53 protein-coding genes, 1 tRNA gene and 1 other RNA gene (1 of these 55 only partly in view) are annotated in these 57,671 nt (G+C 61.3%); 34 read left to right on the top strand and 21 right to left on the bottom strand.

The genetic code is table 11. The features are described from left to right. From FH975_RS10585 to FH975_RS10545, 9 genes are all read left to right on the top strand, one after another. Positions 1–963, top strand: partial view of an ABC transporter substrate-binding protein gene (locus FH975_RS10585; protein ID WP_162321315.1) — the 3' portion only. It extends 315 nt beyond the left edge of the window; the window shows 963 of its 1,278 coding nt (coding positions 316–1,278); its start codon lies off the left edge, out of view; it ends in the stop codon at positions 961–963. Positions 964–1,029: 66 nt separating this feature from the next. Next, on the top strand, positions 1,030–1,986 hold the full coding sequence (locus FH975_RS10580) for a carbohydrate ABC transporter permease (RefSeq protein WP_162321314.1): 957 nt from the start codon (positions 1,030–1,032) through the stop codon (positions 1,984–1,986). Continuing rightward, on the top strand, positions 1,983–2,852 hold the full coding sequence (locus tag FH975_RS10575) for a carbohydrate ABC transporter permease (RefSeq protein ID WP_162321313.1): 870 nt from the start codon (positions 1,983–1,985) through the stop codon (positions 2,850–2,852). Before FH975_RS10580 ends, FH975_RS10575 begins: the two co-directional genes overlap by 4 nt. After that, positions 2,853–4,997, top strand: a complete 2,145-nt coding sequence (gene yicI, locus FH975_RS10570) for an alpha-xylosidase (protein ID WP_162321312.1) — start codon at positions 2,853–2,855, stop codon at positions 4,995–4,997. Next, entirely contained in the window at positions 4,994–6,433 is a 1,440-nt protein-coding gene (locus FH975_RS10565) for a GH1 family beta-glucosidase (RefSeq protein ID WP_162321311.1), read from the top strand. The genes yicI and FH975_RS10565 overlap by 4 nt, the downstream gene beginning before the upstream one ends. Positions 6,434–6,518: 85 nt before the next feature. Continuing rightward, positions 6,519–7,598, top strand: a complete 1,080-nt coding sequence (gene glsA / locus FH975_RS10560; RefSeq protein ID WP_162321310.1) for a glutaminase A — start codon at positions 6,519–6,521, stop codon at positions 7,596–7,598. A gap of 105 nt (positions 7,599–7,703) precedes the next feature. Then, positions 7,704–8,255 (top strand): CBS domain-containing protein, encoded by a 552-nt coding sequence (locus FH975_RS10555; protein ID WP_162321309.1) that lies wholly within the window; start codon positions 7,704–7,706, stop codon positions 8,253–8,255. Further along, positions 8,252–8,716, top strand: coding sequence for a CBS domain-containing protein (locus tag FH975_RS10550; protein ID WP_162321308.1), 465 nt, complete (start codon positions 8,252–8,254; stop codon positions 8,714–8,716). Before FH975_RS10555 ends, FH975_RS10550 begins: the two co-directional genes overlap by 4 nt. A 259-nt stretch (positions 8,717–8,975) precedes the next feature. Continuing rightward, positions 8,976–9,434, top strand: coding sequence for a CBS domain-containing protein (locus FH975_RS10545; protein WP_235928656.1), 459 nt, complete (start codon positions 8,976–8,978; stop codon positions 9,432–9,434). A 202-nt stretch (positions 9,435–9,636) separates the two neighbouring features. Here the strand turns inward: FH975_RS10545 and FH975_RS10540 are convergent, their stop codons facing one another. The 4 genes from FH975_RS10540 to FH975_RS10525 form a co-directional block, all read right to left on the bottom strand. Beyond that, on the bottom strand, positions 9,637–10,581 hold the full coding sequence (locus FH975_RS10540; RefSeq protein ID WP_328821861.1) for a DUF368 domain-containing protein: 945 nt from the start codon (positions 10,579–10,581) through the stop codon (positions 9,637–9,639). Between the two features lie 113 nt (positions 10,582–10,694). Beyond that, positions 10,695–10,922 carry a hypothetical protein gene (locus FH975_RS10535; RefSeq protein ID WP_162321306.1) on the bottom strand — a complete coding sequence of 76 codons (228 nt, stop codon included), beginning with the start codon at positions 10,920–10,922 and terminating at the stop codon, positions 10,695–10,697. A gap of 133 nt (positions 10,923–11,055) precedes the next feature. Then, positions 11,056–12,771, bottom strand: coding sequence for a 5-oxoprolinase subunit B/C family protein (locus tag FH975_RS10530; protein WP_162321305.1), 1,716 nt, complete (start codon positions 12,769–12,771; stop codon positions 11,056–11,058). Next, the gene (locus FH975_RS10525) at positions 12,771–13,550 is read right to left on the bottom strand and encodes a LamB/YcsF family protein (protein WP_162321304.1); all 780 of its coding nucleotides are present in this window, start codon (positions 13,548–13,550) and stop codon (positions 12,771–12,773) included. The genes FH975_RS10530 and FH975_RS10525 overlap by 1 nt, the downstream gene beginning before the upstream one ends. A gap of 29 nt (positions 13,551–13,579) precedes the next feature. On the opposite strand from FH975_RS10525, the gene FH975_RS10520 reads away from it, so the two are divergent. After that, positions 13,580–14,884, top strand: a complete 1,305-nt coding sequence (locus tag FH975_RS10520) for an MFS transporter (protein ID WP_162321303.1) — start codon at positions 13,580–13,582, stop codon at positions 14,882–14,884. Positions 14,885–14,908: 24 nt separating this feature from the next. Here the strand turns inward: FH975_RS10520 and FH975_RS10515 are convergent, their stop codons facing one another. Beyond that, complete coding sequence (locus FH975_RS10515; protein WP_162321302.1) at positions 14,909–15,877, bottom strand: helix-turn-helix transcriptional regulator; 969 nt, start codon at positions 15,875–15,877, stop codon at positions 14,909–14,911. 112 nt (positions 15,878–15,989) lie between these two features. Here FH975_RS10515 and FH975_RS10510 point away from each other — a divergent pair, with 112 nt between their 5' ends. After that, on the top strand, positions 15,990–17,042 hold the full coding sequence (locus FH975_RS10510; protein WP_162321301.1) for an ABC transporter ATP-binding protein: 1,053 nt from the start codon (positions 15,990–15,992) through the stop codon (positions 17,040–17,042). Then, positions 17,039–17,833 (top strand): ABC transporter permease, encoded by a 795-nt coding sequence (locus FH975_RS10505; RefSeq protein WP_162321300.1) that lies wholly within the window; start codon positions 17,039–17,041, stop codon positions 17,831–17,833. Before FH975_RS10510 ends, FH975_RS10505 begins: the two co-directional genes overlap by 4 nt. A gap of 16 nt (positions 17,834–17,849) precedes the next feature. Here the strand turns inward: FH975_RS10505 and FH975_RS10500 are convergent, their stop codons facing one another. Then, a complete protein-coding gene (locus FH975_RS10500) occupies positions 17,850–19,319 on the bottom strand; it encodes an XRE family transcriptional regulator (protein ID WP_162321299.1) in 1,470 nt (489 codons plus the stop codon). Between the two features lie 125 nt (positions 19,320–19,444). Between FH975_RS10500 and FH975_RS10495 the strand changes: the two genes are divergently transcribed. The 3 genes from FH975_RS10495 to FH975_RS10485 all read left to right on the top strand — a co-directional run bounded on the left by FH975_RS10495 (position 19,445) and on the right by FH975_RS10485 (position 22,700). Further along, a complete protein-coding gene (locus FH975_RS10495) occupies positions 19,445–20,683 on the top strand; it encodes a quaternary amine ABC transporter ATP-binding protein (protein WP_202923179.1) in 1,239 nt (412 codons plus the stop codon). Continuing rightward, positions 20,680–21,636, top strand: coding sequence for an ABC transporter permease (locus FH975_RS10490; protein WP_162321298.1), 957 nt, complete (start codon positions 20,680–20,682; stop codon positions 21,634–21,636). The genes FH975_RS10495 and FH975_RS10490 overlap by 4 nt, the downstream gene beginning before the upstream one ends. A gap of 68 nt (positions 21,637–21,704) precedes the next feature. Then, on the top strand, positions 21,705–22,700 hold the full coding sequence (locus FH975_RS10485) for a glycine betaine ABC transporter substrate-binding protein (RefSeq protein ID WP_202923178.1): 996 nt from the start codon (positions 21,705–21,707) through the stop codon (positions 22,698–22,700). A gap of 71 nt (positions 22,701–22,771) precedes the next feature. Here FH975_RS10485 and FH975_RS10480 read toward each other — a convergent pair whose 3' ends face one another. Both FH975_RS10480 and aceA read right to left on the bottom strand, forming a co-directional pair. Continuing rightward, complete coding sequence (locus tag FH975_RS10480; protein ID WP_162321297.1) at positions 22,772–23,350, bottom strand: aldolase/citrate lyase/malate synthase family protein; 579 nt, start codon at positions 23,348–23,350, stop codon at positions 22,772–22,774. A gap of 49 nt (positions 23,351–23,399) precedes the next feature. Continuing rightward, the gene (gene aceA, locus FH975_RS10475) at positions 23,400–24,761 is read right to left on the bottom strand and encodes an isocitrate lyase (RefSeq protein WP_162321296.1); all 1,362 of its coding nucleotides are present in this window, start codon (positions 24,759–24,761) and stop codon (positions 23,400–23,402) included. Positions 24,762–25,109: 348 nt separating this feature from the next. Here aceA and FH975_RS16635 point away from each other — a divergent pair, with 348 nt between their 5' ends. Continuing rightward, the gene (locus tag FH975_RS16635) at positions 25,110–25,760 is read left to right on the top strand and encodes a thermonuclease family protein (protein WP_235928655.1); all 651 of its coding nucleotides are present in this window, start codon (positions 25,110–25,112) and stop codon (positions 25,758–25,760) included. A gap of 13 nt (positions 25,761–25,773) precedes the next feature. Here the strand turns inward: FH975_RS16635 and FH975_RS10465 are convergent, their stop codons facing one another. Continuing rightward, positions 25,774–26,178, bottom strand: coding sequence for a hypothetical protein (locus tag FH975_RS10465; protein ID WP_235928654.1), 405 nt, complete (start codon positions 26,176–26,178; stop codon positions 25,774–25,776). 89 nt (positions 26,179–26,267) lie between these two features. Further along, positions 26,268–26,364, bottom strand: an RNA gene (ffs, locus tag FH975_RS10460) — signal recognition particle sRNA small type. 82 nt (positions 26,365–26,446) lie between these two features. Between ffs and FH975_RS10455 the strand changes: the two genes are divergently transcribed. Continuing rightward, positions 26,447–27,226, top strand: a complete 780-nt coding sequence (locus tag FH975_RS10455; protein ID WP_162321295.1) for a tyrosine-protein phosphatase — start codon at positions 26,447–26,449, stop codon at positions 27,224–27,226. A gap of 89 nt (positions 27,227–27,315) precedes the next feature. After that, a tRNA-Ser gene (locus tag FH975_RS10450) sits at positions 27,316–27,407 on the top strand. Between the two features lie 111 nt (positions 27,408–27,518). Here the strand turns inward: FH975_RS10450 and FH975_RS10445 are convergent. Further along, positions 27,519–28,361, bottom strand: a complete 843-nt coding sequence (locus FH975_RS10445) for an NAD-dependent epimerase/dehydratase family protein (RefSeq protein ID WP_153078893.1) — start codon at positions 28,359–28,361, stop codon at positions 27,519–27,521. A 109-nt stretch (positions 28,362–28,470) separates the two neighbouring features. After that, complete coding sequence (locus FH975_RS10440) at positions 28,471–29,040, bottom strand: DUF1697 domain-containing protein (protein ID WP_162321294.1); 570 nt, start codon at positions 29,038–29,040, stop codon at positions 28,471–28,473. 157 nt (positions 29,041–29,197) lie between these two features. Between FH975_RS10440 and FH975_RS10435 the strand changes: the two genes are divergently transcribed. Next, on the top strand, positions 29,198–33,280 hold the full coding sequence (locus FH975_RS10435; protein WP_162321293.1) for an ExeM/NucH family extracellular endonuclease: 4,083 nt from the start codon (positions 29,198–29,200) through the stop codon (positions 33,278–33,280). A gap of 39 nt (positions 33,281–33,319) precedes the next feature. Here FH975_RS10435 and FH975_RS10430 read toward each other — a convergent pair whose 3' ends face one another. Beyond that, complete coding sequence (locus FH975_RS10430; RefSeq protein WP_268896718.1) at positions 33,320–34,639, bottom strand: ethanolamine utilization protein EutH; 1,320 nt, start codon at positions 34,637–34,639, stop codon at positions 33,320–33,322. A gap of 404 nt (positions 34,640–35,043) precedes the next feature. On the opposite strand from FH975_RS10430, the gene FH975_RS10425 reads away from it, so the two are divergent. The 7 genes from FH975_RS10425 to FH975_RS10395 all read left to right on the top strand — a co-directional run bounded on the left by FH975_RS10425 (position 35,044) and on the right by FH975_RS10395 (position 41,596). Continuing rightward, on the top strand, positions 35,044–36,273 hold the full coding sequence (locus FH975_RS10425) for a cytochrome P450 (protein WP_153078897.1): 1,230 nt from the start codon (positions 35,044–35,046) through the stop codon (positions 36,271–36,273). A gap of 62 nt (positions 36,274–36,335) precedes the next feature. Next, a complete protein-coding gene (locus tag FH975_RS10420; protein ID WP_153078898.1) occupies positions 36,336–36,530 on the top strand; it encodes a ferredoxin in 195 nt (64 codons plus the stop codon). A gap of 6 nt (positions 36,531–36,536) precedes the next feature. Further along, positions 36,537–37,802: an NAD(P)/FAD-dependent oxidoreductase gene (locus FH975_RS10415; protein WP_202923177.1), complete on the top strand. Its 1,266-nt coding sequence runs from the start codon at positions 36,537–36,539 to the stop codon at positions 37,800–37,802. 29 nt (positions 37,803–37,831) lie between these two features. Next, the gene (locus FH975_RS10410) at positions 37,832–39,319 is read left to right on the top strand and encodes a glutamine synthetase family protein (RefSeq protein WP_162321291.1); all 1,488 of its coding nucleotides are present in this window, start codon (positions 37,832–37,834) and stop codon (positions 39,317–39,319) included. Further along, positions 39,319–40,035, top strand: a complete 717-nt coding sequence (locus FH975_RS10405; protein WP_162321290.1) for a substrate-binding periplasmic protein — start codon at positions 39,319–39,321, stop codon at positions 40,033–40,035. Before FH975_RS10410 ends, FH975_RS10405 begins: the two co-directional genes overlap by 1 nt. Continuing rightward, the gene (locus FH975_RS10400; protein WP_162321289.1) at positions 40,032–40,781 is read left to right on the top strand and encodes a gamma-glutamyl-gamma-aminobutyrate hydrolase family protein; all 750 of its coding nucleotides are present in this window, start codon (positions 40,032–40,034) and stop codon (positions 40,779–40,781) included. Before FH975_RS10405 ends, FH975_RS10400 begins: the two co-directional genes overlap by 4 nt. A gap of 2 nt (positions 40,782–40,783) precedes the next feature. Beyond that, positions 40,784–41,596 carry a gamma-glutamyl-gamma-aminobutyrate hydrolase family protein gene (locus FH975_RS10395; RefSeq protein WP_162321288.1) on the top strand — a complete coding sequence of 271 codons (813 nt, stop codon included), beginning with the start codon at positions 40,784–40,786 and terminating at the stop codon, positions 41,594–41,596. Here the strand turns inward: FH975_RS10395 and FH975_RS10390 are convergent. The 3 genes from FH975_RS10390 to FH975_RS10380 are packed head-to-tail and all read right to left on the bottom strand — an operon-like array spanning position 41,577 to position 44,526. Next, positions 41,577–42,290 carry a cache domain-containing protein gene (locus FH975_RS10390; protein WP_162321287.1) on the bottom strand — a complete coding sequence of 238 codons (714 nt, stop codon included), beginning with the start codon at positions 42,288–42,290 and terminating at the stop codon, positions 41,577–41,579. The genes FH975_RS10395 and FH975_RS10390 overlap by 20 nt on opposite strands. After that, the gene (locus tag FH975_RS10385) at positions 42,280–43,110 is read right to left on the bottom strand and encodes a FadR/GntR family transcriptional regulator (RefSeq protein WP_153078904.1); all 831 of its coding nucleotides are present in this window, start codon (positions 43,108–43,110) and stop codon (positions 42,280–42,282) included. The genes FH975_RS10390 and FH975_RS10385 overlap by 11 nt, the downstream gene beginning before the upstream one ends. 48 nt (positions 43,111–43,158) lie before the next feature. After that, positions 43,159–44,526, bottom strand: a complete 1,368-nt coding sequence (locus FH975_RS10380) for an NAD-dependent succinate-semialdehyde dehydrogenase (RefSeq protein ID WP_162321286.1) — start codon at positions 44,524–44,526, stop codon at positions 43,159–43,161. 259 nt (positions 44,527–44,785) lie between these two features. On the opposite strand from FH975_RS10380, the gene FH975_RS10375 reads away from it, so the two are divergent. Beyond that, a complete protein-coding gene (locus FH975_RS10375) occupies positions 44,786–45,979 on the top strand; it encodes a hypothetical protein (protein WP_162321285.1) in 1,194 nt (397 codons plus the stop codon). A 7-nt stretch (positions 45,980–45,986) separates the two neighbouring features. On the opposite strand, the gene FH975_RS10370 is transcribed toward FH975_RS10375, so the two are convergent. The 3 genes from FH975_RS10370 to FH975_RS10360 form a co-directional block, all read right to left on the bottom strand. Next, complete coding sequence (locus FH975_RS10370) at positions 45,987–47,120, bottom strand: GuaB3 family IMP dehydrogenase-related protein (protein ID WP_153078907.1); 1,134 nt, start codon at positions 47,118–47,120, stop codon at positions 45,987–45,989. 12 nt (positions 47,121–47,132) lie between these two features. Then, entirely contained in the window at positions 47,133–48,653 is a 1,521-nt protein-coding gene (gene guaB, locus FH975_RS10365; protein ID WP_202923176.1) for an IMP dehydrogenase, read from the bottom strand. A 244-nt stretch (positions 48,654–48,897) separates the two neighbouring features. Then, positions 48,898–49,362, bottom strand: a complete 465-nt coding sequence (locus FH975_RS10360) for a VOC family protein (protein ID WP_162321284.1) — start codon at positions 49,360–49,362, stop codon at positions 48,898–48,900. A gap of 104 nt (positions 49,363–49,466) precedes the next feature. On the opposite strand from FH975_RS10360, the gene FH975_RS10355 reads away from it, so the two are divergent. The 7 genes from FH975_RS10355 (at position 49,467) to FH975_RS10325 (ending at position 56,828) form a co-directional block, all read left to right on the top strand. Then, a complete protein-coding gene (locus FH975_RS10355) occupies positions 49,467–50,480 on the top strand; it encodes a helix-turn-helix transcriptional regulator (RefSeq protein ID WP_162321283.1) in 1,014 nt (337 codons plus the stop codon). After that, the gene (locus FH975_RS10350; protein ID WP_162321282.1) at positions 50,477–51,052 is read left to right on the top strand and encodes a YdeI/OmpD-associated family protein; all 576 of its coding nucleotides are present in this window, start codon (positions 50,477–50,479) and stop codon (positions 51,050–51,052) included. Before FH975_RS10355 ends, FH975_RS10350 begins: the two co-directional genes overlap by 4 nt. A 245-nt stretch (positions 51,053–51,297) precedes the next feature. Then, on the top strand, positions 51,298–52,476 hold the full coding sequence (locus tag FH975_RS10345; RefSeq protein ID WP_162321281.1) for a sulfurtransferase: 1,179 nt from the start codon (positions 51,298–51,300) through the stop codon (positions 52,474–52,476). 6 nt (positions 52,477–52,482) lie between these two features. Beyond that, complete coding sequence (locus FH975_RS10340; RefSeq protein ID WP_162321280.1) at positions 52,483–53,730, top strand: YeeE/YedE family protein; 1,248 nt, start codon at positions 52,483–52,485, stop codon at positions 53,728–53,730. Between the two features lie 300 nt (positions 53,731–54,030). Beyond that, positions 54,031–54,327 (top strand): co-chaperone GroES, encoded by a 297-nt coding sequence (gene groES, locus FH975_RS10335; RefSeq protein ID WP_119901963.1) that lies wholly within the window; start codon positions 54,031–54,033, stop codon positions 54,325–54,327. Positions 54,328–54,363: 36 nt separating this feature from the next. Further along, positions 54,364–55,962, top strand: a complete 1,599-nt coding sequence (groL, locus tag FH975_RS10330; RefSeq protein WP_153078913.1) for a chaperonin GroEL — start codon at positions 54,364–54,366, stop codon at positions 55,960–55,962. A gap of 71 nt (positions 55,963–56,033) precedes the next feature. Then, positions 56,034–56,828, top strand: a complete 795-nt coding sequence (locus tag FH975_RS10325; protein WP_162321279.1) for a CPBP family intramembrane glutamic endopeptidase — start codon at positions 56,034–56,036, stop codon at positions 56,826–56,828. Here the strand turns inward: FH975_RS10325 and FH975_RS10320 are convergent. Together FH975_RS10320 and FH975_RS10315 are read right to left on the bottom strand one after the other, a co-directional pair. Further along, entirely contained in the window at positions 56,820–57,404 is a 585-nt protein-coding gene (locus FH975_RS10320; RefSeq protein WP_162321278.1) for an arsenate reductase/protein-tyrosine-phosphatase family protein, read from the bottom strand. The genes FH975_RS10325 and FH975_RS10320 overlap by 9 nt on opposite strands. A gap of 7 nt (positions 57,405–57,411) precedes the next feature. Further along, on the bottom strand, positions 57,412–57,671 hold a 260-nt coding region (locus FH975_RS10315), incomplete at its 5' end, for a GNAT family N-acetyltransferase (protein ID WP_162321277.1).

Below are 57,671 nucleotides of genomic sequence, written 5' to 3'. Positions count from 1 at the left end.
CAGGGCCTGCTTTCTCCCCTTGATGACGCCGTTGAAGAGAACGGGTGGGATTCCGTACTGGCAGAGTCTCTGCACATCACCTCGCGATACAGCGAGGACGGGGTCATGGGCTCAGGTTCCTGGTATGGCGTACCGACCTATGGCGAATACGTGATGGCTTACTACAACACGGAAATGTTTGAAGAATACGGCCTGGAAGTCCCAGAAACTATCGAGGAGCTCGAGGACGTGATGCAAGCGTTCGTGGAGGAAGACATCACTCCCCTGGCTCAGGCCGCCGCCGAGTATCCAATGGGCCAGCTGTGGTATCAGCTGGCTCTGACTCAGGCCGATAGGCAGTGGGTGAGCGACTTCCAGATGTACGAGAACCCTGTTGACTTCAACGGTCCTGAAATCAGCTATGCCAGCGAAACTCTGGAGGACTGGATCGAGGCGGGATACATCTCTGCAGACTCAACCGGCCTCACCGCCGAAGACGCAGGAACTGCTTTCATCAACGGCACCTATCCCATCTTCTTCTCAGGAAGCTGGTGGTACGGCCGTTTCATCGAAGAGGCTCAACACGAATGGGACACCTTCCTCTTCCCCGGTGAAGGCATGTCTCCGGGGTCCTCAGGAAACCTCTGGGTGGTGCCAGAAACCTCGCAGAACAAAGAACTGGCCCATGAGTTCATCGACATCACCCTCCGACCTGAGATTCAGGCGATCATGGGCAACAACGGCGGGGTACCAGTAGCCGCAGATGAAGCCGATGTCACAGACGAGGAATCGGTCGCCTTGGTCGAGAACTTCAACCTCCTCCTTGAGCAGGATGGCTTGGCCTTCTATCCAGACTGGCCAACCTCCACGTTCTACGACGACCTCAACGCTGGCCTACAAGGCCTGGTCAACGGGTCCCTGGATCCCGAGACCATGAACTCCCAGATCGGGGCCGATTATGAAGCCGGCCTGGACGAGAACTGACTCATCCCAACCTGAGTGCCGTCATCGTCTCTCCCCCTGGAGCGGCGGCACTCCGGGAGGATACCTATGACAACTCTTGAACAGACCCCTGCAACCCGCGTGGCTTCCCCCGCCCGCCGCTCCCTCACAGGAGGAGCCAGCTACTGGTGGTACCTGATCCCCGGCTTTACTCTGCTGGCCGTAGTGATCATCATTCCGCTCTTTTGGAACATTTACCTCAGTTTCACCGACTATCGCGGAGTCGTGGCTCCCGAATGGACCGGCCTCAGCAACTGGATCCGGCTCTTCGGCGACGAGCGGTTTTGGCTATCCTTCCGGAACTCGATCGCCATGATCATCGCCATGGTGATCGTTCCCACCCTGCTGGGACTGGTGATTGCGGCAGCGCTCTTCGATGTCGTCGCGCGCAAGTTCGGTCCCAAAGTCGCCAGCTTCCTCCGGGCCACCTACTACCTGCCCCAAATCATCCCTGCGGTCGTCGCCGCCATCGTCATCGGGTGGATCCACCGCCCTGAAAACGGCGCACTGAACGAACTGCTCGAGATGGTGGGGCTAGGCGTACTGGCCAACAACTGGCTGGGGGATCCCAACACGGCACTTTTCAGCATCATGGCCGTACTCATATGGGTCCAGATCGGCTATCCGGTGGTCATCTTCATGGCCGCCCTGGAACGGGTCGACCCGGAACTCTATGAAGCGGCAGAGGTCGACGGCGCCGGATGGTTCCGTCGCTTCTACGCCATCACACTGCCTCAGATCCGTCCGGAGACATTCGTGGTCGCCCTGACCTGCACGATCGCAGCGTTGAAAGTCTTTGCTCCGGTCTACGCACTGACCGGAGGCGGACCCAACAACGCCACGATCGTCCCCAGCTACTACACCTACAGCCAGTTCTTCCAAAGCCAACAGGTCGGCTACGGCGCCACCATCGCCACCGCCCTAACCGTGGTGATTCTGGCCGTATCAATAATCTTCATCCTGGCTCAGAGCCGCGTGGAACGAGCCGACCAGGAGGGCCGATGACCGACATAACCAAAACGCCACGCACCAAAATGCGCAGGTCCAGCAAACGCTCAATCGGTAACTGGATCGTCCTGACGGTCATCGCCCTCGCAGCAGCAGCAGTGGTGTTCCCCTTCATCATCATCCTGCTCAACTCGTTCAAGTCTCCAGCGGACTATGCCAGCGGGAACCCGCTGACCCTACCCAGTTCGCTGTACTTCGATGGGATCGTCAACTTTTGGAATCGGGTAAATTTCCCCGAAAAATTGTGGAACAGCTTCTTCATCTCAGGGATGGTCGCAGTTCTGGCCGTGATCATCTCAGTGCTGAACGCATACGCCATCGGTATCGGGAGGGTCAAAGGCAGGATCTCCCTGATTCTGATTTTCCTCTTAGCCAATATGCTGCCGCAGGAAGTGCTGCTCTACCCGCTGTACTCGATCTTCCGAGCAATTGGGCTATACGACAACGTGTGGTCAGTCATCATTACCTTCACGGTAATCCAAAGCGCATTCGGCACCTACCTGCTTGCCTCAGTCTTCGGCACCTTCCCCAAAGAGGTCCTTGAGGCGGCTGCCTTGGACGGTGCTGGCCGGTGGCGGACCCTATGGAGTGTGGTGGTACCGATCAGCTGGCCCACCCTGGGCGTGCTCATGGTCTTCTTCTTCATCTGGACCTGGAATGAGTTCCTCATTCCGCTGACCTTCCTCATCAGCAACTCCAACCAAACCGTCCCAGTGGCGATCACAGCCCTTCAGGGTGACCGACTTATGGACGTCACCACCATGAGCGCCTCGGCGCTCCTGGGCATGATCCCCACGTTGATTTTCTTTCTCATCTTCCAACGCACCCTCACGCGAGGTATTACGGCAGGAGCAGTCAAATAAATGAAGTTCACTGATGGATTCTGGCAGATGCGCCCCGGAGTAGAAGCCCTATACGGTCGTGAAACCTACGACGTCTGGATTGAGGGCGCAACTGTAGTGGCCACCGTGCCAACCAAAGTGATTCAGCAACGAGGCGATACCCTCAACCGCCCCGTACTGACCGTCACTCTGGCTTCCCCACTGCCAGGCATCATTGGCGTGACACTGGAACATCACCGTGGTGGTCGCAAAGAACTGAGCTTCGACCTTCCAGGCGCACAGCACGGTTCGGGTACCGCGGAGCTCACCGAAACGGGGGCGCGCCTGGTATCGGGATCTGTTGCCGCCGAAATCACCAGCGGCGCTCCGTGGAACTTGCGGTTCATCGACGTCGAAACAGGGCGCGTTCTCACATCCAGCGGGACGAAGGCCCACGGATACATCAGACTCGATGACAATGCGCAGGTGGATCGCGGGCCAGTCAGCAATCCTCGGCAGGGAACCGCACAGTTTCTCTCCGACACCTATGTGCACGAGCAGTTGGACCTCGACGTGGGGGAACTCGTTTACGGTCTAGGTGAACGCTTCGGTCCCGTAGTGAAAAACGGGCAGTCGGTCGACATATGGAACGCCGACGGCGGCACCTCCAGCGAGCAGGCGTATAAGAACGTCCCACTCTATGTCACTAATCGGGGCTATGGGGTCTTCGTCAACCACCCAGGACACGTCTCATTCGAGGTCGGTTCAGAATCCGTCGAGCGGGTGCAGTTCGCAGTCCCTGGCGAGCGCCTCGAATACTTTGTCATGCACGGCGGGGATCCTGCCGGTGTGTTGGAACGCTACACCGCGCTTACGGGGCGACCTCCGCAGGTACCGGATTGGTCCTACGGACTGTGGCTGTCGACAAGTTTCACCACGAACTATGACGAGGCCACAGTCAATGAGTTCATAGAGGGAATGGAAGCCCGACAAATACCGCTGAGTGTCTTCCACTTCGACTGCTTCTGGATGCGTGAGTTCAACTGGTGCGATTTTGTATGGGACCCCCGGACGTTCCCGGATCCTGAAGGCATGCTTGCTCGCCTGCATGAACGCGGATTGAAGGTCAGTTTGTGGATCAACCCGTATATTGGCCAGCGATCTCATCTGTTCGATGAGGGAAAACGCCACGGGTATCTTGTGACCCGCCCAGACGGAAGCGTCTGGCAGTGGGATCTCTGGCAGGCAGGGATGGCGCTTGTCGACTTCACCAATCCCGATGCTGCCGCCTGGTACCAACGTCAGCTTCGCCGTCTTCTGGACATGGGCGTCGACTGCTTCAAAACGGACTTTGGTGAGCGCATCCCCATTGAAGTGGAGTACTTCGATGGCTCATCACCGGAACGCATGCACAACTACTACACCCACCTCTTTAACAGCACAGTGTTTGATGTGCTGGAAGAGGTTCGCGGTCCTGGCGAAGCGGTACTTTTCGCTCGGTCTGCGACGGCCGGGGGCCATACTATGCCGGTTCACTGGGGTGGGGACAGCACCTCCACCTTCGCATCGATGGCCGAGACTCTGCGTGGTGGCCTATCCCTGGCAATGGGCGGATTCGCGTACTGGAGCCACGACATTGGCGGGTTCGAAGGCACCGCCTCACCAGATGTTTTCAAACGGTGGGTCGCGTTCGGTCTGCTGTCAAGCCACAGCCGTCTGCATGGCTCCGAGAGCTACCGTGTGCCCTGGCTCTTCGATGAGGTCGAAGGTACTGACGAAAGTGACCCCCTCAGCTCGACCTCTGTGATGCGCCGTTTCGTGACGCTGAAGCAACAGATTCTGCCCTACCTGGTTGACTGCGGCCACGAAGCCTCACGCACAGGGACCCCCATTCTGCGGCCTATGCCGCTCGCATTCCCTCATGACCCGGCTGTAGAACACCTCGACCGCCAATACATGCTGGGCCCGGATCTGCTGGTAGCCCCGGTGATGCAGGCTGACCACTCCGTCGAGTTCTACCTTCCACAGGGACACTGGAAGAACCTCCTGACCGGTGAGAAGACTGAAGGAGGCTCTTGGAGGTGGGAAACCCACAACTTCGACTCCTTGCCCCTCTATGTGCGCGAGGGCTCACAATTACTCGACCTCGTCCGAATCATTGACCACCCCACGGAGGTTCACCTGTGACCACCAGACCGCATGACTATCGAGATATTGGCCTTGAATTTCCGTCGAAATTTTTGCTGGGTGCCGCGACTGCCTCGTATCAGGTTGAGGGCGGCGTCGATGAAGGTGGAAGAGGCCCTTCAATCTGGGATACCTTCTCCAAGACACCTGGCAAAGTCTGGAACGGCGATACTGGCGATGTAGCTGTAGATCACTATCACCGGCTGGACGAGGACCTGGAACTGATGAAGGAGCTAGGGCTCGAGGCCTATCGTTTCTCCATTGCATGGCCCAGGATCCAGCCACAGGGGTCAGGGGCGCCCTTGACTGAAGGAATCAGTTTCTACGACCGTCTGGTTGATGGACTGTTAGGGCGCGGGATCCAGCCAATTGCCACTCTTTATCACTGGGACCTTCCGCAGGCGCTCGAAGACGCCGGGGGTTGGCCGGCGCGTGAGACTGCATACCGCTTTGCCGACTATGCCGAGATCATGGGCCGGGCACTTGGTGATCGGGTCGCCGTCTGGAGCACACTCAATGAACCTTGGTGCAGCGCTTACCTAGGGTATGGCTCCGGCGCTCATGCTCCCGGGCGGACTGAGCCAGCAGCGGCTCTTCAAGCCGTGCACCATCTCAACCTGGCCCACGGACTGGGCACCCAACGTCTACGAGAGACAGTGTCCAATGACCCGCAGTTTTCGGTGACGTTGAACTTTCACGTAGTACGCCCCGCTGAGGAAGGGGCCCAGACGGCAGTGGCGGCCATCGATGCTCTGGCCAACCGGGCATTCACCTATCCAATGCTGCGAGGTGAATATCCTCAAGACTTGCTGGACACCACGGCCTCCGTGACGGACTGGTCATTCGTTGAAGACGATGACCTGGTGCACATCCAGCAGCCGTTGGATTTTCTTGGAGTCAACTACTACTCCACCACAACGGTCCGGACATGGGACGGCACAGGCCCCAAACAGCAGAACGATGGTCACAAGGATGTGGGCGGTTCCGCCTGGCCAGGCGCTGACGATGTGGAGTTCATCCAACAGCCTGAGCCCTACACCGCCATGGGGTGGAACATCGCGCCTGATGGGCTAGAGGATCTGCTGGTATCGCTGCATGAGCAGTTTCCGGAGCTTCCGCTGATGATCACTGAAAACGGTGCTGCCTTCGACGACGTGGTGGAATCGGGCAGTGTCCACGACATCGATCGCACCGACTATATCCGCCGGCATCTGGTGGCTGCCCACCGAGCGATATCTCGTGGAGTAGATCTGCGCGGATACCTGGTCTGGTCCCTGTTCGATAACTTCGAGTGGGGATACGGTTACTCCAAGCGTTTTGGCATCGTGCGAGTCAACTACGAGAGCCTGGAACGACTTCCCAAGGACAGTGCCCATTGGTTTGCTGAGCTGATCCGTACTCGCAGCATCCCCGAAGTCCCATCCACGCAACGTTGACATGGCTCACGTAAACCGAAGAACTAGCCAGCCATCCTCCATGATGTTGTTCTGCCAGAGGGCCACCTGGGGCTAGTCTGTCGCCATGACAGGATCCCCCACACGCGAGCATCCTGAGGATGCTTCCTCAGTGACCGAATATCTCAACGATGTGCTCGCAGAGTGCGGTGAGGACACCTCGGGGGAAATCTCCAAGGACATCCCTGCCCCGGGTTCGACCGACCCTGCGCTGCACGCCTTGGCACTGGTCACAGCCGACGGTTCCGAATACGCTGCCGGAGATCAGGACCACTACTTCACCATCCAATCCATCTCTAAGCCGTTCGTCTATGCCCTCGCCCTGGATGATGCAGGATTGGAAAGAGTCCATGAGGCTGTGGGCACCGAGCCCTCTGGGGAAGCCTTCAACGAGCTGTCCCTGGAGGGTGGAACGGGTCGGCCACTGAACCCGTTGATCAACGCCGGCGCAATCGTCACCCACCAGTTGGTCAGCCCCAACCCGGAAGACGCCGCACGAAACAGCCCACACACCACCTCACACAGCGAGGACGTGCAGCGCCGCACGGCCAGAATCGTCGAAGGCCTCAGCGCCTTCGCCGGCCGGGACCTGAACGTGGACCACGAGCTGGCCGAAGATGAGTACAGCAAGGACTACCGCAACCTCGCCATCGCCCACATGCTCAAAACCCACGACGTGCTCGCCACTGAGCCCGAAGAAGCGGTGCGCGGCTACACCGACCAGTGCTGCGTGCTGGTGACCGTCAGAGACATCGCGCGAATGGCCGCCACGCTAGCCAATAACGGCGTCCATCCCGAGACAGGTGAACGTGTCGTGTCCGAGGGAGCCGCCCGCAGGACACTGAGCGTCATGGCCACCTGCGGTATGTACGACGGCTCGGGGCGCTGGCTCGCCCGGATAGGCATACCCGCCAAATCGGGCATCTCCGGCGGCATCATCGGCGTCCTCCCAGGACAGGTGGGGCTGGCTTCGTTCGCCCCGCGTCTCGATGATGAGGGCAACAGCATTCAGGGCGTGGAGATGTTCGCCCGCCTCTGTACCGACCTCGGGCTCCATCTGATGGCCAGTGAACGGCGCGACGTCGCCCAGTGGCTCAAGGACATCTCAAGCCGAGCCACAGAGGACCACCAGGACTCGGGCGCCTAGTCAGCGGCTCTTCGACCTTTTGGTCACCAGCCCGCCCTGTGATAAAAATTATCCTAACGAGTTCAAGCAGCGGGCTCATCGGCACTGATTCTGAAGTTGAAGGCCATGACCCACACGCTGCCCAACCGCCCATCGGCCGACTCGGCCCACAAACCTGAAGCCACGGTCACTCCCAGTGACCAGAGCATCCGTGAGCCCGATAGTCTGCGGTCTCACTCCGTCGCGGCCCTCATGAGACCGCTTGAGCCGGTTATCGAAGGTACACATTCGCTGCGGCAGGCCGCTGAGCTCATAGCCCTCAGTGATGACGCCTTCGCGGTGGTGAAACTCAGCGGCGATGTGGTCGGCATCCTCTCCGCCGAAGATGTGCTCGCCGCTGAACGGAGCAACCCCACGGGATGGCAGACGCAGCCGTGCACCTCCGGGGTCCCCTCTGACCAGTCTCCGGTAGCGGCCCACCACACCGTGGCAGATGTGCTCGCTGAATACCGCAGGACGGGTGTCCGGACCCTACTGGTGTGCCAACGGGACAATGCAATTGGCCTGCTTCGCTGCATCGATGTGCGCACATGGTGCCAAGACCACGACCCCCTCCTCTGGGAGGACCTCTTCGCCGGTCAGGAGAGACAGAATGCCGGGGAGGTGGATCCGCGATGACCATCACCCGCAATAACCCGCCTGATACGCCGCATTCGAGGTCACCACTTCGCGAGTCGGTTGTCCCCGTGCAGGGGCACATCGTTGCCTCAGAGTCCATGGAGAGCGCGCTGAAGCACTTGGATGCCGCAGGCGTCGACTACCTCGTCCTCACTGATCCCGTCGAGGGGCCCCGAGGTGTTGTGTCGCGTTCCGACATTGAACAGCTTCAGCGCAAGTATCCCGACTACTGGTCCGATATGCGGTGCGGGAACGCGATCGTGGCGTCGGACCGCTTCTTGACAGCCAATGATTCGTTCGACGAGGCCGTCGGCATTATGCAGCAAGAAGGGACCCGGCCCCTGCTGGTTTTGGAAGAAGACACCGTCTACGGCGTGCTGGAACCCACTGCGGTGCTGCGATGGTGTGCCGAACACCGGCCGGAGGCGCTGCAGGAACTTGCCCTGCAAGACTTGGGGTAGCGACGGAGGCGGCAGGAAGACACTGGCGGCAAATGGGATCCATGGTTGCCTTAAATACTCTGTCGACAAGACTGTGTAAGGCCCCTGCAAATGCGGACTAATTACGCCTGTGACCCTTCACACAGCGGGATAATTCAGCTAGGATATGTGACACGTCTAGCAGGAGTACCAGGCGTTTTTAGGAGCCTACTATGAGGAAAATATCTCATATAAGCACTTTTCCTAAAGATTTCTCTGAGCGCATGAAGGTGATTGCGTGATGCTGGTACGCGACCTCATGTCACCCATCACCTGCGTCGTCTCCGTGGCCCAGACCTTGGGGTCTGCGGCTCAGCGCTTCTCAACCCCTGACAGGGCAGCGTTGATGCTCAACCTGCGCAGAGAACCCGCGGGCATCGTTACACGTGAGGATCTTGCGGCTCTTGCTGAATCGGATCCAGCAGGATGGCGCAGGCGGCTCTGCGCCCGCCTATGCCCTGAAGAGGTCATCCGCCTGAGGGAGGACGATCCCGTCCAAAGTGTGCTCTGGCGATATCGGCAGGAGACCGCCACGCCATTACTGGTGTGCGATGGAACCGACCCGGTAGGAATTCTGTACCCAGAGGACGTATACAGGTGGAGCCATCATCATGACACCTCACCAGCGATGCCCCCAACCTTACGATCTCGTGAACCCTACCCACGTCCTGATGCCTGCCCTGAAGGAAAAGTCGCATAATTCCGCATCAGGTAAACATCATCTTATACATGGGAATCAATCCACATAAAAAACATACATATATACTTTTAAGTATCACTAAACTATTTTTTATTTATTCTCATACGAGACGTAATGCACCGTACTTTAGTGCACTAATGCGGGCCCTTGGCCCGGCATCCGGAAACCTCGAGCCATGCTCTGACCCGCCAGGGGCGTCACGTCACGACATCTGACGGCTAAGCCGGAAGTCAAGGATCACAAGCACGGCCACCACGGCCGCTCCAGCGGCGGCGAGGCCGATGGCCGGCCCCAGCAACTGGTCGGGTGCTAAGAGGCCACGGTCCTCGGTCTGCCAGGGCCACAGTGTGCGCAGCGCACCCACCATCACCCCGGTGAGCACCACCATCGTCGTGGTGTGGTGGTGATCTAACAACCACTTCAAACCCTTCACAATGCTCACCAGCCCGAGCACTGCACCGGCAAAGAACACTGATAGGTAGCCAACGTTAAAGTCCCGGGCCGCAGCGATCGTCGGCTCGTACAATCCGAAGGTCAGCAGCAGGAACGACCCCGAGAGCCCAGGCAGCAGCAGCGCGGTAACTGTCACCGCCGCCGCCGGAAGCACAAGCCACCAATGCGGCTCCACCATGCCCGGCGGGAGCGAGACCAGCACAAACGCCACCGCCGTCGCCGTGGCGCCCAACACCCAGTGCCTGGGGCTCAGTCTCCCCCCGGCGGATCGCAGCGCCATCCGGAAGGGCACGGCAATAGAGACCACTACCATGCCGAAGAACGCCGCCCTGGTTAGCTCGGGGTAGGTCTCGACCCAGCCTCCGATGAACTGAACTGCGGTGAACAGGCCGATACCCATACCGAGCATGACCGGCAGAACCACCCGCCATTGCACGAGCGAGAGGTACACATGCATGCTATTGACTCGATCAGGCCCGGTGATCAGCGCCCGGACAGCGGAAACCATCGCAGAAGCTGAATCAATCAGCTGTCGATAGATGCCCACCACCAGAGCCACGGTGCCGCCGGAGACTCCCGGTACGGTCTCCACAACGCCGATCATGACGCCGCGGAGAACATTGCCCGGCACCGAGGTGCGGCGGTATACAGGAGAATCTGGGACGTGATGATGAGAGTCAGGGGCGTGAGTCACGGATGAAGCCTACCGCCAGTCAGCCCAGATACGGGGAGCTGTTGATCACATCGGCACGCACAAAAAAGTGGAGCGCTGCTTTCACCGGCAACGCCCCACCTTGTGACCTTCACTTATTTTTTCTTGGACTTCTTCTCCACCTCAGCCAGGGCTAGGCCCAGACCAAACAAGGTTGGTGCCCAGTGACCGACGAAGATACCCCACCGGTCAGCCTGGGGCTTTGAGTCTTTGCTGGCGAACCGTGACAGCACCCAGCTCCCGACAGACAGCCCCACCGACGCTAGGGCGGCGTTGTAGGCATGGTCAGAACGTACGCCGAGGTTATGCAGTGTCGTAATCATGTAGCTCCTCACAGAGAGTAGACCTTCGGTGCCTGGTCAAGTACGGCACGTCTATCCAGTGTGGTGGAGCTGGCCTATCATCACCCGGACACAGTCTGGTGGTCTGCTAGAAACGGCCGACTGGCCGTGCTCACTACGCCGGTTCCAGGGTGTCGGGATCGACCGCCTGGAAAGATACCTCAGCACCGGGCGGCAGCTGGGCGGCCAACCCCAGGTCCTCACGGACCACAACGCCGATTACGGGATACCCCCCGGTCACCGGATGGTCGGCCAGGAACAGCACCGGCTCTCCGGATCCGGGCACCTGTATGGCACCGCGGACCACCGCTTCACTGGGCAGTTCCTCAGGTCGAGTCCGCTCAATGGCAGGTGTCGGGGCCTCCTCCCCCGCGGAAAGTCTCAGTCCGATCCTGTTGGAGTCTCTTGAGACCGTCCAGGGCAGCGATGTCAGCGCATCAAGTCCCGGATTGCCGTGCCGACCGGCGAACCACTCGTCCCGGGGTCCGACCACAAACCTCAACCGGGTGGGTTGACCCACTTCAGGAAGGGCGGTGCGCGCCACATCAGCGATTCCCACAAAACCCGACGGCACCCCCACCAGTGCGAAGGTGTCACCAGAGGCGACCGGTGCCGGGCCCAAACCTGAGAGCACGTCGGTTGCTGCACTGCCCAGCACCCTGTCAGCAGCGAGACCACCAGAGAACGCCACATAGCTGCGGATGCCCCGCTCCGGGACACCGAGGCGCAACCTCTCCCCCGGGTACATCAGGAACGGCGCCCGCAGCGGCACGTCCCGCACCCTTTCGCTCACCTGAGTGCTGCCACCAGACGGTTTATCAGCACCTGTGCCGCTGACCGCCATATTCGACGTCTCTGGGGCAGTCGGTGTCGCCACCTGAAGTGACGTCTCCGCGCCAGTGACCGCCAGCACCGAAATCTGCCGGACCGCCAGTTCGAAACCTCCGTAGAGGACCTCGAACCCCGCGGCTGAATCGTCATTGCCAACCAGCTCATTTGCTTGGCGCAGCGCCTGCACATCAGCCGCACCTGAGCGCGGAACGCCAAGGCCACTGCGTCCCGGGCGGCCCAAGTCCTGTAACAGGGTCTGCGGACCAGGATGGAGCACGTCCACCACCGCATCGCCTGCCGGAACATATCTGCGCCGCGCGGCGGAGGGTGCGGCTGCGCTGAGCGTGATCTGGTCGGAGACCGGCACATACCTGACCGCGTCGCCGGGCTGGATCAGTACAGGCTCCGGCCTGTCCAGGTCCCACATCACCGCATCCGTAGTGCCGATCAGCTGCCATCCGCCAGGGCTGCTACGCGGGTACACAGCGGAGAACTCACCGGCCAGCGCCACCGAACCTTCCGGAACCTCGGTGCGCGGGGAACTGAGCCGGGGTACCTGAAACGGTTGTTCTGACTTACGCAGACGCCTACGGGTGGCCACTGCTTCCGGTAGGCAATAGGTGAAGCCGGGGGCAAACCCAGCGAACCCACCCACCCAGCGGGTAGAACTGTGCCAGTCGATGAGCCCCTGGCTGCTCATTCCCAGCAGCTCTGCCAGCTTATCCAAGTCGGCGCCGTCGTACTGGACACGTATTTCCACCTCGCGGCCCTCACCAACTCCGCCGGGGCGTGTGCGCACCCGACGGAGTTGTCTGGCTGCCTCCCGCGTATGGTTTCGGGTGCGGAAGACGATCAACACCGTCCGGGCTGCCGGCACGACCTCCACCTGACCCGCTAACGGTTTGGCGGTGAGCTGGCGGTGGAAGGCCAGCACCTCTGCCGGTGTTGAAAAATCGGCCAGCAGGGCACGTTGTCCTGCTGCGCGGACGGCGTCGGGCATCAGGCGAAGCTCACAATGTTCGCACCTGCGCCGGCAAGGGCGGCCCGCACGGATTCCGCCATAGCTACCGCGCCTGGGGTGTCACCATGTAAGCAGATGCTCTCAGCCTCCAAGGGCAGGGCCGTTCCGTCGGTGGCGATGATGGTGCCTTCCTCCACGAACCGTTGCATAGCCTCCACCACGGCAGGCACATCGGTGACCACCGCTCCTGGTGAACGCCGGGACACCAAAGTTCCATCAGAGTTGTACCCGCGGTCAGCGAAGATCTCTTTGGGGGTGAGGAATCCGCGCTCATCCGCCAGGTCATGGGCTAGGGCGCCCGGTGCCAGCAGCAGCGGCAGCCTGCGTCCGGTGGCTTCGGCAAAGAGAGTCAGTGCGTCCACCACAGCCTGCGCGTGCGGTCGGTGGTGGAGGCAGGCGTGATAGAGCGCGCCATGGGGTTTGACATAGCGGACCTGGTCTCCTGCCGCGCGGGCCATACCGTCTAGGGCGCAGAGCTGGTAATACACATCGGCAGAGAGTTCGTCCGGGGCGGCGTCGAGGAAGCGGCGGCCGAATCCGGCCAGATCCCGGTAGGCGACATGAGCCCCAATAGCCACCCCGGCGCTGGCTGCGTGCCCGGCGGTGCTGCGCATGGTCAGCGGATCCCCTGCGTGGAAGCCACAGGCTATATTGGCTGATGAGACCTGTGCGAGCATGGCGGCGTCGTCGCCCATGCTCCACGCCCCAAACCCCTCGCCAAGATCGGCGTTGAGGTCGATACGAAGATCTGCGACCACTGCCTCCCCCTCATGAAAGAATCAACTGCGTGACTCAGGATACGAAAGAACCGCTGCTCAGTTGGAACTTCATCCTGGCGATCCTGATCAACCTGGCGATCACCACTGCGTTCTTCATCCTAGTCACTGGGATGGCAGTCTATGCCGCCACCGAGTTTGGTGCAGGTCAGACTGCCGCCGGTTTCGCTGCGAGCGCGTTCGTGATGGGCGCCCTAGGTGCGCGTTTCTTCGCCGGAAAGTACGTCAACACGCTCGGGCGCAAACCCATTCTGGTGATCTGCTTAGGGCTCTTCACTGTGGCCGGGATCCTCTACCTGTGGGTTGACTCCTACCAGTGGCTGATCATCCTGCGCATTGTGCACGGTATAGCACTGGGCTTCGGGCAGACCGCGCTGACCGCCGCCGTGTTCGACATCATCCCCCGAGCCCGCCGCGGTGAAGGCTCCGGCTACTACCTACTGGCTAATTCGCTGCCCCCCGCGCTGGGTCCCCTGGCGGCCATCCAGCTCACCGAAAGTTACGGGTTCGACGGCATGTTCTACGCGGTCACGGTCGTCTCCGCGGCGTCCTTCCTGTGTGCTTGCCTGGTCAACACCCCTGAGGTCAAACGCAAGGGAACCCCCATGCGGGACCGGCTGCGGCTGCGCCCTTCCGATGTGATCGAACCGCGGGCCTTCTCGATCGCCATGGTGGCCACCCTGCTGGGCCTGACGTTCGCCTCCGTGATGACGTTCCTCAACGGCTACGCCCAATCGATCGGCATGTCCGACGGCGCCAGCCTCTACTTTGTCGTCTACGCCACCACCATGCTGATCGTGCGCCTATTCATGGGCAAGATCCAAGACCGCAGAGGGGACAACATCGTGGTTATCCCCGCTCTGTGCTCCTTCGCAGTCTCCATGGGGCTGCTGGCCTGGTCACCGAACCAGGGAGTGATGATCACTGCCGGTGTCCTCGCTGGGTTCGGGTTCGGGTCCCTGCTGCCCGCTATCCAGGCGATCATCGCCTCCAAAATGCGCACCCACCGGATCAGCATCGGTATCTCCACCTTCTTCATCATGATGGACCTCGGCTTCGGTCTCTCCCCACTGCTTCTGGGGCCGCTGGTGGACCTGTGGGGCTTCCATGTGATGTATGCCGGATGCGCCGGAGTGGTGGTCCTAGCGATCGTGCTCTACTGGTTGGTGCACGGGAAGTTCAAGGTCAAACAAGGGGTCGCCCGGCGCCGCACCCGCAACTGGGTCAACGATGCCACCGGTGTGATGCCACATATCCCACCCGCCACTGAGGACGACGACGACGAGGCTCCCAGCGCCAAGACCCCGTCTGCCTGACAAGACGAGAATCGGCCTAACGGTTCAGTCCTGAAACGCTCGATCCAGTCGGTCACGAAACCGCATGGCCGCTGACCGGACCTCAGGATCATCGCTATGCAGTTCCCATTCGACATCCTCAGGAAGCCAGAACAGGTAGGCCAGCAACTCCTCAGGAGTCGATCCCTGAATGTTCCAATCCATCACACCCTTCTGAGATTCGAAGGCTCCGCGACCCCAGTGCCGGAAACGCGCCTCGAAACGGTCGCGGTCCATATAGAGACGCAGCAGCATCTCGTAGCGGTCTGAGGTGGCAGAGAGAGCGGAATTGAGGAACTGCGCAGCGTCCTCAGTAGGCAGCTGCCGTGGCTGCGCACGCACTCCCGTTCTGCGCAGATCCTCCAACCGGTCAATACGGAATAGGCGCCAGTCATCCCTTGTGATGTCCCACGCGATCAGATACCACCGGTGCCCCTGCGGGACGAGGGAATGAGGTTCGACCAGTCGGGAGGACTCCTCCCCCGTTCTAGCGGTATAGCGGAACCGGACTCGCTCCTGATCTCTGCAGGCGAGGGCAAGCTGGGCGAGCACATCAGCAGCGACGCGAGGTTGTTCACCCCACGCCGCAGGCATGGTGTGGGTCTGCAGAGCGTTCACCCGACGTCTCAGGTTTCGCGGAAGGACCTGCTCAAGCTTGGCCAATGCCCTGAGAGAGGTTTGCTCTCCGTCGGTAAGTCCGTGCAGAGCCGCGGTGCGCAGTCCAACCGCTATGGCGACAGCCTCGTCTTCATCCACCAGTAACGGTGGCAAAGCCGAACTCGCCTCGAGCCGATACCCCCCGGTCACACCAGGAGCCGCTGAGATGCGATAACCCAGTTCTCGGAGGCGATCGAAATCCCGCCGCAGTGTGCGTTGCGAGACACTCAGACGCTCTGCCAATTCAGGGCCCGACCAGAACTGGTGAGTCTGAAGCAAGGACAGCAGGCGCAGCGCGCGGACCGTGGGATCGCTCATAAAAGGAACCTACCGGACCATGCGGACAGGATCTGACCGCATGACCTCATAGCGTGAGTTGTGGGCCAGTCATAAGGCCTTCCCTGATCATCACTCGCCGAAAGGACCTCCCATGGCCAATCCCGTCATTTCCGCTCAAGGCCTCCGCAAAGTTTTTCGAAGTTCTCGCGGAAAGGAAGTGGTTGCTGTGGATGAACTCACCATGGAGGTGGAAGAAGGAACCCTTACTGCCTTCCTCGGACCAAATGGGGCCGGTAAATCAACATCACTACGGATGCTCATCACCCTGATGCCACCCACAGCGGGCAAGGCACAGGTTTGCGGGCACAGCATCACGGACAACCCCGGGCTGGTGAGATCCAGTATCGGATACGTCGGCCAAAAGAACGGAGTAAGCCCGTACCAGCGGGTCCGGGACGAGCTGCATAGCCAGGGGCTCCTTTATGGACTGGGCCGCGAGGAGTCCCGCCGCCGAACCGATGAACTCACCGACGCCCTTCAACTGGGAGAAATCGCACATCGCAAGGCGGAGACCCTCTCCGGCGGACAAAAACGCCGGGTGGACATCGCCCTCGGGCTGATGCCCCGACCCAAGCTCCTCTTGCTGGACGAACCCTCGACTGGATTGGATCCACAGTCTAGGGCGAATCTGTGGGAACACATCTTGACCATGCGCAATCGGTACGGCACAAGCCTGCTTCTCACGACGCATTACCTGGACGAAGCCGACCAATTCGCCGAGCGCGTCATGGTGGTGGACCGCGGTCGCGTCATCGCCGATGACACAGCTTCACAACTGAAAGACACCTTTGCCGGCGACCGCATCTCCCTGACCGTGACGAACGAGATGGCCGACAAAACTTCCGCCACTATGCGCCGCGCTGCGGCTGTCTCTGGTTCCACCGAGCCGGAGCCGCGCAGAACAGAACTGGCCAGTGGATGCACCCGATTGAGTGTGGCCGTCAACCATGGTGAATACCTGCTGGCGCGGATGATCCACGACCTCCACGCCGAAGAAGTGAACGTCATTGCGGCCAACATCGATCAACCAACGCTCGACCATGTCTTTCTCAATCTCACAGGCCGAAGTCTCCGTGAAGAGAGCCACCTCTCTCTGAATACCACTCCCGCAGCCGAACCAGCTTCCGAAGGAATCTCACGATGATCAACACCACTATCTCTCCCACTACCAGGATCTCGCGGCCCTCAGGTGTACTTGTCGACATCTGGTGCGTCTTCCTTCGCGAACTTAGACCCATGCTCCGCGATCCGTTCCAGCTGCTGACGTCCCTGGTGCAGCCTCTGATTTTCATGGCGATCTTCGGCCCACTGTTAGCCGGAGTGACAGGTGAGTCCTTGGGTGAGACCTATCAATGGTTCGTCCCGGGAGTATTGGTGATGAGCACCCTCTTCAGCACCACAATGACCGGGTCAAATCTCCTCTACGAGATCATCATGGGCTCCCACGAGCGCATGATGGTGGCACCGGTGTCCCGCGCTGCGCTCCTCCTAGGCCGAACTCTCAAAGAGATGGTCCCCCTTCTGAGTCAAGCCATCGTCCTCTGCAGCATTGCCGCCGCCTTCGGATTCCGTCCGCACCTACCGGGCCTGTTGACGGGATTCGCCATTCTGAGTGTCCTCGGCATGGGTTTGGGTGCGCTCAGCTACGCACTGGGAATAGCCTCCCGTCATCAGGATTGGCTTTTTTGGGCGGTCCAGCAAACGCTGATCTTCCCGCTTACGCTCCTCTCAGGCCTCCTGCTCCCCCTGGAGGGTGGACCTCGCTGGATCGAAACCGTCTCACAAGCTAACCCACTGACGTATGTGGTCGACGCTCTCCGCGAACTGGTCAACGGCAGTTTCGGAGCAGACACACTGCAGGGCGCTGTGGCCGCCGTCGTAGTCCTGGCCCTCGGGCTCGTAGTGGGCATCCGGGCAATGCGCCGCAGCGTGTGAGCCTATTGCGCTGAGCTCAGCTGGGGGAATGATCCTGTAGGAACCGGTAGACCTCCGTGGTGTCCACTCCAGGGAATGCGCCCTCCGGCATGGCGGCCAGCAGGTGCGTATTGGCCCGTGTGGCCGGCCAGGCCTGACCGTCCCAGACGTCCGCAAGCTGAGCAGGCGGCACCCGGCAGCACGTGGGGTCCTCCGGGCAGCGGGACACAGAACGGAATTGGGTGTCCTTGCCCCGGAACCACTTGGCGTGCTCAAACGGCACTCCGATAGAGAGCGAGTACACCCCTGACGAGTGGCCTTCTGTGCGTGCTGTGCACCAGAACGTGCCTGACGGGGTGTCGGTGTACTGGTTGAATGAGCGGAACTTGTCCTTGACCTCGAACACCTGACGCGAGGTCCACTCCCGGCAGATGGTCTGGCCCTCGATCGCACCGGAATGGTCGGCTGGGAAGCTGACGCCGTCGTTCTCATAGGCCTTATGGATGATCCCGGACTCATGGACCTTCTGGAAGTGACAGGTGATCCCCAGATGCTCGGTGGCGAGGTTGGTGAACCGGTGAGCGGCCGACTCATAGGACACAGCGAACGCGTCACGCAGATCCTCGATTGCCAGCTCTTTGGCGCTCTTGGCGGTGGACAGGAAATCCACCGCTGGCTTCTCCGGCATCAGCAGAGCAGCAGCAAAGTAATTGGTATAGACCCGCTGGCGCAGGAAATCTGAGTAGTCACTGGGCTCGGTATGGCCGAGCACATGGTGCCCCAGGGCTTGGAGCAGCACCGAACGTGAATCCCAGTCCCGCGACCTGCCCTGGGTCAGGTAGATGATCTTATTGCGCTGATCGGTGACGGAGCGCGTGGAGTTCGGCAGATTCGGCACAAACCGGATGGAGAATCCCAGATGTTCGGCAATCCGTGCTGCGATGTGATGGCCCAGCGGACCAGAGGTGTAACCCACAGCCCGCAGCAGCTCGGCGGCCTGAGCCTCGATCTCCGGGTAGTAGTTGTTGCGGGACTTCATCTCCTCCCGCAGCTCCGTGTTGGCCCGGCGAGCCTCCTCCGGCGTGGCAGCCTGTTCCTCCAGCCGGCGCTTCAGCTCCCGCTGCAGAGCCACAAGCGACTCCAGCACGTCCATGGGAAGCCGGTTGGAGATCCGCACTGTGGGAAGCCCTAAGGCCGCGTAGAGCGGTCCGCGCTGGGTCTTTTCCAACTCAATCTCCAGGCCCGCCCGCTTCGACGGCGGCTCCGCACCCATCAGATGCTCCATCCCCACACCGAGGCTGCGCCCGAGCTGCTGGAGTTGGGAGAGTTTAGGTTCGCGTTTGCCGTTCTCTAGAAGGGAGAGCTGACTGGGGGCGGTGCCGACCTTCTCCGCCAAGTCATCCAAAGTCATGCCCTGTTTCTTGCGCAGGTGACGTACCCGTCGACCCAGGGCAATGAGATCGAGGGCGTCGTCGTTCTCTGCTGTGGCGAGCTCCGTTGCGCGCATGCAGACAGTGTAGGTCAGAAATCCCCTCACCAGCCCGGCTCTTGCCAGATGTGATATAGGGCACATTCTCGGTAGTTTGCTATGTTTGATGGGCAAGAGTCACTTTCACAGGGAGTTTTGAGGGTTTGTCAGTAACCGAAGATAGTCACGTCTCAGCGGTACGTGTGCAGAATGTCTATAAGGCATTCGGCAGACGGCCTGAGTCCATCGTGAAAAAGATCAAAGACGGAGCCACCCGGGACGAACTGAAATCCCAGGGGATGGCAGCAGTCATCGACGCCTCCTTCGAGGTGCCTCAGGGGGAGATCTTCGTGGTCATGGGACTTTCCGGTTCCGGCAAGTCCACGCTCATCCGCACACTGAACGGCATTCAGCCGGCCACCAGCGGAACGGTGGAGATCTTCGGCCAAGACATCACCAACGTCAACGCCCGGCGACTGCGCAGCATCCGGCGGGAGAAGATCTCCATGGTCTTCCAACACTTCGCACTAATGCCGCATAGGACCGTCGGGCAGAACGCCGCGTACTCCATGGAAGTGCGCGGGATCAACCGCAGCGACCGGGAAAAGAAAGCCAATGAGGCGCTGAAGCTGGTTGGACTCGAAGGCTACGGCGGACAGCGCCCCGACGAACTTTCCGGCGGTATGCGCCAACGCGTCGGACTCGCCCGCGCCCTCGCCGCCGAAACCGACCTCATGCTGATGGATGAGGCCTTCAGCGCCCTGGATCCGCTCATCCGCAAAGAGATGCAGGATCAGCTGCTCGAGCTCCAGAAGGACCTGGGTAAGACAATCGTTTTCATCACCCACGACCTCAACGAAGCCATGCGGCTGGGCAGCCGGATCGCGATGATGCGCGACGGGAAGATCGTCCAGATCGGCACTACCGAGGAGATCCTCAACGATCCCGCCAACGACTACGTTGCCCAGTTCATCCAGGACGTGGACCGCACTCGGGTGCTCACCGCCGGGGACATTAAAGAACCGCCGGTGGCGCTGCTGGGATCAGAACAGGGTCCGCGTGCGGCCCACCGGCTGATGCGGGAACACCAGACTCGCTCGCTCTGTGTGGTTGACCAAGGCCGGGTCCTGCAGGGGGTCGTCTACGAAGAGCACATCGCCGAAGGAGTTGCTGCCGGAAAAGAGACCCTCGCAGGGCTGATTAAGCCCATGCCGGCGACCTCAGTGGACACCTACCTCTCTGAACTCATGACAGCAGCCTCCGAACACGCCTCCGGCCTGGCGGTCATTGACGATGCCGGCAAACTACTCGGAGTCATCCCCCGGGTCACCCTGCTCAACGCCATGGCGGACCCGACTCCAACATCCTCGGTTCAGACCATCCACCAGGAGGTGGCCTCATGATTCGCGCCGAAGAAACCGACGGAACCGGTGTCCCCCGCCTACCTGTGGGGGACGTATTGGAAAGAGGGTTCGATTGGTTTGAGGACACTTTCTCCACTGTCATTGACTGGGTCGAAATAGTCTTTGAGACCACATCGGAGGGGCTGGCAGACCTACTGTCCAGGCCCGATGCTCTCGTTCTTACGGCAATCTTCGCTCTCATCGCATGGCTGATGCGTGACTGGAAGTTGGCTTTACTCACTATCCCGCTGATGTTCTTCATTATCACGGTCGATCTGTGGGAAGAGGCCCTCGAAACCCTTGCTCTCGTGGCCGTAGCGGCTGTTATCGCCCTACTCATTGCGATCCCTCTGGGAATACTTGCGGCCAAGACCGAGGCCGTCTCCCGAGCCGTGCGGCCCATCATGGACCTGATGCAGACCATGCCCGCGTTGGTGTGGCTCATCCCCGCAATGGCAATGTTCGGCCTCGGCATGCCATCAGGCATCCTCGCCACCATCATTTTCGCCCTCCCCCCAGGTGTGAGACTCACCGAGTTGGCCATCCGTCAGGTGGACCCCGAAGTGGTCGAAGCCGGTCACGCTTTCGGGAGCACCCCAATTCAGGTTCTGTTCCGCATACAGCTTCCACTGGCCGTCAAGACCATCATGGCTGGCGTCAACCAGGTGATCATGCTCGCGTTGTCCATGGCCGTATTCGGCGGGTTTGTGGGCGCCGGCGGACTCGGCAACGAAGTGGTCCGAGCCATCAACCAGCTCAATCTTTCTCTAGGATTGGAAGCCGGCCTGTGCGTGGTCATGCTGGCTGTTTACCTTGACCGGGTGACAGCCGCCTTGGGCTCCCCGGAGGGCAGCACTCTGAGTCGACTGCGACGTCGCCGAAGTACTCCCAAAAAGTCCGAGGATCAAGGGGCAGACACCGAAGCTGCCACAGTGACCACCAAGAACGCCTGAAGATTTGCCCGCCGAACACGGCGGGAACGAATGAAGAATCGCACCCATGTAGGAAAGGACCACTGAAGATGAAACTCTCATCGACATTCCTGAAGTCCACAGCCATCGCCTCGATGCTCGGACTGACTCTCGCCGCCTGCGGCGACAACGGTGACAACGGCGAAGAGCCTGATGACGCTGACGTAGAGGACACTGATACTGACACCGATACTGATGCCGAGGACGAAGACGACGCCGCGGAAGATGACGCGGACGACGATGGTGAAGCGGCCGGTGACGGCGGCACCATCACACTCGGGTACATCGAAGGCTGGACCGACGGTTCATCTATGACCTTCTTGTGGCAACACATCCTTGAGGAGCAGGGCTACGATGTCGAGATCATGGCCCTCGGTGACGCGGCACCGGTTTACCAGGGATTGGCAGACGGCGACATTCACGTCTACCCCTCAGCATGGCTGCCTGCAACTCACGAAACATATATGGACCAGCATGGCGATGCACTTGAGGATCTTGGCGCCTATTACGAAGGTGCTGTGCTGACCCTGGCTGTGCCGGAGTACACAGACATCGACTCCATCCCAGAACTCCTGGATGACCCGGAAGCCTTTGACAACCAGGTGGTCGGCATTGAGGCAGGGGCCGGGCACATGGCAGTGACCTCCGAGACGGTCTTCCCCGAGTACGGTCTGGATGAAGAGTTTGAGCTGGTTGAATCCTCAACTGCTGCGATGCTGTCCGAGTTGGACAACGCCATTGACGCCGAAGAGGACATCGTCGTCACCCTGTGGCGTCCGTTCTGGGCATACGGCTCCTGGGACCTGAAGGATATCGAGGATCCAGAGGGACACCTCGGTGAGGAAGAAACCCTCAACCTCGTAGCTAACGCCGACTTCTCCTCCGAGTTCCCCGAGGTAGCTGAGTGGATGAGCGCGCTGGAGCTCGACGATGACCAATACGCCGAGCTCGAAGACCTTGTGGTCAACGAGTACGACGACGGCCCCGAGGGCGCTGTCGAATGGGCTGAAAACAACCAGGACGTCATTGACGAGCTGGTCAACTAACACCATCAGCACGCACTGAACCCCCGGAGACCTCGAAAACTCCGGGGGTTCAGTGGGTTAATGGGCCGGTGTCAGGCGACCTGAGCCTGAGCTCCGGAACGGGTCATCAGGACTGCTGCGCTGCAGGCCTGGCCGTCCTCGTCGTCGTCCATATCCGGCTCGCCGGGCCGCAGGTGAATAGCCCGGATGGCGCCGTCGGGCAGATTCATCAGCTGCTCAGCCCGGATGAAGAGCTCCTGCCAGATCTGCAGTTCCTCCTCGCCTTCCGTCCCGAGAAGTGAGACGAATGGTGCCCGACCTTCCCACATCAGACGCCGTGCGTTGCGGTGGATGTGCAGACCGAAGTCGACAATCCCAGCCGACAGCGGACTGCCGTTGCAGAGAATCCTGTCCTCACTGCGAGTCAGCCGCCGTGGACTGATAAAGCTGCTGGGAGGCTCGGTGAGGTGCCGGTTCACCAGCGCCTGCCAACCGGAGGCAGACCGCGGTGTCTCCGAACCCAGCCCCAACTCAACCAGCCGTGGGGAGAATTCACGGTGAAGCACTGCCAAGAACTCCAGTGCTGCGCCGGTGAACAGTTCGTTCTGCCGTGGCACGGATGGCCCGGCGAGAGTTATTCCGTTGATGGTGATGGTCTGTCCGGTATTCATGACACTTCTTCCTTATCTGTTCACGTTCGGGTCTGCTGCCCGGTGAACTCTAAAATTGGCCCTCTTCAGTGGATCCCCGCAGCGCAACTGTCGAGGATTCGGGATTCAATGTGGTGGAGACGGCGTCGAAGTACCCGGTGCCGACCTCTCGCTGGTGTTTGGTGGCGGTGTAGCCCTGAGCCTCAGCGGCGAATTCCTTCTCCTGCAGTTCCACGTAGGCCTTCATCTGATCCGTGTTGTAACCCTTGGCGAGCTCGAACATCGAGTAGTTCAGAGCGTGGAAGCCCGCCAGGGTGATGAACTGGAAGGTGAAGCCCATCTTGCCCAGTTCCCGTTGGAACTTGGCGATCGTGGCGTCGTCGAGGTGCTTGCGCCAGTTGAAGGACGGCGAACAGTTGTAGGCGAGCATCTGGTCCGGGTACTCCGACTTCACCGCCTCGGCGAACTTCTTGGCCAGTTCCAGATCTGGAGTGCCGGTCTCCATCCAAATCAGATCAGAATAGGGAGCGTAGGCCTTGGCCCGGGAGATGCAGGGTTCGATTCCATTGCGGACCTTGTAGAAGCCCTCAGCGGTGCGCTCCCCGGTAATGAAGGGCATGTCGCGCTCGTCCACGTCTGAGGTGATCAAAGTGGCCGCCTCTGCGTCAGTGCGGGCGATGATCACACTGGGGGTGTTGGAGACATCCGCGGCGAGCCGTGCTGACTGCAGGGTGCGCACATGCTGCCCGGTGGGGATGAGGACCTTCCCGCCCAGGTGGCCGCACTTCTTTTCGCTGGCGAGCTGATCTTCCCAGTGCACTCCCGCCGCACCGGCACCGATCATCTGCTTCATGAGCTCGTATGCGTTCAGCGGACCGCCAAAGCCAGCCTCCGCATCTGCGATGATCGGCACCATCCAGTCCTCCACGGTGCGGGTGCCTTCCAAGTACTCAATCTGGTCAGCGCGCATCAGCGCGTTGTTGATCCTGCGGACCACTGAAGGAACTGAGTTCGCGGGGTAGAGCGACTGGTCCGGGTAGGTCTGGCCGGAGAGGTTGGCGTCACCGGCGACCTGCCAGCCGGAAAGGTAGATGGCGCGCAGGCCGGCCTTGACCTGCTGGACGGCCATATTGCCGGTCAGTGCGCCGAGGGAGTTGGTGAACTTCCCGGCGGCGTGCTCCTCGGTGAGCTGGGCCCACAGTTTTTCAGAGCCGCGCTTTGCCAGCGTCTGCTCCTCCTGGACAGTGCCCTGGAGGCGAATGACTTCCTCAGCGGTGTAGTCGCGGGTGGTCTGGCTCCAGCGGGGGTTGGTGTCCCACTCTTTCTGGAGGGCCTGGGCCTTCTCCTCGAATACATCCCGAGTCTCGGGCTGGAAGCCGGTCGGCTGCGAGGTGCCGTTCTGTGCTGCGGCGTTGGTCAGGGTCTCAGTCATGGGAATCTCCTTTGATTCGTGGGCGTCATCTCTGACATTTCTCAGTTTTCGCCACTATGCAAGGCCCGCGCTACCTCAACTCAGGTAAAGAAATGCATTTCTTTGCGTTTTCGAAGAACGAGCGGAACTGGCCCCCATTTGTGGCCGACATCACCGGTTCCACCGGGCTGCCTGTCGGCCCGCACCGCCCGATTGTCAAAAAATGCCGTTCTGAAGCGTTCGATGACACTGAGAATGAAGTGATCTGACATTTGGCGGAGGCACACAGAGGCAAGAGAGGTATAGGGGCGTCGGCCTCTGACAGGCGGCACCAGACATGTGGGGGCCTGGCGCTACAGTGTTGGTCCCATGAGCACCACGCAGCGATTCTTCAACGGCGCCGCTGGTAGGTCTGCACGGCGGCCGGTACGTGTGCGCCGCGGGCTGGGTACGCCGGGGACACGTACCGGGTCAGGGTGGCGGAGGCGGCCGACGGCGTCCAGCGCCCTGGCGTGGTTGGCAGTGGTCGTCCTGGCCATTGCTGTGGCTGGGGTGCTCGCCTGGTGGGAGCAGCGCCCGCTGGAGGTCCCGGACGGTTTCTCGGAGGACGCTGTAGTCGCGGAGATGGTCCGGGTGGTGGACGGTGACACCATCGTGGTGTCCATGGAGGGGGAAGACGAACGGGTCCGACTGCTCAACATCGACACACCGGAGACCGTCCATCCCACCGAGCCGGTGGAGTGCGGCGGACCTGAAGCCTCAGCGGCGATCAGTCAGCTGCTGAGTCCAGGCGACGTCATCGTCCTGGAGTTCGATCAGCAGCTGCGGGACCGTTATGACCGGCTGCTGGCGGCAGTGTTCGTAGAGGATGTGTTCGTCAATGAGCGCATGGCCCGCGAAGGCTGGGGCGAGCCGGCGTATTACGCTCCCAATGACCGGTTCCTGGCCGTCGTGGAGCAGGCGTGGGCGCAGGCGAGGGAGGAAAACGCCGGGGTGTTCTCACCCCAGCTGGTGTGTTAAGCGGGAAGGAGGGCTAGGCGTTGGCTTTCTTCCAGCGGCGGGCCTGAATGAAGCTGCGAACACCCAACACCAGGTAGACCACAAGCACAATCAACGACACCAGTGCTGAGATGACAGCTGCCGGCCGCTCGGCCTCGCCCGCGAACAGATCGCCCAGACTCATCAGCGGCATGATCATGCCCAGGGCGCCGATCAGCGCGATGACCAGGGCGATGTGCACACCAACCATCAGGTTCTTCAGGGCGATCGCTCCGCTAACCAGCAGCAGCAGCCCTACCAGGGCGGGAATCAGTGCGGTCCAGTGGTCGGTCTCGTTGGTGAGCGAGAACAGATACCCACCAAGGCCAACCACCACCAGAATTGCGCCAGTGATGAAGGTCAGCTTGGGCATGGGTGAGGCGACGTAATCGCGGGACATGGTGCTCCTTGGTTCGTGCATGGGAGAAAGGTCTGTGACCCCATTCTACCGCTGTCTTCTACATTGGGTAGAAATTAAGATTCCTGGGCATTAAGAACCCCACGCGCACCTGCCAGAGCCCGCTTACCCTTGCTACCTTCCGGTCCTGGGGGAGTTCAGCAGGATGACACCACGCGTGGGGCCAGCCACCATGGTAGCGCGTGATTCGCGGTCGACGCGAACTGCCCAGCTGCGGGCGCCACCACCTGCGTCCTCTAAAATGACAGCAATGACATACGACGACGCCACCCTCACCGCTCGGCCCCTTGTGAACCTCCGCGACCTCGGAGGAATCAGCGTGGAGGGTGGCAGGCTTAGGCCCGCGGCGTTGTGGCGCGCAGATGATCTGACCATGTCACCCCGTGAGGAGATCGCCGCTCTGGCGGAGCAAGGGCTCTCTGCGGTTCTCGACCTTCGTTCCACCCCGGAGGTCACCCGCTCCCCGCACCGGATGGCCGGCGAACTCGGCGTCACAGCCCACCACCTGCCGCTGGCAGAGATGGCCGTCCACCCCCTGGCGCTGATCGAGGTGGCGCCGTCCATGCAGTCGCCGGCCGATGTGGGCCGCTGGTACGCCGGGCTGGTGCGAAGCCACATCCACGAGGTGGCAGAGGGCCTGGAAGTGATCGGCAACTCCACCGGAGGTGTCCTGTTCCACTGCGCAGCAGGTAAGGACAGGACCGGCATCCTCGCTGCTGTGGTGCTGCAGCTTCTCGGAGCTGACCGCAGCGTGATCGTAGAGGACTACGCGCGGACAGAGCAGAACCTCACAGCGATCTTCGACCGTCTGGCCCATGCCGCGTACAGCCGGCCGGATCACGAGTCTGAAGACGCTAAGCGCACTGCAGAGTTCTTTGCGTCCAAGCACCCACTCTTGTCAGCACCGGCCGATTCCATGGATTCAATGCTCACCGAGCTGGGCGGAGCCTCAGGCTTGGCCGAGTTGCTCAGGCGCGAAACAGACCCAGATCTGCTGGCCGAGAATCTCCACACCAAGCTGGTCGCATAGTTCTTCGTAGCGGTCCCATCCGGCCGATGTGCGAACCCCTCGGGTAATCCGCTACGATGTACCGGTCCTCGAAACTGCAGGACAACGTTGGAGACGTGACCGAGCGGCCGAAGGAGCCACCCTGGAATGGTGGTGCAGGGTTAATTCTCTGCCGAGGGTTCAAATCCCTCCGTCTCCGCCAATCAAAAATATCTGAAAGATGATGATTTCGTGGGCCCCGAACCGTTAGGTTCGGGGCCCACGAATGTATATGAGGCATGGCCTCTCCTGCGGAGGGAAGGCTCACCCGGGGTTAGGCATCTCTCCAGGAGTACCGTGGCGCATAGCCCAGCTCGCGACGAGCCTTATCAATGGACAGCAGCGTGTCATGGACTCCAATGTCACCATGGACCGGTACCTCAGGAAAGACCTCCGCGACCAGTTCCGCATTCGGTCGGGACATCACCGTGTCAGCCGCCGCGATGATGTAACGCTCAAAACCTGGCCCTGCCCCGGTCAAAGCCCGCTCAATGGCCTGAGCTCCATCCCGGGCGTCAATGTAGCCCCAGAGATTCCATTTGCGCAGCATCGGGTCAGCGTCGAAGTCCGGGAACGCTTCATAGTCCTCCGGGTTCATGACATTGGAGAAGCGCAGAGCCGTAATGGACAACTGCGGGTTCCACCGCACGAGCTCGATCGCCAACTGCTCCTCAAGGTGCTTCACCAGCGAATAGGTCGATTCGGGGCGAGCCGGATACTCCTCGTCCACAGGAATGTAGGGCGGTGGCGTGTCGAATGGCAGACCCAGCACCGTCTCGCTCGAGGCGTACACAATGCGGTCGATCCCCAACCGCGTTGCCGCCCAGAACACATTGAAGCTGGCGGTCATGTTGTGGTGGAACGTCGCTACATCCGGGCGGATACCCGGGGCTGGAACTGCGGCGAGGTGCACCAGGGCATCGAATCCGTCGTGCCGATCCCCTACACCGCCAAGCGAGTCGATCACCTCCCCGTAGTTCGTCAGGTCGACCTTCACAAAGCCAGCTCCGCGCGAACCTTCGACGTCGAGTCCGATCACCTCGTGACCTGCCGCGCGCAGTTCACGCGCCACCACGGTGCCGAGTTTTCCTGTAGATCCTGTCACTGCTATCCGCATTGCACTTCCCCTATCTCCTGCGTGGCAACGGTCACATCTCCTCCAGGATACGGTGACTCGCCAGCCTCCCTGCTACCTGGTGCGAAGACGCCCGGGCGATGACGCGGCGTTACGGGGAACCGGCCTGCTCCTGAAGCAGATCGAGGAGTTTCAGCGTGGTATTCCAGTTGCGGATTGTCACCGTAAGATACACCGGTCGGCCGACGAGCTTACTGAGCCAACTCCGCCCCGCCTCCGGGTGAGTTGACGCGGGGCGTCTGTAGTACACCACCCCCGGCCCCTGCGCGGCACGGTCGATCTCAGGACGCACCGGCACATCGGCGAAGACCTCCTCGGCGTTCTGGTCCAAGCAGAAGATCACGTCATATCGAAAACGCTCATTCTCGGTGCCGAAGTCTGACGGTGCCTGTTCGACCGCTTGGGCCAACTGGCCGTGGCTCAGACACAACACGCGAACGATGCTGCTATCCAGGGCGAAGCTCCTTATCAGGAGCTGCTCGATCCGGCTGCTGATCTGTTCGGCGTTCAGCTCCGAACGCAGCACGACATTGCCACTTTGAATGTAGGTGCGAACATCCAGGAACCCGTGCTCTTCCATCAGCTCCCTGAGGTCGGCCATTTTGATCTTGTTCTTGCCGCCGACGTTGATCCCGCGCAGCAGCACGGCATACGTGTTCATCGCGACTCCCTCACCTTCAGACGACTTGCTTCGCACTGATTAAGTAAACCCGACCCGTGCCCACTCAGCAGCTGTGGGTGTCAACGAGCCGTCGAGTCACGGTCATTTGGGGTTCCCGTTGCATTGCGTTCACGTTCATCTGGCTAAGCTGGGGCCTGTGCTCTTCCAGACAAAAGCCTTCACCCTCAGCAGCCTGACCCTCGCCTTCGTCGGTGCCTCCACCGCAGCAGCGGTGGCCGAGACTGAAGAAACCCAGGACGGCGTCGTCGAACTCCAGCTCATCAATACCAACGACTTTCATGGCCGTCTGGAAGAGTCTGCCTCAGCCATGGCCTGCACAGTGGACGCCTACCGGGAGCAGAACCCCAACACGGTCTTCACCGGCTCCGGCGACCAGCTCGGCGCCTCCACCTTCACCAGCTTCATCCAAGAGGACGAGCCCACCATTGAGGCACTCAACGCCATGGGGATGGAAGTCACCAGCCTCGGAAACCACGAGTTCGACCAGGGTGCTGATGACTTCGACAACCGGATTGTTCCGCTGTCTGATTTCACCTGGCTGGGAGCGAACGCCCGTGATGCGAACACCGGTGAGCACCTCTATGAGCCCTACGAGGTCATCGATGTCGACGGCGTGCGCGTTGGCTTCATCGGCCTGAACACTGAAAACATGCCCAGGCTGGTCAACCCGGAGGGCATCGCCGGTATTGAGTGGACCTCCATGTCCGCCGAGGCCAACTACTACGCCGATTACCTCACAGAGAACGATCTCGCCGATGTGGTCACCGTCCTGGTTCATGAGGGACTGCCCGGATTGAGCCTGGACTCCGCTTCCGGCACCACGTTTGGAGACCTGATCTTCAACGCCCATCCGGCCATTGATGCCATGTTCTCCGGGCACACCCACCAGACCTATGTGTACGACGTCGAGGGGACGCCTCTCCTTCAGGCCGGCGAGTACGGCGAGAACCTCTCCCTGGTGGAGATCTCCTATGACACTGACTCCGGGGAAATCATCGATTCCCAAGCTCGCCTGATCGACCTTTCCTCCGATGAGCTCGCCTGCGACTCCCACCCAGAGGTGGACCAGATCGTGGCCGACGCCGTGGCCGTGGCCGACGACCTGGGGTCCGAAGCGGTCGCCACTGTCCCAGGAGAGATTCCGTTCGCCCGGGCGCAGAATGGCGACGGGTCAGAGAACCGCGGAGCCGCCTCCACAGTAGGCGAACTGGTGGCCGATGCGCAGCTGTGGGCGGCCCAGACCACCAACCCTGACGTGGACTTCGCCATCACCAACTCTGGCGGCCTCCGCGCTGATCTGCCGCTGGGCGATGTCACCGTCCGCGACCTCGGAACCGTCCAGCCCTTCGCCAACACCCTGGTCAACCTCACTTTCAGCGGCGAGCAGGTCCACACCCTGTTTGAACAGCAGTGGCGCGATGACGAGGGCCGCTTCTCCCGGCACGGTCAGTCCAGCAATGTGTTCTACACCTACGATCCCGAGGCTGCCTCAGGCCAACGCATCACCGGAGTGTGGATCGACGGCGAACCGGTGGACTCCGAGGGCACTTACCAAGTGACTATGAACAGCTACATGGCGGCCGGCGGTAGCGGGCTCACCGTCACGGGTCAAGCCGCGCAGACCATCGACACCGGCCAGAACGACCTCGAAGCCATCGTCGAGTACGGCCGTGAAACGGGCACCCTGGAGCCGAGTCTGGACCGGGGAAGCCTCGGCGTCGAATGGGTCAGTGACGACGACGCCGTCTACTCCCCTGGTGATGAACTCGCCCTGAACATCTCCTCGCTTGCCTTTTCACACCCAGATATTCCAGCGGGAGAGACTCTGGAGGTTGAACTCGGCGACTCCGTCACCGAAGAGTTCGAAATCGACGACAGCTACGTCAACGAGACCGACGAACGCGGCCAGGCGCAGGTCAGGCTTGAAGTTCCGAACGAGCCCGGCGAGAACGGTGAGCTCCCGCTGGTGCTCACCGAGGCCGTCACGGGCACTGAGGTAGAACTGTCCATCCAGGTCAGTGCGCAGGACCAGGAAACCGAAGAGGTTGCTATTTCAGACGTCGTCGACCGTTTGGATGAGCATGAGTCCACCGGAGATATTCCCGTCACCACGCGTGGTGTAGTGACGGGAGTCTACCCAACAGAGCGCAGCCGGTCCGGGTTCTTCATACAGGCCGAGGGCACCGGCGGTGACCTGAACCTGGAGTCCCATGAGGGTTCAGAGGCCATCTTTGTCTACTCCCCACCCACAGTGGGCGAAGATCCCGGTGACGCCGATGTTGAGATCGGCGACTATGTGGAGCTCACCGGAGATGCCACCGTCTACGAGGCCAGCGGCCAGAAACAGATCACGCTCTTCCCCGGCTCGGACCAGACGCCGCACCACGAGCTGATGGTCATAGACGATGAAGACTTTGACCCCGTGCTGCCAGCGGAGATCACGGTGCCCGAGACGGCAGAACAACGCGATGCCCTCCTGGGAATGCTCCTCGCCCCGCAAGGCGACTACACCGTCACCGACCACTACACACTCAACCGATTCGGAGAGATCGGAATCGTGGCCGGTATGGACCCCCTGTTCAACCCCACCTCAGTGGTTGAGCCCGGCGAACCGGCTGCGCAGCTCGCCGAGGAGAATCGCGAGCGACTGATTTATTTGGACGACGGCGCCACCAATGATTTCCAGACCTCAGATCTGGAACTGCCCTACCTCACTGCCGATGACCCAGTGCGCGTGGGCGCGGCGGTCGAGTTCGAACAGCCGGTGATCCTCCACTACGACTTCGACGAGTACCGGCTGCAGCCCACCACCCGTCTTGACGGGCCCAATGACCCGGCCACCCCTGCCTCATTCGAGAACACCAGGGCCGGACATGAAACACCCGCTGAGCCGCAGGCCGATCTGCGCATCGCGGGTTTCAACGTGCTGAACTACTTTGTGAGTCTTGGTGAGGATGAGCCCGGCTGTGAGTTCTACGCAGACCGCGAAGGCAACCCGATCACCACTGACTGGTGTGAGGTCCGCGGCGCCTGGAGCCAGGAGTCCTTCGAACGGCAGGAGGCCAAGATCGTAGCCGCCATCAATGCCATGGACGCCGATATGGTCGCGCTGCAGGAGATGGAGAACTCCGGGCACTTCCACCCCGACGGCGACCGGGACTTCGCCCATGCAGAGCTGGTCGACGCACTCAACGAAGACCTAGGCTACGAGGCCTGGGACTACGTGAGCGAGCCTGCGGACGTCCCGGCTCTCGAGAGCGAGGATGTCATCCGCAACGGATACATCTACAAGCCCGAGGCGCTGGAAGTGCTCGACAGTTGGATCCTGTTCGACGAGGGCGTCTCCGAACTGAACCCCGAGTACTTCGACGCACTGGACCGCGACCTGGAAGACATCTACTCCAATGCGCGCGAACCCTTCGCCGTGCAGTTCCAGCCCGTCGACGGGAGCGAAGAGGACCAATTCATCGCCGTCGTCAACCACTTCAAGTCCAAAGGAGCCTCCGGGGTTGAGGATGATGACCCCAATGCGGATCAGGGCGATGGTCAGTCCCCCTGGAATGTGGACCGCATCGCCCAGGCTGAGGGCGTCCAGGCTTTTGCCGACGCCCTGGTGGAGTCCACAGGCACCGAGAATGTGCACCTGATGGGTGACTTCAACTCCTATGAAAATGAAGATCCGCTGCAGGTGTTCTTCGCATCCGACTACACCAACCTCTCCGCAGCTTCAGGAGACTTCAGCTACATGTTCCAGGCGGAGGTGGGATCCCTGGACCATCTCATCTCCTCCCCCGCTGCCGCCGCGACCGTCACGAATGCGGAGATTTGGCAGATCAACGCGGTGGAGCCGATCGCACTGGAGTACTCACGCTTCAACTACACCGCCAGCGATATCTTCCGCTCCGACCAGTGGAGATCCTCCGACCATGATCCGATTGTGGCCGATATCGCCTTCGCCAGCGGCGAGACTCTCCCTGCGGAGGAAGAGCCTGCCACTGGCGAAGAGGGCGACTCCAGTGTCCCACCGGAGGACGACGGCGCCGCAGCCGACCCTGACTCCGACGACCCCTCCAGTGGGGCTGAGGGTTCAGGTATTGGCACTGGACTGGCCGTCACCGGTGCCGCTATCGGTGCCATTGTTCTTGCCGCGCTGATGCTGCTCGGCCTAGGCGCCCTGATACTCCGGGCCTCCCGCCGCGACCTTGAATCCATCGACTAAGGCTCCCTCGAGTCGCCCAGTGGAGACCGGCGATCCCGCCTACGGCACCTGACCCCATTCCTTGCCACGACCTACAGGGGGAGCGCCCGTTTCCAAGACTGTTGCCTCAAGGTCTGCGGCCGTTTCATTCACTTCCGCATGCTCCTGGGCGCGGAGATCCTCTTCCTGGTCCTGGAGTTCCAGACGACGGGCGTACGGCAGCGCCAACCAGATGGCGAAGACCACAGCGAGCAGGCCTCCTGCCAACTTTCCGACCACCATGGTGACAATCATGTTCGGTTGGAATGTGGCTGTGAACGCGAGGTAATCGCCAACGGCGAAGGCAGCACAGACCATGAATGCGATCGTGAGCACCTTGTCCTTGGGCGGCATCAGGCGGACAAGCTGGAAAAGCGCTACGGCATTGGCCATTGTCGCCAGGAAGCCAGCGATACCCGCCTCCGAGATGCCGATTCTGCGACCGGCTACCTCCAGAGGTGCCGCAAGGAGCTTGCGAATCATGTAAATGAGAGGGAATGCTCCGGCGAGCATGACCGCGATGTAACCAACAATCTCCAGAGCCCTGAACTGGTCCTCCGCGTCAGCAATAAACGGAGCAAGTGGCCAGCCGCCAAAGATGGTTGAAAAGGCGCCTGTGAAGTATTCTGCCACCGACAGCGCGACAGCGGCGGTGGTGATGATCTGCAGGAAGCGTCCGAAGAAGAGGAATGCTGCGATCATTTTCTGGGTGAAGAAGCGCAAAGCCAAGGACAATAGGCCCATCATGATTGCCAGCGGTATCAGGTTCAGCAAAACCTCACCGTAGCTCAGGTCGAATGGACGGGTTCCTGGTCCCGTCGCATCCACTCCCTCACGAAGCGGGACACCGCTCTGAAGCAGGATGATGGCCATGAATAGGGAGGCGAAGGGGATGGCGAGGAAACCTGACATCACACCCAGAGCGAGGTATTTGTGGTCGCGCTTCTCAAGGATTGACAGGCCCACTGGAATGCAGAAGGCAATCGTTGCTCCTGCCGTCAGGCTGACGGTGAAGGCGAGTATCCACGCGCCGTGCCCATCGGCAACCTCGTAGGCCAGGTGGTAGGCGCCCAAATCACTGGGAATGAAGGTGCTCGTGGCAATGGCGGCATCCGAGTGCATCGCTGAGTAGACCGGCGCAACCACAGTGTTGATAGCCGGCACGATCACCGGGATAAGGGTCATGATTCCTGCGATGGGTATAAAAATATGACCCATCATCAGAATTCCTTCTTTGAATTCTAGGCCGAGCTGTGAAGTGGGGCGGATTATATGAGCTCCAGCTCCAATTAAAAGAGATATCATCATTATATATATGATGATTTCACCTAAGATTTCCATCGGTAATCCCTCCATCGCCGCGTCACACCCTCCCCTCATGCGAGCCGTAGGGGTGTGACTGAGATTGACACCTAAACCTCTGGGTTTGGTTGATAAAACTCTAAGCCCCGGATGCTGTGATTGCGGTCACATTTTGGTAACGAAATCTCGAGATCTCTTGCCATTGCCCGTTTCGCCTACTCCTAATTCACAGTGATTTGCACAGGAATCGCGGTGATTCCGGCATTTTCAGCGAGACCGTTGGCAATCTCCCCCCGGCGTCGCTGCAGTGCAATCCGGAAAATGATCGGGGATTGCATATACCTACAATCCTGTTAGTATTCTTACTCACACAGGGTGACGCAGCTTACACAGGCAAGCCACGCGCCGACTCGCTCATCCCTCACGTCGATAGGAGAACCGTCATGACGACCACAGCCGCAGAGGTCCCCTACCTGGACATTTCTCATACGGACTTCGCCATGGCCTCCGAAGCCGTCCGCGACGCCCGTGATGCTCACTGGTACGCACGCACCAACTACGGCATCGCAGTCCTGGCCTATGCCGACGTGTCCACACTGATGAAGAGCCCTCGCATGATCCAGGGCTCGGCCAAGTGGCCTCAGCACCACGGGGTGCACGACGGACTGTTTCACGATTGGTGGGCCCGAAACCTGCTGGTCCTGGAAGGTGAGGACCACCACCGGATACGGCGCCTGGCCAATCCGGCATTCTCCCCGCGGAAGATCAAGGCTCTGGGGCATCGTTTTGATGAGCTCGCCGAGGAGCTCATAGACCAGTGGATCGACGACGGTGAAGTTGAGTTCGTCGAGGGTTTCGCAGCACCGTTCGCGACCCGAGTGCTGTGCATCATGCTCGGTATCGATGAGGACGAGTGGCCCATCATCAACCGGCTTGCCTCCACCGTCGGCGCCGCCCTGGGCGTGAACATCAAACAGGAGATCGAAGAGATCGACGCGGCCCTTGAGGAGCTGCACCGCTATGCGGACAAGCTGATCTCTGATCGCCAACAGAACCCCAAAGATGACTTCGTGACCCGCCTGGTTGACGCCAACCGGGACGGAGACAGCCTCAGTGACGCTCAGCTGCAGAATCTTCTGGTCCTACTGATCTTCGGCGGAATGGATACCACCCGTAATCAGCTCGGTCTGGCGATGCAGTCCTTCATTCGCCAACCCCACCAATGGGAGCTTCTGGCCTCCCGTCCGGCTGAGCTGGCTGAAGCTGCAGTGGAAGAGTCGCTGCGAGTCAACCCAACAACACGGTGGGTGACACGTGAAGTGGCGGAGGCGTTCGAGCATAAGGACTTGAAGTTCCAGCCGGGCGACACAGTCCATATGTTCACCTACGCGTCAGGAACCGACCCTGAGGTGTTCTCAGACCCCACACGAATCAATTTGGAAGCTGAGCGAAAGCCGCACTACGCCTTCGGTGGAGGCGTCCACCACTGTTTGGGCCATTTCGTCGCCCGCTCAGATATGCAGGCCGCCCTACCGGCACTGGCAGCTCGCATCACGAACCTGCGAGTCGTCGACGGCGGGGACGAATGGATGCCCGACTCCGGCAATACCGGTCCCGTCCGGCTGAGGATCGCTTTCGACAAACGAGACAACACCTCGCAGAACCAAGGCTAGAGCTCATCGCCCGAGCTCCGCAGAAGCTGGAGCTCAGCCCCCACGTGGAAAGGACACATCGCATGAAGATCTGGGTCGACAGGAACATCTGCGACAACCATGGGCAGTGCGCCATCGCAGCGCCGGACAACTTCACCATGGACGACGACGGAGTCCTGCAGTACAAAGAAGACTTTTCTGACGACGAGCTCGAATACATCGAAGATGCCATTGATGTCTGCCCCGTGCAGGCCATCTTCCTTAAGGGAGAACAGTGATCTGACGTGGCTGTTCAGGTTCAACCGCAACGCATCATCGTGGTAGGCGCCTCAATGGGCGGACTGCGAGCTGCCGAGCAGCTGCGCGGCGCTGGGTGGCAGGGGGACATTCTTCTCATCGGAGATGAACTCCACCCGCCGTACAACCGGCCGCCGCTTTCCAAAGAGGTGCTGGCCTCCAAGCACCAACCTGAGGAGGCGCTGTCTTCCGTGCTGCTGCGCCAGCGCGCATCAGCCGCGTCGCTCACCTTCCGCCTGGGGGAAGCCGTGGTAGCCAGCAATCTCATCGATAAGACAATCACCTTAGCGTCGGGAGAAAAGCTGACCTATGCCGGCCTAGTCATCGCCACCGGTATCCGCCCCCGCCGACTTCACCTACCGGGGCCTGCCTCAGGACGCTACGCGGTGCGGACCCTGGACGACGCACTCACCCTCCGGCAACAGCTCACCCCGGGGACCAAAGTGCTCGTCGTCGGTTGCGGTTTCGTCGGCTGCGAGGTGGCGGCTACTGCCCTGAGCCTAGGGTGTGACGTCCACCTGGTAGAAGGTTCCAACGGACCCATGCACCGCGCGCTGGGACCCACGGTCTCCGCTGCGGTCCGTGACTGGCTGCTGTTGCGCGGGGTGCAGATGCACACCGGAAGCGTCATCCAGGAGTTCCGTTCAGCGCCGGATGATGACGGTGGCCTGCGCGCCGCCGGTGTACGACTCACTGACGGCACCGAGATGAACGCTGATGTCATCGTCGAAGCCGTCGGGTCCATCCCCAACACCGAATGGCTTCAGGTCAACGACCTGGACCTGACGGACGGAGTGAATGTTGACAACCATCTCCGGGTGCGCGGAGCCCATGCCGCCGTGGCCGTAGGAGACGTGGCCCGCTACCCGGACCCGTGGACAGGGGGCTTGCCCCGTCGCGTGGAACACTGGCAGGGCGCCATCGACACAGCTAAAACGGCGGCGAAAAGCTTAGTCGCCGAACTCACCGAAGCAGAACTCCCGGCTCCGTACTCCGCTATCCCCAGTTTCTGGAGCGATGTCTTCGGAGTACGCGTCCAAGGAGTCGGCGCACCTCACTACGGAACCGAATGCAGAGTCATCGAAGGCAGCCTCGCTGCCATTGAGGACGGCGTCGCCGTCGCCTACGTCCGTGAAGAAACTGTGGTCGGTCTGGTGACCCTCGGCTTGCCACCAGGCCGCATCATCCAACTGCGAAAACACCTCAGAGAACCAATCGCTGAGCTCACCCCGGTACAGCTGACCACAAGCTGAGCTGCCACACCATCGAGATGGGAACCATCATGACTGCAACACACATCGAAACCGATCTTCCCTCCGGCCATGAGCCACTGCTCCACCAGCTGTCTCAGGCAAGTCGCACCGCCGGGCAGAGCCTGACCAGCATTTTCAAGGAGGGCATTCAGTCAGCACTGGCGGACCGTGAGGCATTCCAACGTCACCAGAGTTCGAACCTCTCCGAAGAGACGGTGGAACGCATCACCGAGCAGATCGCCCGATCCGGGGTCAAGTACATCTATTACACGATTCCCACCCTGAAGTCCCGCACGGTGGCCAAGATGGTGCCGGCTCGGCACATCGTGCGGAACCTCGAGCGCGGCATCAACTTCCACAGGACCGCTATCTCGGATCTGCAGAGTGATGTCTTCGGCAACCTCATAGGTGGGATCACCGCCAAAGAGTTTGTGGCACTTCCGGTGGCTGAAACGTTCGAACAGTATCCCTGGGACGGCGAGGTCGGCCGGATCTTCTGCACCACCTACGAACCGCCTCACCTACCCGGTATTGGTGGCAGGCCGTTGGGCACCGATTCCCGTGCGAACCTATTGCGTACGCACCAGCTGATGAAGGACACATTCGGTCTGACGATGAAGACCGGCACGGAACCCGAAATGACCTGGCACGGCGATTCCATCAAGCCAGTCCTGATTCCGGGTCATTCCCCGGCCTACCAGGTCGAAAACTTGGAGGGCATGCGCCCCATATATAAGCGGATCCAGGAGTATGCCACCAGCCTCGGCTTCGACATGATCGAAACAGACTACGAGGACCAGGGCCAGATCGAGTGCAATTGGAATTTCGACGACGCTGAGCTCACCGCAGACCGCCTCGTGACGTACCGCCAGATCTGCGCGCAGGTGGCTCGGGAGTTCAATGTGGAAGCAAGCTTCATGCCGAAGCCCTACCTCGGTTCAATGGGCAACGGATGTCACCACAACATCAGTCTGTGGGATGCAGAGGGCAACAACACCTTCGTCATCAACGGGGTTGAGGAACTGCACATGTCGCAGCTTGGCCGCTGGGCAATCGGCGGTATTCTCAAGCACGCCGCCGGCATGATGCTGGTCATGTCCAGCACAGTCAACTCCTACAAGCGATTCTGGGACCCAGGTCAGTTTGCGCCGGCTGAGGCCAACTGGGGACTGGATGATCGCGGCAGCTCCGTCCGGATCTCCGCCAACGGCAGGGCAGAGATGCGCATCCCTGACGCATCGGTTAACCCCTACCTGTCCCACTCCCTCCTGCTGGCTGCGATGGCTGACGGAATCGGCAACCGCATCGAGCCTCCGGCACCAGGGGCCTCAGGTGAGGCTCTGCCGATGACACTCGGTGATGCCCTTGACGCTTTCAAGGCCGATGACTATATCCAGAGCACACTTCCCGAGGAGATGGCTTCGCTCTATCTGGAGCTTAAGACCGATGAGTGGGCCCGCTACTGCGGCGCCGTCACCGAGTGGGAGTACAAGCAGTATTGGCAGGCAATTCCGTGATGAATGATCTGAAACTCGCGTGTATCGACTCGCACGCCCCGCCTCTGTTCGACCTCTCCCCTGACGGCGGGCGGACCCGCACCGGGTATGAGCCCGAAGTAGCTGCGATGGTGGCTCAGGAGTTGGGCCTCGAGCCGACATGGATGATCACTTCCTGGGACACCATGATCCCAATGGTCCAGCGGCACGAAGCCGATGCCGTCTGGTGTGGCCAGGGCATTATTCCCTCCCGGCAGGAGCAGCTGGACTTCACTCGTCCCTACGCGATCTTCGACGAGTCCGTTCTGGTCCGCGCCGGTGACCCTGCTCGGGGACCCGGCGACTTCTCCGGAAGGCGGGTCGCTGCGATAGCCGGCAGTGCGAATATGCAGCTGGCGGAGACATTTCCCGGCGCGATCACGGTTGCGTTCACTGCCTCTGACGACGTCTTCGGCGATATGATCACCGCAGTCCGCAACGGCAGCGTCGACGCAATGGTCGACGACGACGTTGTGACGGTCCCCCTGGGTGAGGATCCAGACTTCGATATTGCCTTCACCTCTCCGACGCAGAACGCCTGGGGCGTGGGAGTAGCCAAAGACAGACCGGAGCTCCTTGAAAGCCTGAACGCTGCGCTCAGCCGACTCATCGACTCCGGAGAACTTCAGCAGGCCTGGAACCGGTGGATGCCTCAGCTAGCGTTTCCGGCGGACATCCTGACAGGAAGGCCCTCATGACGGTGATCTCTCTGACGACTCGCCCGCGCATCGGGGTACCGGCCATGTCCTCACGATCGATCCATGGACTGCGCTACTCGGGATCTGTGGTCGCCAACGCCGTGCTGGAGGCCATCATCCGTGCCGGCGGCCAGCCGCTGATGATTTTCCCCGGTGCGGAGTTCACCGATTGGGACCTGCTGGATGGCGTGGTTCTCCCAGGGGGTTCAGACATTGACCCGGCTCGCTATGGTCAGCATCCTGAGGAGCAGCTGACGCTGACCGACTTCTCGGGGCAGGACGACGCTGATGCCCGAGCCATCCACGCCGCGGAGTCCCTGGGACTCCCCGCACTGCTGATCTGCCGCGGTATGCAACTGTGGAACGTCGAACGCGGAGGCACCCTGATCCAGCACTGGCCCACGGATCCGCAAGAGCATATCGACACCGTCCACGAGGTGCGCATCTCGTCTGAAAGCCGCCTGGCACGTGCGCTCAGCGGTAACACCACTATCGATGTGTCGAGTTACCACCACCAGGCTGTCGGTGAGATCGGCCGAGGGCTGCAGGTGGTTTCCCGGGCCGAGGATGGATGCGTGGAGGCGATTGAAGACCCCGAGCACAATATAGTGGCCGTACAGTGGCACCCAGAGGACCGCGCACAGCACCACCCTGGGGACAAGGCACTCTTCGACTGGATCGTCGCAGCCGCCCATCACCATCGCGCTCTCGCTGCCACCATCACGCACAATCAGGAGGTCTCGTAAACATGTCAGCCCAGGAGACGCCTGTCCTCACCCGTGACGATGTGATGCCCCCAGCGGCGGCGTCGGCTGAGGCTGATGTGGAGATTGTCGTGGTCGCTCAGCTCAACCTGCCGGGCCAGAGCCTTGAGACGCACCAGTTGCTGCGCCGTTTTACCGCTGTGACGCTGCGCACACTGCAGGATTTGGGTGCGCGAATCCACCTGATCGACGCCGCCAGTGAAGAGCCGGACTTTGACGTGCTGGCAGCGGCCGACGGTGTCCTGATGCTGGGTGGGGGCGATATCGACCCGAGGTTCTACGGACGCAGCGGCCCAATGGCCAATGAGTACGGTCGCGACCCCGTCTCCGACACTCGCCAGCTGGCCATCACTCGCTGGGCCATCGACAACGACGCCACGCTTCTGGCTGTCTGCAGGGGATCGCAGATCCTCAATGTGGCCTGCGGTGGGACCATCATCTCCGATATCCAACCCTCAGCACTGCACCACGGGCAGAAGGGCGAACCCAGTTTTCTGAATGAGACGCTCACGCTTCAGCCAGGCACCAAGGTCCGTGAGATCTTCGGCCGCGAACGGCTTACGGTGCGGAGCGGACATCACCAGGCAGTGGAAACTGTCGGTGAGGGTCTGCGAGTAGCCGCCATCGCCGACGACGGGGTGGTGGAAGGCACTGAACGCATCGACAACACCTGGATCGTAGGGGTTCAGTGGCATCCCGAAGACGATGACGGGTCGGAGACAGACCGGCTCGCGTTCTTCAGGGCTTTCCTGGACGCGGCGCGCTCACGTGCTTCGCTCACTCCCAGTACAGGCTGAGCGTCGGCACCCGGGTGGGCAGCTCCAGGTGATGCCCGCTTCCGGCATTCTGCTCCAGCAGCTCACCGGGGAGGAAGCGCGCCGTCGTTGAGCAGACGATCCGGCCCTGAGCTCCCAACAGCACAAAACGGCCGGAAACGTTCTTAGCTTCTCGCATCATCACCTGTTCGAGGGTGCTGACCTCAATGTCTGATCCGGCGACGCCGACGAAACCATGATCATCGGCGAAGGGCACCGCAGCGGTCAGGATATATTCATCGACCCCCAGAAAGTCCACGTAGGGTGCGGTCATCTTCGGCTCACCAGTAGCCTTCGGCTCAGCGAACCATGGAAGCTGCATAAAGTCGTAATAGTCCCGGGAGTGTTCGTCGAAGTCGAACCCGTAAGCTTCTGCGGCTCCCGTGGCACCCCGTACCCGCCAAGGAATCAGCTGCTCGGGCGAGACGATGCGGTCTGGATCGAAGATGATCCCCGCACCGTAGACGAGTGCATGACGTTCAAGCAGACCGTCCGCCTCAGCCTCCATCATTCGCAACTGGTCCGGCGCGAACGGTCCCCAGCGCAGAGAGTGAGAGTTCTCCGCCCCAAGCCGACTCAGCACTAACGCCGCAGCCGCCTCGAGATCGGCAAACAGACTATCGAGGTCTTCGGCTAGCGAGTGCGCGAAGCGGCGGATTTCGTCTTCAACGGGCATGGTTGTCATCCTTCGAACCTTCATGCAGGGCGAGAGTCAGTTTCTGATCGATCATGTGGAAAGTGTCATCTTGGATGCGTTGGGCCACAGCACTCGCGGCGGCCTCACGATCGCGTCGATGCAGGGCCTCCATCATTTGCCCGAAGTACGGCAGAACCGAGCTCTTGCTCCGCGGACTTCCCAGCGGAGCCCATAGCAGCTCGGATGACTCCAGCTGCAGGTGCAGCTGCGCCACAAGCAGCCGTCGGGACTGGGCACTCACTGCTATTTCCAGCCATATCCTGCTATCGGCTCGGGCGAGAGTGTGGGTCCCGTCAGCACGTTCGAAGGCCTCAACGAGCCGCTCGATCGCGTGGAGGTCCGAATCGACCGCACGCGTTGCCGCCAGTTGAATCGAGGCAGCAGAGATTGCTGAGCGGTGATCGCCCATATCGCGCAGCTGCACGACGCTGAGGCCTTCCAAGCGTTGGCGCATCATCGGCACCGAAGAAGCCGGCAGTGAAACGACGAACGTCCCCCCGCTGCGACCGCGCCGGGTTTCGACCAACCCTTTGGAACGCAAAGCTGACAGAGCCTCGCGGACCGTAGTGGGTGAGACCCCGAATGACTCCGCCATCTCCACCTCGCTGGGGAGTCTGTCGCCTTCGCGGAGCAGACCCAGCGACATGGAGTCGCGCAGCCTGGTCACAATGGCCTCGGCGCGGTCGATTTCGGGAAGGGCGCGATAGATGTGCTGACGCAACCCCTGTGACCCACCTGAGCTGGACCGTGCAGCCGAAGAGGGATCGGACCCAAAACTGTGATCATCGGTGAGGGTCACGAGCGTCTCCTGGATACCTGGTGTGCTGATCCTGCTTGGTGTGGTCACTCAGACTCGGCGAACCAACTTCTTGTTCGCGAACTCTTCAATTCCGAGCGGCCCCAGCTCACGGCCGAAGCCGGAACGTTTCACTCCGCCGAAGGGCAGATTCGCTTCCGAATCGGTGTTGCTGTTGATGAAGACCATACCGGTCTCCAGCCGTTGGGCAACCCGTTCGGTCTGCGCAGGATCTGTGCCGAACACCGCAGCGCCCAGCCCGTAGGGTGAGTCATTGGCCAGTTCAACTGCTTCGTCCTCATCAGCCACCTTGTAGACCATCACCACGGGTCCGAATGCTTCTTCGTACCAGAGGCGGCAGTCTCTATTGAGGTCAGTGAGCAGGGCGGGGGTGAGGAAGAACCCCTCCCCTGTGGGCTCCCCGCCCATGCGCAGGGCAGCCCCGTGGGCCACCGCGTCGTCGAGCTGTTCGACGAGGTCAGCTCTGGCCGAAGCCGAGGATAAAGGTCCCACAGCAGTGCCCGACTGCGCCGGGTCTCCCACCGTGGTCCGTTCCAGGCGCTGCTGTACCTCATCCACGAATGCGTCGTAGGCAGATTCAACGACGATCAGCCGTTTGGGTGAGGTGCAGGCCTGACCAGCGTTCGATAGGCGTCCGGAGACAGCCTGGCGGGCGGTGGCAGCGAGGTCCTCTGAGTCCAGAACAATGAAGGGATCGCTTCCGCCCAGCTCCAGCACGACCTTCTTCAGATGGCGTCCACACTGTTCGGCGACGATCGCTCCGGCCTTCTCACTTCCCGTGAGGGATACCCCCTGGACCCGAGGATCAGCGATCACCTCCGAGAGCTGAGCGTGAGTGGCGAAAATGTTGATGTAGGCATCCTCTGGGAGACCTGCCTGGCGAAGAATATCCTCAATGGCCAGGGCCGACTGGGGGCAGTTGGCAGCGTGCTTCAGCAGGATGGTGTTGCCCAGTGCCAGGTTCGGCGCAGCGAAGCGGGCCACCTGATAGTGCGGGTAGTTCCACGGCATGATGCCCACCAGCACACCGATAGGCTGCATATGCACTTCCGCTGAGCCGGAATCCACGGGAAGCTCCTGCGGCTGGAGGAACTCCCCGGCGTGTGTGGCGTAGTAGTCAAATATCTCAGCCGACACTGCGATCTCTCCCTTGGCCTGCTTGAGCGGCTTGCCCATTTCTGCCGTGATGAGTTCAGCCAGCTCGTGGGCGCGCTCTCGGTAGATCGCGGCTGCACGGTGAAGCACGGCGACGCGATCCTCCAAGGGAGTAGCACGCCAGGACCGGTAACCGCGGTGCGCTGCGGCAACTGCCTCCGAGACCTCCGCATCGCTTGCGGTCGGATACTCAGCGGTGACTTTCGCAGTTGACGGATTAACCGTCTGGTAAGTCGTTGACATATGGGCCTCCCGGTCTGACGAGCGATCATGGTCGACACGATCGAATACTCCAGCAGTCATTCATCTTCACGCCCTGCTGTCCGGCGTGCTCGGATGTAACCAAGATAACATCTAAAACTAGATCTTTGATGCTGGCACTGACATTCTTCCTCCCACCGCGGCGCTCCGAGCAGCGGGTCAAAAACGAATCAACCGTGGCCGTGGCGGGGAGCTCGTTGTTAGGCTCAGCGTCAAACGACCATTCGAGGAGCTCTTCACCATGGCACAGACCCGACTGTTGTCTGCCCTAGGGGTGGTCGGCGTCGTCGCGCTGATCTCACCCGCGTCGGCCCACGCCGACGAGGAGACACCACTGAGCTCAGACACCTACGGCGGGATATTCCTAGCCGAAGGCGTGGCCACCTTCCCAACCGATGAGGCACTTGAGCTGATGCTCGCCGCTGAGCACTTCAACATCCCCGACACAGTAGAGGTCTGGGCGCATGCCCCAGAGGGCGGTGACCCGGTCCTCATCGGCACCGGCGAGACCGAATCGGACATCTACACCAATCCCGGTGCGGAGACCGCCACCGAGCAAGAAGTGGAACTGATCGAGGTCACGCTGCCCAGCCCGGAGGTCCCCTCCAGCGGCTGGTACGCGTTCGTCGCTCTAGACGAGTCCACCGGGGATCTGATCACCTGGAGCAGCTACCCGGTGATCGGCGAGGACGGCGGAGAGCTCGGGGGCAGCCCCGGTGAGCAGTGGCCGGTCCCGGACTTCAGCGAAAACGTCGAGCCCACCAGCGAACCACCCACCCTGGAAGCGCTGACGGAACAGACCTACGGGCTGGTGAGCATCAACGAAGACGCACCCGTCATACCAGTTGATGAGACATTCACCCTGCAGACCGCCAGCGGCGAGGAACGCACCGACCTGTGGCTGCTGCCCCCCGGCGGTGAGGACGCCATCTTCCTGACGACAGAGCCCGCAAGTGACGGTCTGGGGATGACGCCGGGAACTATGCCCTGGCGGACCGTGGTGCGCGGCGAGGAGGTCGACTACAAGGGCATCTACGGCTTGGTGGCCACAGCGGAATCTGAGGGGGTGGTGGCGTGGACCCCGTTCGCGCTCAGTCCCGACGGCTCCTCCCTGGAGCCCGGCGATCCGGGCGTCGACGAGTCTGACGCCGCCTTCTCCGACCGCAACGTCTGGCCGATCCCCGACTCCGTGGCCGGGCCCGAGGGCGAGACCGAGGCCACTGCTGAGGATGGCGAGGACGAAGACACCGAAAGGGATGGGGACAACGCTCCTGCCAGCCCAGACGCTGAGACCACGGACTCTGACACCGCGGATTCCGAACAGACCTCTGGCAGCGACGCGGGGAGCCCCTGGGCACTGATCACAGCTGTCATAGGCGGCCTGGTGCTGATCGCCACCGCCGGCTACGTCCTCTGGCGGCGCGACAAAGCCTAGCGGGTCCTCAGATCTTTCCCGAAGGGGACACCGTCGCCGACACTCGCTGGAAAGGCTTCAGTTCCACGTAGCCGCAGGACGCCATGGCATGGCGCAGGCCACCCATGAGATTCGACGATCCGTCGGTGTGGTGCCCCGGACCCAGCAGCACCTCTTCCAAGGAGCCGACAGTTCCCACCCGGGTGCGGTGGCCCCGCGGGAAGTTCGGGTGCACCGCTTCCAATCCCCAGTGCCAGCCCTGGCCAGGTGCCTCCTCGGCACGAGCCAGTGTGGCGCCGAGCATGACCGCATCTGCGCCCATGGCGAGCGCCTTCACGATGTCACCGGAGGATCCTAGGCCGCCGTCTGCAATGACATGCACGTACCGCCCGCCCGACTCATCCAGGTAGTCCCGGCGAGCAGCGGCGATATCGCTGATGGCGGTGGCCATCGGAACCCGAATGCCTAAGGCGCGGTGCGTCGTCGTCGCGCTCCCTCCACCGAACCCGACGAGCACGCCGGCAGCACCAGTGCGCATCAGGTGCAGCGCAGGGGTGTACCCGGCGGCTCCACCCACGATCACGGGAACGTCGAGCTCATAGATGAAATCCTTGAGGTTCAACGGATCCTGCGACTCAGACACATGCTCCGCTGACACTGTGGTGCCGCGAATGACGAACATATCCACCCCGGCGTCCACCACCGTCTGGTAGAACTCCTGGGTGTTCTGCGGAGTCAGCGACCCAGAAACGACGACGCCGGCAGCGCGTATCTCTGCCAGCCGGGCCTTGATCAGTTCCGCCTTGATTGGTTCTGAGTACAGTTCCTGCAACCGGCGAGTGTTGACCGGGGAAATCTCCCGTGCGTCCAGGTGGGCGATCTCTTCCAACACTGGCTCAGGATTCTCGTAGCGGGTCCACAGGCCCTCCAAGTTGAGGACGCCGAGACCGCCGAGTTGGCCCAACGCAATGGCCGTAGCCGGTGACATCACCGAGTCCATCGGGGCACCAATGACAGGCATGGAGAAGTTGTACGCATCGATCCGCCAGTCCAGAGACACATCCTGCGGACTGCGGGTTCGGCGTGAAGGGGTGATGTTGACGTCGTCGAGCGCCCAGGCGCGGCGTCCGGATTTGGCCAATCCGATAGGGATTTCGTTCACTGATGCGCTTCCTTACTTACCCCGATAGTTTGGAGATTCGACGGTCATCATCACATCATGCGGGTGGGATTCCTTGAGCCCTGCAGTGGTGATGCGGACAAACTTGCCCTTGGCCTTCAGCTCAGGGATCGAATGCGCGCCGACGTAGAACATCGTCTGGCGCAGTCCGCCGGTGAGCTGGTGAAGCACCGCCGAAAGTGGACCGCGGTAGGGCACTTGACCTTCGATCCCCTCGGGGATGAGCTTCTCATCGCTTGGTACATCGGCCTGGAAGTAGCGGTCTTTCGAATAACTGGTGTTCTTGCCACGGGACTGCATGGCACCCAGCGATCCCATACCGCGGTATGCCTTGAACTGTTTTCCGTTGTAGAACACCAGGTCACCGGGAGATTCCGCAGCGCCAGCCAGGAGAGATCCCAGCATCACAGAATCCGCTCCGGCGAGGAGAGCCTTGCCGATATCACCAGGATGCTGCAGACCGCCGTCTGCGATCACCGGCACACCGGCCGGAATCGCTGCCTTGGCCGACTCATAGATGGCCGTCACTTGGGGCACGCCCACCCCCGCCACCACGCGTGTGGTGCAGATAGAGCCGGGCCCGACACCAACCTTGATCGCGTCCGCCCCTGCCTCGACGAGTGCGGACGCCGCCTGCCTGGTAGCAGCCTGCCCGCCGATGACGTCTGTTCCCGCCGCCGCCGGATCGGCCTTCAGTTTGGCGATCATGTCAAGCACACCCCGGGTGTGACCGTTGGCGGTGTCCACCACCAGCACGTCCACGCCCGCCTCGATGAGGTTCATGGCGCGCTCGTATCCATCGCCGAAGAACCCTACAGCGGCTCCCACCCGGAGGCGGCCCTCATCGTCCTTGGTGGCCTGGGGATATTTGTCGGCCTTATCGAAGTCTTTGATGGTGATGAGCCCGGTGAGTCGGCCGTCGTCGTCCACCAGCGGCAGCTTCTCAATCCGGTGCTCGCTGAAGATCCGCAGCACCTCATCATTGGAAATGCCTTCCTTGGCGGTCACCAGCGGCACCCGAGTCATCTTCTCCCGCACGGTGAGCGTGGGGTACTCGGCATCAGGGATGAAGCGAATGTCGCGGTTGGTGATGATGCCGACCAGAGTGCCGCGCTCATCGACCACCGGCAGCCCGGAGATCCGGTAGTGGCCGCAGATCTCGTCCAGTTCCGCGATGGTCGCATCTGGGCGGATGGTCACCGGATCGGAGATCATCCCTGACTCGGAGCGTTTGACCTGATCCACCTGCTTGACCTGATCCTCAATGGAGAGGTTGCGGTGAATGATGCCTATGCCGCCCAGTCGGGCCAGACCGATCGCCATGGGCGCCTCGGTGACAGTGTCCATCGCAGCCGACACTACAGGCGCTGAGAGCTGGATATTGCGGGTCAGCCTGGTGGAGGTGTCCGCATCAGAGGGCAGGACATCAGTCTCACCGGGCAGCAGCAGCACGTCATCATAGGTCAGACCGACCAGGGCGAAGGGGTCGTGTCCCTCGTCATGGATGTGGCTCAAAGTGGGGCCTCTCGGAGTGGTTCACAGCGGCTCGGTGCCGAGCCTGTGCCAGTCTACTCGGCACCGGATTGCTGACCATAACGCAGAGCCCCAGGCCGCGCACCGTTGACCTCTTATAGCGCCCCCGCCGGATAGTGCCCCACCGGATAGTGCGTCTCGGGATGTGGGGAACTCAGCCAATCTGAGTGCGAGTTTCCTACATCCCGAGACGCGCTGCTTCCTCCCCATGCGACTACTCGGCCTGCTAGTCCTCCTCGGACTGAACGTCGAGCACCCAGGTGACACCGAATCGGTCGGTCACCATCCCGAAGCCGGCGCTCCACGGTGAAGCTGCCAGAGGCTCGATGACCTCCCCTCCCTCAGCGAGCGCCTCCCAATATGCCGAGAGTTCGTCGAGGCTCTGAGCCTGCAGGGACTGGAAGAACGTCTGATCGGTGAACGTCATGCCATGTTCCCGGCGCGTCATTCCCGCCTGCGGGCGATTGTCCGCACTGCCTCCGCCTGGAACGTCGAAGGCCATAATCCGGAAACCGTTGTCACTTTCAAGCCTCCCGAAGACGACTTTGCTCGCGTCCGCAGCCTCCGCCGGCATGCCGAAATCTCCATAAGTCATGGTTGCGACGACACCTCCGAAGACTGTCTGGTAAAACTCCAGTGCTTGCCGTGCGGTGCCCCGAAAGTTCAGGTGGGTCGTGGTGGTGATGCTCATGATGTGCCTCCCTGTAATCGCTTTAGTGACGGCGAAGTGCCGTGAGACCATCCTGGCGCCCTAAGAGGACAGATTCGGTCCGCTTAGCGTGGGAGACTGAGAACATGACCGGAAACTCTTCCCGGATGCTCTCCCTGCTGTCTCTGCTGCAGCTCCGAAGGGAGTGGCCCGGCCCCGTGTTGGCGGCCCGCCTCGAGGTCACGCCGCGCACCGTGCGCCGTGACGTGGAGCGGCTGCGCGACCTCGGCTACTCCATACAATCGACCAAGGGACCTGAAGGCGGTTACCGCTTGGCCGCCGGGTCACAGCTGCCGCCTCTGCTTTTCGACGACGAGCAGGCCGTCGCGATCGCGCTCGCACTCCAGAGCGCACCTTCCACCGGCGCAGCCATCCAGGAAGCAGCCTCGCGCGCGCTCGCCACACTCCGCCAGACCATGCCCCATCGACTCCGTCACCGCCTTGACGGTCTGCGATTCACCACCTCGGCGAGCCAGCCGACCGCGGACCCTGCCGCGTTGGAGGCGGTGAGTCATGCCGTGAATCAGAGGAGAACGCTCCGATTCGACTACAGCGCGCAGGCGAACGGCGAAGCGACTCGGCGGCGTGTGGAACCGCATCACCTCGTCTTGAGGTCAAGCCATTGGTATCTCATTGCCTGGGACCAAGAACGCCAGGACTGGCGGATCTTCCGTATCGACCGCATGGCCATGCGTCTGCCCCACGGTGCACACTTCGATCACCGGCCACTTCCAGAATCCGATGCAGTGACCTTCCTGGCCTCCAGAATGAAGGGTTCAGCAGAAGGCGACCGTTGGCCGGTGCAGGGAACGTTCGTGCTCAACCTGCCATCGCGCGACGTCGCACCGTGGATCGGCGATGGGCACCTTGAAGTTCTTGATGAGCAGTCCTGCCGGGTGACAGCCGGCTCGTGGTCGTGGGCCGGGCTGCTGGCTTGGATCCTGCGCTTCGACACACCCTTCACCCTGGTGGGCCCCGAGCCGCTTCTGAATGCAGCCGCTGAGTTCTCTGGGCGCCTCAGCGACGCCACGAGTCCGCCCTCTGGTCCGGATACCACGACCATCGTCAGCGCAGAGCACGCGAAGGAGTCGGCGGCGTGAACGATGAGGACCGGCTCCATGTCCGCGATGTTGCTGAGTGGCGGGCTTGGCTCAACGCCCACGAGGACGCATCCGCCGGCGTGAAGCTGGTACTGGCCAAGAAGGGCGTGACCACCCCCACCTCTCTCACGTACGCACAGGCCCTCGAGGAAGCTCTGTGCAGCGGTTGGATCGACGGACGTCGCAACCGCATCGATGACGTGACGTTTCTGCAGCACTTCACTCCTCGCCGGCGCCGTTCCATGTGGTCCCAGCGCAACGTCGCGCTGGTTGAAAAGCTCACGGCCGCGGGCAGGATGCGCCCGCGAGGCAAAGCCGAAGTCGATCGAGCGAAGGCAGATGGTCGCTGGGCTGGGGCCTATGCGGGCCAGGCCGCGATGGAGCTGCCAGATGACCTGGCCCACGCTCTTCAGGAGCATCCACAGGCAGCACTGAGCTTCAACGCCATGGGCAAGACAGCCAAGTATCAGCTGATCCACCAGGTAGTCACTGCCGAAACGACGACTCTGCGCCAGCGGCGCATCCGCCGGATTGTGTCGAAGCTTGAGCAGGACCCAGGCAACGCGCCATAGCGGCGCCGGGATCTAATCGGTTCCCCTCAAAGAGCGTCTCGGGATATGGGGAACTGAGCTGATCTGAGCGCAAGTTCCCCGTATCCCGAGACACTCCGCGCCAGGGCGGGCGGGCAGGGCTCCAGGCAACTGCTCTGTGGACATGAACACTGAATATGAACATATATGAACTTATTTTCGCTGCGCTTGAAGATAATGCCGCATAGTGGTGTGGGAATCCTCCACCGCATGCGAAAGGCCGCCTGATGAGCACTGAAGAGACAACACCGCCCACATCCACAGGGACACGGAAGGGCGCAGCGGGCAAGACCGCGATTGCTGTCATCGCCACCGCAGCCCTAGCCGGGACTGCAGGCTTCGTAGTAGCCAATTCAACCAACGACGGCGCCGAGACTCCTACTACTGGTTCCGGAACCACAGCTGGTGAGGCCGCTGCCACGGTCACTGATGTGGAAATACCGGGTGAAAACCGTGGGTTCGACGACGTCCACACTGATGAACCGCTAGCCACCACTGATTGGCTTGCCGAGCGCCTCGACGAGGGTGACCTCCATGAGCAGGGCATTGTGCTGCTCGACGTCTCTGAGAACCTCCCGAACTCTGATCTGACCCCCTACTCCGAGGCGCATATCCCCCAGGCCCAGTACGTGGAGTGGTCGGAAGAATTCACTCAGCCGAACACTCGAGAGTTCATCTCCGCGGATGAGTTCACCGAACTCGCCCAGTCGCTCGGCATCAACGATGACAGCACCGTGGTGCTTTACGGAGACAACAACAACTGGTTCGCCGCCTACGCCTCCTGGGTTTTCAATCTCTACGGAGTCGAAGACGTGAAGCTGCTCGACGGCGGTCTGCACAAGTGGGAGCTCTACGACGAACGCGAACTTGTGGAGGAGGTTCCCGCAGTCCCCGCAGGAAACTTCGAAGCAGAAGCGCAGAACCACGATATTCGCGCCTTCCAGCCGGAGGTGCTGGAGCTCGCAGAAGAGAACGCTGAGGCCGGCGGGGAGGCTGCGGCCGCGGTCAACCTGGTGGACATCCGCTCCGCTGAGGAGCACACAGGAGAAATCGGTGTGGATCCAGACATCTTCCAGGGAGAAGGTGCGGCCATCTGGGGCCACATCCCCGGCTCAATCAACGTCACCTGGACGCAGATCGTTGACGAAGAGACCGGCGAGTTCTTGCCCGCTGAAGAGATCCGGGCCCTCTACGAGGACGCCGGAGTGAACTTCGACAACCCGACGATCGCTTACTGCCGCATCGGCGAGCGCGCCTCGCACACCTGGTACGCGCTGAGCCAGATTCTGGGCGAAGAGGTCAAGGTCTATGACGGGTCCTGGTCCGAATGGGGCAACAGCGTGGGCGTTCCCGTGGCGAACACCTCAGGCCAGCGGGCAGGCCTGTGGGGTCAGTCCGGAGACTGATCCTTCATGACAGTTCAGGTGAGGCCCGACCGAGAGCTTGGTTGGACCAGAGCGGACACCATCCGCACCGCAGTGGCCGTAGCCGTGGCCGCACTGCTGCTGGGCCTGGCCGGGTACCTGGCCGCGACTGACGGTGAGGGACTGGGCGGGTCCAACGCCGCTCTGATGCTGCTGATCGGCGCAGGTCTGGGCATTCTCTTCGAACGCGGTCGGTACTGCTTCTTCTGTGTGTTCCGTGACCTGTTCGAAAAGAAAAACAGCAGAGGAATGTACGCCATCCTGGTCTCGATTGCCGTCGGCATGATCGGGTATGCGGCAATCTTCTCCACCCGCGTCCCCACACCACGCGGGGACAATATCCCAGCAGATGCGCATATTGCGCCGGTTTCGGCCGCCCTGGTAATCGCCGGACTCGCCTTCGGCTTGGGAATGGTGCTCTCCGGAGGGTGCATAGCCGGTCACCTCTACCGGCTGCCGGAAGGTCACCTACGGTCTATACCGGCGCTGTGCGGAGTCGTGGTCGGCTTCGGCCTGGGTTTCCTCAACTGGGACTTTATGTACTCTCACTTCATCCTGGGCGCACCCGTTCCGTGGTTACCTGCCGGCAACGGGTACGTACTTGCGGTGCTGCTCCAACTCGGGGCACTGGTCGCGATCGGTGTATGGCTGCTGCGCTGGAACCCGCAGGTGCAGGGCCGCGGGAACCGCACTGTCGATGCCACCGAGTTGCGCAGGGTGGTGTTCTTCAAGCGATGGCCGGCACTGGCCACTGGCACCGGAGTGGGGCTCCTGGCGATACTGGCGTACTACAAGGACCAGCCCTTGGGAGTCACCCAGCAAATCTCCTCACTGAGCAGGACCGGCATGACTGAGGCAGGCTGGCTGGATCAGTTCATGCCGGGGCTCGACGAGCGCCTGGCCGGGTGCGTGGCCGTGGTGACACACACCATCACCACCAATGGCTGGCTGATCTTAGGAATTGCCCTTGCCTCCCTAGCGGCAGCCCTGCCGGGCCGCAGAGTCCGCTTGGAAAAGGCCACAGTATTCAACTCCAGCACGGCTTTCGCCGGTGGAATTCTTCTTGGCTGGGGTGCCATGATTGGGTTGGGTTGCACCATTGGTGTGATGCTTTCCGGGACCCATGCATTCGCCCTCTCCGGCTGGGTGTTCGGAGCAGCGATTGTGGTGGCCGCCGGGTTGGGGTTCCGTTTCGGGCTTCACCGTAAGGCCGCCCCCGGCGCATTCTCCGACTGAAGCGCCACCGCGACCCCGGAACAGTCACCCTTTGGCGGCAGCGGTAGTCGACACTTTTTAGCACTCTGCTTGATTGAGTGCTAATGCCCGTTCTATAGTGCTGTTAGCACTCGATGTACTCGGGTGCTAAGTTCTGGACGGCCGTCAACCGACTAGGACCATGAAGCCTGAAGGAGACCTCCGGCTCCCGCGACGACGGTTGGTCACTCCCAAGGCGAGCAACAAGAAGACCGAGCGCGGCGTCGTCGTGCTCGGTATCAGCCAAGAGAAGATTCAACTTCAGCAAAGGAGAGAACTGACGTGTCAGTCTCCATTAAGCCCCTCGAGGATCGTATTGTTGTCCGCCCCCTGGAAGCTGAGCAGACCACCGCTTCCGGTCTGGTCATCCCGGACACCGCTAAGGAAAAGCCCCAGGAGGGCGAAGTTGTCGCAGTAGGCCCGGGCAAAGTGTCCGACGCCGGCGAGCGCCTGCCAGTAGACGTTGCAGAAGGTGACGTAGTCATCTACTCCAAGTTCGGTGGCACCGAGGTCAAAGTTGGCGGCGAAGAGTACCTGGTGCTCAACGCTCGCGACGTACTGGCCAAGGTCGAGAAGTAAAAACCCACCGCTCGACTCTCTAAGGAGTAAAAACATATGGCAAAAGAGCTGCTTTATGATGATGCCGCCCGCAAGGCACTGGAAACAGGCATCAACAAGCTCGCCGACACCGTCAAGGTGACGTTGGGCCCACGTGGCCGCAACGTCGTGCTAGACAAGTCCTGGGGCGCGCCCACCATCACAAACGACGGCGTGACCATCGCCCGTGAGGTGGAGCTCGACGACCCCTATGAGAACCTCGGAGCCCAGCTGGCCAAAGAGGTCGCCACCAAAACCAACGACGTCGCCGGCGACGGCACCACCACCGCCACTGTGCTCGCACAGGCGCTGGTGAAGGAAGGCCTCCGCAATGTGGCCGCCGGTGCCGCTCCCAGCGAGATCAAGCGCGGCATTGAGGTCTCCGTCGACGCCGTGACACGGCGCCTGCGGGAGAACTCACGCGAGGTCTCCGGACAGCAGGAGGTCGCCTATGTGGGCGCAATCTCCGCGCAGAACGACGAGGTCGGCGATCTGCTGGCCCGCGCGTTCGATGCTGTGGGTGCTGATGGTGTCATCACCATCGAGGAAGGTTCCACCACATCCACGGAGCTGGACATCACCGAGGGTATGCAGTTCGACAAGGGCTTCCTCTCCCCACACTTCGTCACTGACGCTGAGCGTCAGGAAGCTGTGCTGGAAGATCCCCTGATCCTCATCCACCAGGGCAAGATCTCCAATATGCAGGAGTTCCTCCCCGTGCTGGAGAAGGTGCTGCAGTCCAAGAAGCCACTGTTCATCATCGCTGAGGATGTCGAGGGCGAGGCCCTCTCCACCCTGGTGGTCAACAAGCTGCGCGGCACCCTCAACGCCGTAGCCGTGAAGGCTCCCGGTTTCGGTGACCGCCGCAAAGCCATGCTGGAAGACATCGCAACCCTTACTGGTGCCACTGTCATCACCCAGGACCTGGGCCTGAAGCTGGACCAGGTGGGCCTGGATGACTTGGGCACTGCACGCCGTGTGACAGTCACCAAGGACGAGACCACCATCGTGGACGGTGCCGGTTCCAAGGACGACGTCGACTCCCGCGTTGCGCTGATCAAGTCTCAGGTCGAAGCCAGCGACTCCGAATGGGACCGCGAGAAGCTGCAGGAGCGGCTGGCCAAACTGGCCGGTGGCGTGAGCGTCATCCGCGTCGGTGCTGCTACCGAGGTGGAGCTGAAGGAGCGCAAGCACCGGATTGAGGACGCAGTGTCCTCCACCCGGGCCGCTCTGGAGGAAGGCATCGTTGCTGGTGGCGGTACCGCCCTCATCAACGCCCTCTCCGTTCTGGACGAGGACGCCGACGTCACTGCATTGACCGGCGACGCCGCAGCTGCAGTGGGCATCGTCAAGCGGGCTCTCATTCAGCCGCTGCGTTGGATCGCTCAGAATGCCGGCGAAGACGGTTTCGTCGTGGCCTCCAAGGTCGCTGAGCTCGAACCCAATCACGGGTTCAACGCCAAGACAGGCGCCTACGGTGACCTGATCAGCGACGGCGTCATCGACCCGGTGAAGGTGACCCGTTCTGCCCTGCAGAACGCCGCCTCCATCGCAGCGCTGGTGCTGACCACCGAAACACTGGTGGTCGAGAAGAAAGACAAGGACGAGGACCACTGATCCTCTGATCCACGTGTAGAGAAGCCGGTCCGTGTTAACGGGCCGGCTTCTCTGTTCTCTACACTTCTTGCATGACAGCACCCACCGCCGACCGCCGTTTCTATGGGTGGGAGGTCGGGATCGTGTTGGCGCTGTCCTTGGGGCGCAGCGCCATCTATGCAGTGCTCAACCTCGCTGAACGGCTGAGCATCGCTCCGCTGGCGGACCAGACCGCCACTGTTCAACGCTCCCGCTCCCGGGAGGAGTTCTACGACTTCAGCTTCCAGGTGTTGGATTCGGTGTTCGCGTTGGCACCCGTGGCGCTAGTGATTTACTTAGTCTTCCTTCACGGAGACAACCCGTTCCGCCGCTGGGGATTGGACTTCCGCCGCCCTGGAAGAGATTGGGCCATAGGCGCAGGCCTGTTCACGCTCATCGGGCTAGGCACCTTGGCGGTGTATTTCGCTGGCCGGACCCTCGGCCTCACCACCCAGATCATCCCAGCCGACGTCACAGAGTACTGGTGGAGCGCTCCGGTGCTTCTGCTGGCCGCACTGCGGCACTCTCTCCTCGAGGAGGTCATCATGATTGCCTACCTCTTTGACCGGGCACGCCGGATCTGGCCGCAGCTGGCAAGCGCACAGGCCCGGGGCCCATCCGCCGTCTGGATCCTAGTGACAGCCACGGCCCTGCTGCGCGGCGCCTACCACCTGTATCAGGGGTTCGGGCCAGGAATCGGCAATGCGCTGATGGGCGTGATCTTCGCAGCCGTTTATCTGAAATACGGGCGGGTGATGCCGCTGGTCATCGCGCATTTCCTGCTCGACGCCGTGGCTTTCCTCGCCTTCCCCCTGGTTCTGCAGACGTTCGGGCTCAGTTCACTCTGACAACCGCAAAGCCTGCGCCAGTACCTCCACCGACTCCCGAATCTGCCCGAACGAGGTGTCATAAACCGACTCCGGGAGCATATACGGGTCGACGACGTCGTCTTCACGAGTCGCAGCACCAGCACTGCGGCGTGCCTGGTCAACTTGGGGAACGAGGGCTGCCAACGTCTGCGCTGCTGTGGTGTCCTGACCTGCGGCGTCGCCGAGGTCTGCGCGGTCCAGGGTTCGCAGCAGCCGTCCGAACTCCGGCATGGTGAACATTCGCGCACGCGCATCAGGCACCTCGGCGGCCATGTCCTCAATATGCACCCGCGTGGCCGAGAGGATCAGGTCCGCACCCTTGATTGCTGAGGGTGTGACCTGCTGGGCTTCGAAGTCGTCAACATTGGCGCCGTATTCTGCCACACGCCGCTTCATGGGCTCCTGCATGTCTTCACCATCGTGGGCGTAGGTTCCTCCCGAGATCACCTCAATATCAGGCTCGTCGCGGAAGAGCTGAACGAGCAGCCTCTCCATAGCTGGGGAACGGCAGATGTTGCCTGTACAGACGGTGAGGACGGTAAACGTTGCGGACACTGTGGAATCACACCTCTCTGATGAAGAACGGGAACGTCTCACGCTTGGCTGGAATATCCAGGACGAAATCACGGTCCGGAACCCTGATAAAACCTTCTGATTCGTAGAGCGCGTGCGCAGCACCCATGGACTTCAGGCTGCAGAGGGCCACGGCTCGGATTTCTGGACGGGCGGCCGCGCCGGCAACAATGTGGCGCACCATGGCACGGGCCACCCCGCGGCCCTGAGCCTCCGGGGCCACCGCCAACATCCGGAACTCCAGCTCCC

This window comes from Nesterenkonia haasae (assembly GCF_010119385.1).
GTDB classification, from domain to species: Bacteria; Actinomycetota; Actinomycetes; order Actinomycetales; family Micrococcaceae; genus Nesterenkonia; species Nesterenkonia haasae.
This window is presented reverse-complemented; position numbering and strand designations above follow the sequence as displayed.

Excerpts from the sequence above, each read along its gene's own strand:
- FH975_RS10580 (WP_162321314.1), top strand. The coding sequence starts at position 1,030 with ATGACAACTCTTGAACAGACCCCTGCAACCCGCGTGGCTTCCCCCGCC.
- FH975_RS10575 (WP_162321313.1), top strand. The coding sequence starts at position 1,983 with ATGACCGACATAACCAAAACGCCACGCACCAAAATGCGCAGGTCCAGC.
- yicI (WP_162321312.1), top strand. The coding sequence starts at position 2,853 with ATGAAGTTCACTGATGGATTCTGGCAGATGCGCCCCGGAGTAGAAGCC.
- glsA (WP_162321310.1), top strand. The coding sequence starts at position 6,519 with ATGACAGGATCCCCCACACGCGAGCATCCTGAGGATGCTTCCTCAGTG.
- FH975_RS10555 (WP_162321309.1), top strand. The coding sequence starts at position 7,704 with ATGACCCACACGCTGCCCAACCGCCCATCGGCCGACTCGGCCCACAAA.
- FH975_RS10550 (WP_162321308.1), top strand. The coding sequence starts at position 8,252 with ATGACCATCACCCGCAATAACCCGCCTGATACGCCGCATTCGAGGTCA.
- FH975_RS10545 (WP_235928656.1), top strand. The coding sequence starts at position 8,976 with ATGCTGGTACGCGACCTCATGTCACCCATCACCTGCGTCGTCTCCGTG.
- FH975_RS10535 (WP_162321306.1), bottom strand. The coding sequence starts at position 10,922 with ATGATTACGACACTGCATAACCTCGGCGTACGTTCTGACCATGCCTAC.
- FH975_RS10530 (WP_162321305.1), bottom strand. The coding sequence starts at position 12,771 with ATGCCCGACGCCGTCCGCGCAGCAGGACAACGTGCCCTGCTGGCCGAT.
- FH975_RS10515 (WP_162321302.1), bottom strand. The coding sequence starts at position 15,877 with ATGAGCGATCCCACGGTCCGCGCGCTGCGCCTGCTGTCCTTGCTTCAG.
- FH975_RS10510 (WP_162321301.1), top strand. The coding sequence starts at position 15,990 with ATGGCCAATCCCGTCATTTCCGCTCAAGGCCTCCGCAAAGTTTTTCGA.
- FH975_RS10505 (WP_162321300.1), top strand. The coding sequence starts at position 17,039 with ATGATCAACACCACTATCTCTCCCACTACCAGGATCTCGCGGCCCTCA.
- FH975_RS10500 (WP_162321299.1), bottom strand. The coding sequence starts at position 19,319 with ATGCGCGCAACGGAGCTCGCCACAGCAGAGAACGACGACGCCCTCGAT.
- FH975_RS10490 (WP_162321298.1), top strand. The coding sequence starts at position 20,680 with ATGATTCGCGCCGAAGAAACCGACGGAACCGGTGTCCCCCGCCTACCT.
- FH975_RS10485 (WP_202923178.1), top strand. The coding sequence starts at position 21,705 with ATGAAACTCTCATCGACATTCCTGAAGTCCACAGCCATCGCCTCGATG.
- FH975_RS10480 (WP_162321297.1), bottom strand. The coding sequence starts at position 23,350 with ATGAATACCGGACAGACCATCACCATCAACGGAATAACTCTCGCCGGG.
- aceA (WP_162321296.1), bottom strand. The coding sequence starts at position 24,761 with ATGACTGAGACCCTGACCAACGCCGCAGCACAGAACGGCACCTCGCAG.
- FH975_RS16635 (WP_235928655.1), top strand. The coding sequence starts at position 25,110 with ATGAGCACCACGCAGCGATTCTTCAACGGCGCCGCTGGTAGGTCTGCA.
- FH975_RS10465 (WP_235928654.1), bottom strand. The coding sequence starts at position 26,178 with ATGTCCCGCGATTACGTCGCCTCACCCATGCCCAAGCTGACCTTCATC.
- FH975_RS10455 (WP_162321295.1), top strand. The coding sequence starts at position 26,447 with ATGACATACGACGACGCCACCCTCACCGCTCGGCCCCTTGTGAACCTC.
- FH975_RS10445 (WP_153078893.1), bottom strand. The coding sequence starts at position 28,361 with ATGCGGATAGCAGTGACAGGATCTACAGGAAAACTCGGCACCGTGGTG.
- FH975_RS10440 (WP_162321294.1), bottom strand. The coding sequence starts at position 29,040 with ATGAACACGTATGCCGTGCTGCTGCGCGGGATCAACGTCGGCGGCAAG.
- FH975_RS10430 (WP_268896718.1), bottom strand. The coding sequence starts at position 34,639 with ATGGAAATCTTAGGTGAAATCATCATATATATAATGATGATATCTCTT.
- FH975_RS10425 (WP_153078897.1), top strand. The coding sequence starts at position 35,044 with ATGACGACCACAGCCGCAGAGGTCCCCTACCTGGACATTTCTCATACG.
- FH975_RS10420 (WP_153078898.1), top strand. The coding sequence starts at position 36,336 with ATGAAGATCTGGGTCGACAGGAACATCTGCGACAACCATGGGCAGTGC.
- FH975_RS10410 (WP_162321291.1), top strand. The coding sequence starts at position 37,832 with ATGACTGCAACACACATCGAAACCGATCTTCCCTCCGGCCATGAGCCA.
- FH975_RS10405 (WP_162321290.1), top strand. The coding sequence starts at position 39,319 with ATGAATGATCTGAAACTCGCGTGTATCGACTCGCACGCCCCGCCTCTG.
- FH975_RS10400 (WP_162321289.1), top strand. The coding sequence starts at position 40,032 with ATGACGGTGATCTCTCTGACGACTCGCCCGCGCATCGGGGTACCGGCC.
- FH975_RS10395 (WP_162321288.1), top strand. The coding sequence starts at position 40,784 with ATGTCAGCCCAGGAGACGCCTGTCCTCACCCGTGACGATGTGATGCCC.
- FH975_RS10390 (WP_162321287.1), bottom strand. The coding sequence starts at position 42,290 with ATGCCCGTTGAAGACGAAATCCGCCGCTTCGCGCACTCGCTAGCCGAA.
- FH975_RS10380 (WP_162321286.1), bottom strand. The coding sequence starts at position 44,526 with ATGTCAACGACTTACCAGACGGTTAATCCGTCAACTGCGAAAGTCACC.
- FH975_RS10375 (WP_162321285.1), top strand. The coding sequence starts at position 44,786 with ATGGCACAGACCCGACTGTTGTCTGCCCTAGGGGTGGTCGGCGTCGTC.
- FH975_RS10360 (WP_162321284.1), bottom strand. The coding sequence starts at position 49,362 with ATGAGCATCACCACCACGACCCACCTGAACTTTCGGGGCACCGCACGG.
- FH975_RS10355 (WP_162321283.1), top strand. The coding sequence starts at position 49,467 with ATGACCGGAAACTCTTCCCGGATGCTCTCCCTGCTGTCTCTGCTGCAG.
- FH975_RS10345 (WP_162321281.1), top strand. The coding sequence starts at position 51,298 with ATGAGCACTGAAGAGACAACACCGCCCACATCCACAGGGACACGGAAG.
- FH975_RS10340 (WP_162321280.1), top strand. The coding sequence starts at position 52,483 with ATGACAGTTCAGGTGAGGCCCGACCGAGAGCTTGGTTGGACCAGAGCG.
- groL (WP_153078913.1), top strand. The coding sequence starts at position 54,364 with ATGGCAAAAGAGCTGCTTTATGATGATGCCGCCCGCAAGGCACTGGAA.
- FH975_RS10325 (WP_162321279.1), top strand. The coding sequence starts at position 56,034 with ATGACAGCACCCACCGCCGACCGCCGTTTCTATGGGTGGGAGGTCGGG.